The sequence below is a fragment of the Cognataquiflexum nitidum genome, from assembly GCF_022538055.1.
In the GTDB taxonomy this organism is placed as follows: Bacteria; Bacteroidota; Bacteroidia; order Cytophagales; family Cyclobacteriaceae; genus Cognataquiflexum; species Cognataquiflexum nitidum.
The window spans coordinates 1-57,671 of sequence record NZ_JAKZAM010000022.1 but is presented as its reverse complement, the minus strand read 5'-3'; the positions used below and the strand labels follow the sequence as shown (position 1 = coordinate 57,671).

Annotated in this window: 58 protein-coding genes (1 of these 58 running past the window's edge); 25 read left to right on the top strand and 33 right to left on the bottom strand. The window is 40.6% G+C overall.

Features of this window, described 5'->3' with window-relative positions:
- On the top strand, window positions 1-1,843 hold the 3' portion of the coding sequence (locus MMU07_RS14940; protein ID WP_418884516.1) for a VPS10 domain-containing protein. Its footprint begins 1,319 nt before the window's first position; only the last 1,843 of its 3,162 coding nucleotides appear in the window; its start codon lies beyond the left edge, outside the window; it ends in the stop codon at window positions 1,841-1,843.
- A gap of 75 nt (window positions 1,844-1,918) precedes the next feature.
- Here MMU07_RS14940 and rfbB read toward each other — a convergent pair whose 3' ends face one another.
- The 6 genes from rfbB to MMU07_RS14910 all read right to left on the bottom strand — a co-directional run bounded on the left by rfbB (window position 1,919) and on the right by MMU07_RS14910 (window position 7,436).
- Window positions 1,919-2,968, bottom strand: a complete 1,050-nt coding sequence (gene rfbB, locus MMU07_RS14935; RefSeq protein WP_241126679.1) for a dTDP-glucose 4,6-dehydratase — start codon at window positions 2,966-2,968, stop codon at window positions 1,919-1,921.
- Between the two features lie 84 nt (window positions 2,969-3,052).
- The gene (locus tag MMU07_RS14930; protein ID WP_241126678.1) at window positions 3,053-4,105 is read right to left on the bottom strand and encodes an NAD-dependent epimerase; all 1,053 of its coding nucleotides are present in this window, start codon (window positions 4,103-4,105) and stop codon (window positions 3,053-3,055) included.
- Between the two features lie 96 nt (window positions 4,106-4,201).
- Window positions 4,202-5,365: a glycosyltransferase family 4 protein gene (locus tag MMU07_RS14925; RefSeq protein ID WP_241126677.1), complete on the bottom strand. Its 1,164-nt coding sequence runs from the start codon at window positions 5,363-5,365 to the stop codon at window positions 4,202-4,204.
- 172 nt (window positions 5,366-5,537) lie between these two features.
- Window positions 5,538-6,644: a 6-bladed beta-propeller gene (locus MMU07_RS14920; protein ID WP_241126676.1), complete on the bottom strand. Its 1,107-nt coding sequence runs from the start codon at window positions 6,642-6,644 to the stop codon at window positions 5,538-5,540.
- 131 nt (window positions 6,645-6,775) lie between these two features.
- On the bottom strand, window positions 6,776-6,976 hold the full coding sequence (locus MMU07_RS14915) for a helix-turn-helix transcriptional regulator (RefSeq protein WP_113924503.1): 201 nt from the start codon (window positions 6,974-6,976) through the stop codon (window positions 6,776-6,778).
- A gap of 10 nt (window positions 6,977-6,986) precedes the next feature.
- A complete protein-coding gene (locus MMU07_RS14910) occupies window positions 6,987-7,436 on the bottom strand; it encodes a hypothetical protein (protein WP_241126675.1) in 450 nt (149 codons plus the stop codon).
- Between the two features lie 302 nt (window positions 7,437-7,738).
- On the opposite strand from MMU07_RS14910, the gene proC reads away from it, so the two are divergent.
- Window positions 7,739-8,542 carry a pyrroline-5-carboxylate reductase gene (proC, locus tag MMU07_RS14905; protein WP_241126674.1) on the top strand — a complete coding sequence of 268 codons (804 nt, stop codon included), beginning with the start codon at window positions 7,739-7,741 and terminating at the stop codon, window positions 8,540-8,542.
- Between the two features lie 60 nt (window positions 8,543-8,602).
- Here the strand turns inward: proC and hisA are convergent, their stop codons facing one another.
- The 12 genes from hisA to MMU07_RS14845 all read right to left on the bottom strand — a co-directional run bounded on the left by hisA (window position 8,603) and on the right by MMU07_RS14845 (window position 19,639).
- Window positions 8,603-9,322 carry a 1-(5-phosphoribosyl)-5-[(5-phosphoribosylamino)methylideneamino]imidazole-4-carboxamide isomerase gene (gene hisA, locus MMU07_RS14900; protein WP_241126673.1) on the bottom strand — a complete coding sequence of 240 codons (720 nt, stop codon included), beginning with the start codon at window positions 9,320-9,322 and terminating at the stop codon, window positions 8,603-8,605.
- Window positions 9,323-9,571: 249 nt separating this feature from the next.
- Window positions 9,572-10,165, bottom strand: coding sequence for an imidazole glycerol phosphate synthase subunit HisH (hisH, locus tag MMU07_RS14895; protein ID WP_241126672.1), 594 nt, complete (start codon window positions 10,163-10,165; stop codon window positions 9,572-9,574).
- Window positions 10,166-10,229: 64 nt separating this feature from the next.
- Entirely contained in the window at window positions 10,230-11,012 is a 783-nt protein-coding gene (locus MMU07_RS14890; protein ID WP_255737439.1) for a phenylalanine 4-monooxygenase, read from the bottom strand.
- A gap of 182 nt (window positions 11,013-11,194) precedes the next feature.
- The gene (gene aroF / locus MMU07_RS14885; RefSeq protein WP_241126671.1) at window positions 11,195-12,214 is read right to left on the bottom strand and encodes a 3-deoxy-7-phosphoheptulonate synthase; all 1,020 of its coding nucleotides are present in this window, start codon (window positions 12,212-12,214) and stop codon (window positions 11,195-11,197) included.
- Between the two features lie 4 nt (window positions 12,215-12,218).
- Window positions 12,219-12,992, bottom strand: coding sequence for a tryptophan synthase subunit alpha (gene trpA, locus MMU07_RS14880; RefSeq protein ID WP_241126670.1), 774 nt, complete (start codon window positions 12,990-12,992; stop codon window positions 12,219-12,221).
- 163 nt (window positions 12,993-13,155) lie between these two features.
- On the bottom strand, window positions 13,156-14,334 hold the full coding sequence (gene trpB / locus MMU07_RS14875; protein WP_241126669.1) for a tryptophan synthase subunit beta: 1,179 nt from the start codon (window positions 14,332-14,334) through the stop codon (window positions 13,156-13,158).
- Between the two features lie 64 nt (window positions 14,335-14,398).
- Window positions 14,399-15,037 (bottom strand): phosphoribosylanthranilate isomerase, encoded by a 639-nt coding sequence (locus MMU07_RS14870; RefSeq protein WP_241126668.1) that lies wholly within the window; start codon window positions 15,035-15,037, stop codon window positions 14,399-14,401.
- Between the two features lie 3 nt (window positions 15,038-15,040).
- Window positions 15,041-15,856 (bottom strand): indole-3-glycerol phosphate synthase TrpC, encoded by an 816-nt coding sequence (gene trpC / locus MMU07_RS14865; protein WP_241126710.1) that lies wholly within the window; start codon window positions 15,854-15,856, stop codon window positions 15,041-15,043.
- Window positions 15,857-15,861: 5 nt separating this feature from the next.
- On the bottom strand, window positions 15,862-16,875 hold the full coding sequence (gene trpD, locus MMU07_RS14860; RefSeq protein WP_241126667.1) for an anthranilate phosphoribosyltransferase: 1,014 nt from the start codon (window positions 16,873-16,875) through the stop codon (window positions 15,862-15,864).
- A 266-nt stretch (window positions 16,876-17,141) separates the two neighbouring features.
- Complete coding sequence (locus MMU07_RS14855; RefSeq protein WP_241126666.1) at window positions 17,142-17,708, bottom strand: anthranilate synthase component II; 567 nt, start codon at window positions 17,706-17,708, stop codon at window positions 17,142-17,144.
- Window positions 17,709-17,747: 39 nt separating this feature from the next.
- Complete coding sequence (locus tag MMU07_RS14850; RefSeq protein WP_241126665.1) at window positions 17,748-18,152, bottom strand: four helix bundle protein; 405 nt, start codon at window positions 18,150-18,152, stop codon at window positions 17,748-17,750.
- A gap of 80 nt (window positions 18,153-18,232) precedes the next feature.
- Entirely contained in the window at window positions 18,233-19,639 is a 1,407-nt protein-coding gene (locus tag MMU07_RS14845; RefSeq protein ID WP_241126664.1) for an anthranilate synthase component I family protein, read from the bottom strand.
- Window positions 19,640-19,886: 247 nt separating this feature from the next.
- Between MMU07_RS14845 and MMU07_RS14840 the strand changes: the two genes are divergently transcribed.
- The 8 genes from MMU07_RS14840 (at window position 19,887) to MMU07_RS14805 (ending at window position 27,567) form a co-directional block, all read left to right on the top strand.
- A complete protein-coding gene (locus tag MMU07_RS14840; RefSeq protein WP_241126663.1) occupies window positions 19,887-20,111 on the top strand; it encodes a ligand-gated ion channel in 225 nt (74 codons plus the stop codon).
- Window positions 20,112-20,160: 49 nt separating this feature from the next.
- Entirely contained in the window at window positions 20,161-21,120 is a 960-nt protein-coding gene (hutG, locus tag MMU07_RS14835; RefSeq protein WP_241126662.1) for a formimidoylglutamase, read from the top strand.
- Between the two features lie 118 nt (window positions 21,121-21,238).
- The gene (locus MMU07_RS14830) at window positions 21,239-21,685 is read left to right on the top strand and encodes an Hsp20/alpha crystallin family protein (protein WP_241126661.1); all 447 of its coding nucleotides are present in this window, start codon (window positions 21,239-21,241) and stop codon (window positions 21,683-21,685) included.
- A gap of 163 nt (window positions 21,686-21,848) precedes the next feature.
- Window positions 21,849-22,514 carry an N-acetylmuramoyl-L-alanine amidase gene (locus MMU07_RS14825; protein ID WP_241126660.1) on the top strand — a complete coding sequence of 222 codons (666 nt, stop codon included), beginning with the start codon at window positions 21,849-21,851 and terminating at the stop codon, window positions 22,512-22,514.
- A 6-nt stretch (window positions 22,515-22,520) separates the two neighbouring features.
- The gene (locus tag MMU07_RS14820) at window positions 22,521-24,218 is read left to right on the top strand and encodes a glycoside hydrolase family 10-like protein (RefSeq protein WP_241126659.1); all 1,698 of its coding nucleotides are present in this window, start codon (window positions 22,521-22,523) and stop codon (window positions 24,216-24,218) included.
- Complete coding sequence (locus tag MMU07_RS14815; RefSeq protein WP_241126658.1) at window positions 24,215-24,694, top strand: GNAT family N-acetyltransferase; 480 nt, start codon at window positions 24,215-24,217, stop codon at window positions 24,692-24,694. The genes MMU07_RS14820 and MMU07_RS14815 overlap by 4 nt, the downstream gene beginning before the upstream one ends.
- Window positions 24,691-25,977, top strand: a complete 1,287-nt coding sequence (locus tag MMU07_RS14810) for an MFS transporter (RefSeq protein WP_241126657.1) — start codon at window positions 24,691-24,693, stop codon at window positions 25,975-25,977. Before MMU07_RS14815 ends, MMU07_RS14810 begins: the two co-directional genes overlap by 4 nt.
- Window positions 25,978-26,004: 27 nt before the next feature.
- Entirely contained in the window at window positions 26,005-27,567 is a 1,563-nt protein-coding gene (locus MMU07_RS14805; protein WP_241126656.1) for a glycoside hydrolase family 3 protein, read from the top strand.
- Window positions 27,568-27,573: 6 nt separating this feature from the next.
- On the opposite strand, the gene MMU07_RS14800 is transcribed toward MMU07_RS14805, so the two are convergent.
- Window positions 27,574-28,152, bottom strand: a complete 579-nt coding sequence (locus MMU07_RS14800) for a DUF4136 domain-containing protein (protein WP_241126655.1) — start codon at window positions 28,150-28,152, stop codon at window positions 27,574-27,576.
- A gap of 235 nt (window positions 28,153-28,387) precedes the next feature.
- Between MMU07_RS14800 and MMU07_RS14795 the strand changes: the two genes are divergently transcribed.
- Window positions 28,388-29,041 (top strand): metallophosphoesterase family protein, encoded by a 654-nt coding sequence (locus tag MMU07_RS14795; protein WP_241126654.1) that lies wholly within the window; start codon window positions 28,388-28,390, stop codon window positions 29,039-29,041.
- Window positions 29,042-29,044: 3 nt separating this feature from the next.
- Here MMU07_RS14795 and MMU07_RS14790 read toward each other — a convergent pair whose 3' ends face one another.
- The 5 genes from MMU07_RS14790 to MMU07_RS14770 all read right to left on the bottom strand — a co-directional run bounded on the left by MMU07_RS14790 (window position 29,045) and on the right by MMU07_RS14770 (window position 32,838).
- Window positions 29,045-30,538: an ATP-binding cassette domain-containing protein gene (locus MMU07_RS14790; RefSeq protein ID WP_241126653.1), complete on the bottom strand. Its 1,494-nt coding sequence runs from the start codon at window positions 30,536-30,538 to the stop codon at window positions 29,045-29,047.
- A 139-nt stretch (window positions 30,539-30,677) separates the two neighbouring features.
- Window positions 30,678-31,130 (bottom strand): D-aminoacyl-tRNA deacylase, encoded by a 453-nt coding sequence (dtd, locus tag MMU07_RS14785; protein WP_241126652.1) that lies wholly within the window; start codon window positions 31,128-31,130, stop codon window positions 30,678-30,680.
- Between the two features lie 3 nt (window positions 31,131-31,133).
- The gene (locus MMU07_RS14780; RefSeq protein ID WP_241126651.1) at window positions 31,134-31,850 is read right to left on the bottom strand and encodes a Rossmann-fold NAD(P)-binding domain-containing protein; all 717 of its coding nucleotides are present in this window, start codon (window positions 31,848-31,850) and stop codon (window positions 31,134-31,136) included.
- 45 nt (window positions 31,851-31,895) lie between these two features.
- Window positions 31,896-32,312: a YkvA family protein gene (locus tag MMU07_RS14775; RefSeq protein ID WP_241126650.1), complete on the bottom strand. Its 417-nt coding sequence runs from the start codon at window positions 32,310-32,312 to the stop codon at window positions 31,896-31,898.
- A gap of 4 nt (window positions 32,313-32,316) precedes the next feature.
- Window positions 32,317-32,838 carry a DUF7935 family protein gene (locus tag MMU07_RS14770; RefSeq protein WP_241126649.1) on the bottom strand — a complete coding sequence of 174 codons (522 nt, stop codon included), beginning with the start codon at window positions 32,836-32,838 and terminating at the stop codon, window positions 32,317-32,319.
- A 117-nt stretch (window positions 32,839-32,955) separates the two neighbouring features.
- Here MMU07_RS14770 and MMU07_RS14765 point away from each other — a divergent pair, with 117 nt between their 5' ends.
- Window positions 32,956-33,279, top strand: coding sequence for a HesB/IscA family protein (locus MMU07_RS14765; RefSeq protein WP_241126648.1), 324 nt, complete (start codon window positions 32,956-32,958; stop codon window positions 33,277-33,279).
- Between the two features lie 26 nt (window positions 33,280-33,305).
- Here MMU07_RS14765 and MMU07_RS14760 read toward each other — a convergent pair whose 3' ends face one another.
- Window positions 33,306-33,797 carry a hypothetical protein gene (locus MMU07_RS14760; RefSeq protein WP_241126647.1) on the bottom strand — a complete coding sequence of 164 codons (492 nt, stop codon included), beginning with the start codon at window positions 33,795-33,797 and terminating at the stop codon, window positions 33,306-33,308.
- Window positions 33,798-33,801: 4 nt separating this feature from the next.
- Window positions 33,802-34,908, bottom strand: a complete 1,107-nt coding sequence (locus MMU07_RS14755) for a 2Fe-2S iron-sulfur cluster-binding protein (RefSeq protein WP_241126646.1) — start codon at window positions 34,906-34,908, stop codon at window positions 33,802-33,804.
- A gap of 483 nt (window positions 34,909-35,391) precedes the next feature.
- Between MMU07_RS14755 and purB the strand changes: the two genes are divergently transcribed.
- Window positions 35,392-36,738 (top strand): adenylosuccinate lyase, encoded by a 1,347-nt coding sequence (gene purB / locus MMU07_RS14750; protein ID WP_241126645.1) that lies wholly within the window; start codon window positions 35,392-35,394, stop codon window positions 36,736-36,738.
- A gap of 156 nt (window positions 36,739-36,894) precedes the next feature.
- Complete coding sequence (locus tag MMU07_RS14745; RefSeq protein ID WP_241126644.1) at window positions 36,895-38,451, top strand: SulP family inorganic anion transporter; 1,557 nt, start codon at window positions 36,895-36,897, stop codon at window positions 38,449-38,451.
- Here the strand turns inward: MMU07_RS14745 and ctlX are convergent.
- The 7 genes from ctlX to MMU07_RS14710 form a co-directional block, all read right to left on the bottom strand.
- Window positions 38,443-39,378, bottom strand: coding sequence for a citrulline utilization hydrolase CtlX (gene ctlX, locus MMU07_RS14740; RefSeq protein ID WP_241126643.1), 936 nt, complete (start codon window positions 39,376-39,378; stop codon window positions 38,443-38,445). The two genes, MMU07_RS14745 and ctlX, sit on opposite strands and share 9 nt — an antisense overlap.
- A gap of 20 nt (window positions 39,379-39,398) precedes the next feature.
- Window positions 39,399-40,301 (bottom strand): hypothetical protein, encoded by a 903-nt coding sequence (locus MMU07_RS14735; protein WP_241126642.1) that lies wholly within the window; start codon window positions 40,299-40,301, stop codon window positions 39,399-39,401.
- A 162-nt stretch (window positions 40,302-40,463) separates the two neighbouring features.
- On the bottom strand, window positions 40,464-41,405 hold the full coding sequence (locus MMU07_RS14730) for a hypothetical protein (protein ID WP_241126641.1): 942 nt from the start codon (window positions 41,403-41,405) through the stop codon (window positions 40,464-40,466).
- Between the two features lie 152 nt (window positions 41,406-41,557).
- The gene (locus MMU07_RS14725; protein WP_241126640.1) at window positions 41,558-44,083 is read right to left on the bottom strand and encodes an ATP-dependent Clp protease ATP-binding subunit; all 2,526 of its coding nucleotides are present in this window, start codon (window positions 44,081-44,083) and stop codon (window positions 41,558-41,560) included.
- 82 nt (window positions 44,084-44,165) lie between these two features.
- Window positions 44,166-44,798: a WbqC family protein gene (locus MMU07_RS14720; RefSeq protein ID WP_241126639.1), complete on the bottom strand. Its 633-nt coding sequence runs from the start codon at window positions 44,796-44,798 to the stop codon at window positions 44,166-44,168.
- 78 nt (window positions 44,799-44,876) lie between these two features.
- Complete coding sequence (locus MMU07_RS14715; RefSeq protein ID WP_241126638.1) at window positions 44,877-45,506, bottom strand: L-threonylcarbamoyladenylate synthase; 630 nt, start codon at window positions 45,504-45,506, stop codon at window positions 44,877-44,879.
- Window positions 45,507-45,532: 26 nt separating this feature from the next.
- Window positions 45,533-45,940: a (deoxy)nucleoside triphosphate pyrophosphohydrolase gene (locus MMU07_RS14710; protein ID WP_241126637.1), complete on the bottom strand. Its 408-nt coding sequence runs from the start codon at window positions 45,938-45,940 to the stop codon at window positions 45,533-45,535.
- 75 nt (window positions 45,941-46,015) lie between these two features.
- Between MMU07_RS14710 and mltG the strand changes: the two genes are divergently transcribed.
- The 11 genes from mltG to MMU07_RS14655 all read left to right on the top strand — a co-directional run bounded on the left by mltG (window position 46,016) and on the right by MMU07_RS14655 (window position 57,423).
- On the top strand, window positions 46,016-47,059 hold the full coding sequence (gene mltG, locus MMU07_RS14705) for an endolytic transglycosylase MltG (RefSeq protein ID WP_241126636.1): 1,044 nt from the start codon (window positions 46,016-46,018) through the stop codon (window positions 47,057-47,059).
- Window position 47,060: 1 nt separating this feature from the next.
- Window positions 47,061-47,468: an acyl-CoA thioesterase gene (locus MMU07_RS14700; protein WP_241126635.1), complete on the top strand. Its 408-nt coding sequence runs from the start codon at window positions 47,061-47,063 to the stop codon at window positions 47,466-47,468.
- 11 nt (window positions 47,469-47,479) lie between these two features.
- Entirely contained in the window at window positions 47,480-48,433 is a 954-nt protein-coding gene (locus MMU07_RS14695) for a YihY/virulence factor BrkB family protein (RefSeq protein ID WP_241126634.1), read from the top strand.
- 87 nt (window positions 48,434-48,520) lie between these two features.
- Window positions 48,521-50,617 (top strand): phosphate acetyltransferase, encoded by a 2,097-nt coding sequence (gene pta, locus MMU07_RS14690; protein WP_241126633.1) that lies wholly within the window; start codon window positions 48,521-48,523, stop codon window positions 50,615-50,617.
- A 73-nt stretch (window positions 50,618-50,690) separates the two neighbouring features.
- Window positions 50,691-51,065, top strand: coding sequence for a globin domain-containing protein (locus tag MMU07_RS14685; RefSeq protein ID WP_241126632.1), 375 nt, complete (start codon window positions 50,691-50,693; stop codon window positions 51,063-51,065).
- Entirely contained in the window at window positions 51,062-51,826 is a 765-nt protein-coding gene (locus MMU07_RS14680; RefSeq protein WP_241126631.1) for a lysophospholipid acyltransferase family protein, read from the top strand. Before MMU07_RS14685 ends, MMU07_RS14680 begins: the two co-directional genes overlap by 4 nt.
- Window positions 51,823-52,110, top strand: a complete 288-nt coding sequence (gene gatC, locus MMU07_RS14675) for an Asp-tRNA(Asn)/Glu-tRNA(Gln) amidotransferase subunit GatC (RefSeq protein ID WP_241126630.1) — start codon at window positions 51,823-51,825, stop codon at window positions 52,108-52,110. Before MMU07_RS14680 ends, gatC begins: the two co-directional genes overlap by 4 nt.
- Entirely contained in the window at window positions 52,110-54,920 is a 2,811-nt protein-coding gene (locus tag MMU07_RS14670; protein ID WP_241126629.1) for a hypothetical protein, read from the top strand. The genes gatC and MMU07_RS14670 overlap by 1 nt, the downstream gene beginning before the upstream one ends.
- Window positions 54,921-55,000: 80 nt before the next feature.
- Entirely contained in the window at window positions 55,001-55,723 is a 723-nt protein-coding gene (locus MMU07_RS14665) for an ABC transporter ATP-binding protein (protein WP_255737437.1), read from the top strand.
- Window positions 55,724-55,802: 79 nt separating this feature from the next.
- Window positions 55,803-56,351: a cob(I)yrinic acid a,c-diamide adenosyltransferase gene (locus MMU07_RS14660; RefSeq protein WP_241126628.1), complete on the top strand. Its 549-nt coding sequence runs from the start codon at window positions 55,803-55,805 to the stop codon at window positions 56,349-56,351.
- A gap of 4 nt (window positions 56,352-56,355) precedes the next feature.
- Window positions 56,356-57,423: a branched-chain amino acid aminotransferase gene (locus MMU07_RS14655; protein ID WP_241126627.1), complete on the top strand. Its 1,068-nt coding sequence runs from the start codon at window positions 56,356-56,358 to the stop codon at window positions 57,421-57,423.
- Window positions 57,424-57,671: the final 248 nt, after the last annotated feature.

Here is a 57,671-nt window from a genome sequence, read left to right as displayed (position 1 = left end):
TGATGTAGTACCTGACCCGGCTGATTCCCGATATGGCTATGCCATGTCTCAGGGAGGAAACGTCGCCCGATATGACAAAGAAACCGGGCACAAAAGAATCGTCAGACCGACCCATCCTGATAAAGATGTCTTCTTAAGATTCAACTGGAATGCTGCAATTGCTCAGGATCCCCATAGCAACACCACGGTTTATTATGGTAGTCAGTTTTTGCACAAAAGTACGGACAGAGGTGAAACCTGGGAAGTAATTTCCCCTGATTTGACTACCAATGATCCCGAAAAACAGAAACAACAAGAAACAGGGGGTTTGACATTTGATGTCACCGGGGCCGAAAACCACACAACCATTATCGCCATCGCACCTAGTCCTGTAGACCCAAATGTAATATGGGTGGGTACTGATGACGGTAATGTACAGGTAACCAAAGATGGCGGAAAAACCTGGACCAATATTGCAGCCAAGCTGACCGGACTTCCAAAAGCAAGTTGGATCCCTCAGATCCAAGCATCCAAATATGATGCAGGTGAAGCTTGGATCATTGCGAATAACTACCGAAACAATGACTTCTCCGCATATGCCTACAGGACCAAAAACTATGGTGGATCATATGAAAGGATTGCTGATGACAGTAAAGTATGGGGTTATGCACTTTCTATCGTACAGGATCCAGCAGAACCGAATCTGGTTTTCTTGGGTACCGAATACGGTCTTTATGTGAGTTTTGACAATGCCAAAACATGGAACCAATGGAGACATGGCTATCCAAATGCTGTTTCTACTTATGACATGGTCATACAGGAAAGAGAAGCAGACTTGGTAATCGGAACATTTGGCCGATCAATTTATGTACTTGACGACATCAGGCCCTTGAGAATCTTTGCAAAGAATGCAGGTAAAACTCCTGTTGAAAAGTTAACAGCTGTCCCTGCCCCTGATGCTTATCAGGCGAAAATCCATCAGCCCCATGGAGAAAGGTTTCCTGCAAGCGGTAAATACGCAGCCGAAAACAGGGATTTTGGAGGAAGTTTGAGTTTTATACTCAATGATCCGGGTAAAGAAAAACTGGATTCGGTAGTAGTTTCCATTTTCAATGAACAAGGAGAACAGATCAGAACCATCAAGAGGCTTCCAACTCAGGGGGTAAATAAGTTTACCTGGAATCTTGACAGAAAGTCATCCGTAGAAACCCCTTCGTTTGGAGGAGGTGGCGGTGGCCAAAGTGCAAGATCACGCGGATTCTATGAGGCAAGCGGAGGCGATGCACTTCCGGGTAAATATAAGGTGGTATTCAAATATGGAGAAAACACAGCAGAAACCTCTATCATGGTTTATTCTGATCCAAGAATTCAAGCAAACCTTGCTGATCTCAAAGCAAGAGAAGAATTTATAAAGCAAACGGAGGCCTTATCCGGGGAGGTTATGAAAGCTACGAGACAACTTGATGATGCCAAAAAGACCATAGACAAACTTTTGGCCTATGCCAAAGATGTGGACTCGGAACCTGTCAAAGAACTCGTCAAACTAGCCAATGAAACCAAGAAAAAAGTGGATACGACTAGAGAGGCATTCTACGGACCAACAAGAGAAGGTCAGGGAATTGTAAGAAACCTTTATCCAAGCACCATGACTAGACTTTTTGCTCCAAGAAGTTATGCCAATTCTTCAAACTCCGCACCTGGACCAACTGAAATGAGGTTATTGCAACAGGCAAAAGAAAGTGCAGAATCTGCGATGAAAGTCTGGACTGATTTCTTCGAAAATGATTGGAAACAATTTGAGGAAAAAGCAAAAGCCACTCAGATTGATATCTTCAAGGAAATAGAAAAAGCAGAGGTAAAATAATTGCAACTTATCTCTAAAACGAAAAACACCCGGCCATTTGGTCGGGTGTTTTTCGTTTATCGTCAAATGGGAAAATCATTTGCCATAATGGTCCTGATAATATTTTTGGTAATTCCCCGAAGTCACATTATCAAGCCAAATTTCATTCTCCAAATACCAATCAATGGTTTTGGTGATTCCTTCCTCAAACTGAAGACTTGGCTCCCATCCTAGTTCTTTCTGAATTTTGGAAGCATCTATGGCATACCTTAGGTCATGTCCTGCCCGGTCTTTGACATAGGTGATCAGTTTTTGGGATGTTCCTATTTCCCTTCCTAGCTTTTCATCCATCTTTTGGCAGAGGAGCTTCACAATGTCAATATTCATCCATTCATTGAATCCTCCAATATTATATGTCTCCCCGCTTTTTCCTTTGTGAAACACCATGTCAATGGCTCTTGCGTGGTCCACGACATACAACCAATCCCTGATGTTTTCACCTTTTCCATAAACTGGAAGCGGTCGGTTATTTTTTATATTATTGATACAAAGCGGAATCAGCTTTTCAGGAAATTGGTTTGGTCCGTAATTATTGGAACAATTAGAAATTACTGTTTTTAATTTATAAGTATTGCTGTAAGCCCTTACAAAATGATCTGAGGCAGCTTTTGAAGCTGAATAGGGAGATTGCGGATCGTAAGGAGTGGTTTCTGTAAAAAATCCTCCATGATCCAATGAACCATAAACCTCATCTGTAGAGACATGGTAGAAAAGGTGGTTTTCCAGATCTTTCCAATATGACTTGGCGACATTCAGAAGATTGACGGTGCCGATGATATTTGTTTTGACAAAAGCCAAAGGATCGGTAATAGACCTATCCACGTGGGATTCTGCTGCCAAATGGATCACATCTGTAATTTGATGTTTTTCAAAAACAGAAGTCAAAGCCTCTACATCCAAAATATTCACTTTCTCAAAAGTATAATTTTTGGCATTTTCAATCTCGCTGAGATTCTCAAGATTACCGGCATAAGTCAGACAATCCAGATTGATAATATGGTAATGGGGATATTTCTGCACAAAAAGCTGTACGACATGACAGCCAATGAATCCCGCGCCACCTGTGATGAGGATATTCTTTTTCATAATTGCGAATTAGAAAGATTGAGAAATTGGATGAATAAATTAAAATCCACCAAGTTCGTTTTTGGAATGAAATTTTGGTTCCGGTTATTTTCTGTAGGATTCCTTATACCAAGCCACAAATTTAGCAACGCCCTCTTCCACTGAGGTTTGGGGTTGATACCCTGTATCTCTTTTAAGATCAGTAACATCCGCATAAGTGGAAGGCACATCTCCGGGCTGCAAAGGCAACATGTTTTTGATAGCTTCCTTACCCATTGCTTTTTCAAGGGCAGCGATATAATCCATCAATTCCACAGGTTGGGAATTGCCGATATTATACACTTTGAAAGGGGCATAAGAAGATCCCGGATCCGGGTCTTGGCCTGTCCATGCAGGATTTGGCTTGGCAGGTCTATCAGCTACTCTGATGATGCCCTCTACTATATCATCTATGTAAGTGAAGTCCCTTTTCATTTTCCCATGGTTAAAAACCTGGATTGCTTCACCTTTTTCGATTGCCTCGATAAACAAAAACAAAGCCATATCCGGTCTGCCCCAAGGTCCATAGACAGTGAAGAACCTTAGTCCAGTAGTCGGGATATTGAACAAATGGCTGTAGGTATGTGCCATCAATTCATTTGATTTTTTGGTAGCGGCATAGAGACTTACAGGATGGTCGATGTTGTCAGAAGTTGAAAAAGGCATTTTGGTATTGGCTCCATATACCGAACTGGAAGAGGCATAAACCAAATGTTTGACAGGATACGACCTGCAGGCTTCAAGAATATTCAAAAAAGACTGAATGTTGGCTGTGATATAGGCATCAGGATTTGTCAATGAATACCTTACTCCCGCTTGGGCAGCAAGATTGATGACAACATCAATTTTTTCATTTTCAAAAATATCCATTAAAACGGTCTTATCCGATAGATCCATCTTGTAAAATGAATAAGAAGGATATTTAATAGAATTGGTTTTTTTATTTTCTGAAATACTTTCACGTAGGATCCCACATTCAGCAAGCCTTTGGTACTTGAGGTTGACATTATAATAATCATTGATATTATCAACCCCGACCACAGATTCTCCCCTATTGAGAAGATACAATGCGACATGAAAGCCGATAAAACCTGCTGTACCTGTAACAAGATATTTCATTTTCTTTTGCTTAAATTATTTGCTAAAAAACGAATAAAATTTAAAATATTTGACCTAAATCGTCCTTATTTTTAAGGATTTTGTTATGTACGGCAATTAATTTTCCGATATAGAACGGAGAGCTTTGTTATATTCTTCCAAAATCAATTCGTGCATTCTTTTTCGTTGGTACCTTTCCTTCACCTCAACGTACAGATTATCTGCCAATTCCTGCATAAAATCCCTCTTGACATACCCAAATTCCAAGGCATCTTTTAGAAACTCCTTGTTTTTGACAGGAAAAACAAGTCCAGTTTTTTTGTTGGTCACGATGTCTGTATTTCCGATGATGTCCGAACAAATAATCGGAACCTGCATGGCCCCGGCTTCCAAAAGCACATTGGGAAACCCTTCCCGGTGTGAAGGGTGAACCAATACATCAGCCAAAGCAAGATAATGCGCGACGTGATCTGTCCATTCTATCTGCACAATCCTTGGATGATCTTTGATCTTTCGGACTATTTCTCCATCGATTGGGTTGAGTTCCTGTTCGAAGGATCCGAGCAACACCAATTTTGACCTTTCGGAAATTTTCGAATCCAAAAATGCAGAGACCAGTTCCTCTATGCCCTTGTCCTTCACCAGCCTTCCAACAGCAAGGATAATGTAATCATTGTCTCCCGGCATGATTCTCATGGTCGCTGCTACAAGGTGGTTTTCCTTCAATGCACCCCGGTTAAAAGTATTCAAGTCTACACCGTTGGATGAACCAAAACCAATTACTTTCAATTTTTCCTGTCCAACCAATTCTTCCTCGACAATGAATTTTTTTAAGGAAGGCGAATTGGGCCATACTTGGGTAGCCCATGAGTAGGTGAGCTTTTCGATATTGACAAGAAGGCTCTTTTTCTGCTTTTCGGCCACCATATATGGCAAGCCGGCCACGGTATGAATCCTAGTTTTGACCCCGGCCATTTTAGCTGCCAACATTCCCAACAACCCTGCTTTTGGAGTATGGGTATGGACAATATCAGGCTTTTCTCTTTTGATAAGGTTATATAGCTGCCACAAGCAGGCTAGGTCATGAAAGGGGGTTATTTTTCGGGTGAAAGGAATCATAACATGCTCGCATCCTTCCTTTTTGACAACCTCATTTATTTCTTTGCCATCAGCACTGACCATCAATACCTCCCATCCGGCATCCTTCATGAACTTCATTTGTCCTGAAAGTAAAAGCTTTAATGAAATGGGTACTGTGGTGATTCGGATGATTTTTGACATTCAGTTTTTTGCGTTTAAAATGCCAAAGATAACTTTTTATTGCTTTGGGAATGGAAAAAATCCCAAAAAAGTCAAAAGGATTAATTCCATTTCTCCTGGTTATTCTTTGACTTTGAGAGCAACCAATACATGCTTTTCTTCTTTCAGTTTTTCTTTATTGTTCCTGAAAAAATCATGAATATCGCCTTTTTTTTACTGTGACTTTCTTATCATTGAAGGTTTCGACGTAATCGTTATAAAACTGCTTAGAATCCAAGGCATAAACGATCTCATTTTCTGAATAGGCCCAAGACCACATTTTAAGCTTCATTCCATCAAAATCATTTTCAAGTTCATCGACATGATAGATGACATCAAAGTTGTCATCCAAAAACAGGAAGTGGGAATTTCTGATGCCTGAAAAAAAGTGAATAAAAATCTTATTCTTAAATGGGAAAAATGAGTTGATATGCTGGATAATATTATTTTCCATAGCATAAGTATTTACCTTACGAGGATTTTCTGGAAACTCTTTCCTTTTATTGATATCATAGTTGTTTTTGCCAAAGTCGAATTCAAGTTTTTGTTTCAAATTGCCCTTGCCATCAAAAACGGGGATTTCATAATTTAGCAAATTTGTGATAAAAAAAGAATCCCGGTGTGGATCATATTGAAATCCATGGAGACTATTATAACGATTGAAATACTCTAAATCTTTGTTGATTGGGACAAATCCTTGTATCACATTATCCTTAATACTTACAATCGTATTCTTTTCAGGACCATACCCTTCTTGAAATTGATAGAGAATGAATTCTTTTCCTATAAAACTCCTATCAGCCATTTCCTTCAATTTTCCCTCCTCAATCAATATTCCATTAACATTGAAAATCAGGTGTTTTTGCAAATAGTTACAATGGATCCGAACCAAATCGCCCTCCAGAAACATATCATCGATCAACCGGAATTGGCCTGGACCATCACCGTAATCCCGGATTACATTTTGAAGATTTCCTTTCCTGTCAAAAACAAAAACCGCAGCGGTTTCCCTGCTTTCGACCAAAATTCGATCATCGGTCAATATCATTTTATAGGGACCAACAATCGGAAGACTGTCCGGATATTCCAAAAGGATGTATTCAATGGATTCGAAATGATCTGATATTTTTCCCTTTTTAGCGGCATCCACATCCACCTTTATAATCTTAGCATCCCCTTTGGTTTCTGATTCACATGAAATCACGATCGGAATCAGCAGGAAGGTCAATAGGATAAAAATTATGGATTTGTTTTCTTTCATAAAACTAAATTATAAAAATCACCTAAATCCACAATAGAAACATTCCCTTTTATTCGAAACACTAATACATAAGGAGAAAAGTTCCTATGCTATTTTCCGCAAGCTGCAGACTTCTGACTGTGAACTGATCCTCAATCCCCTTCCTCCAATTCAAAAATCAATTCCAAAGGCGTCTGGAATACCCGGCCAATTTTGAGCGCAAGGACAGTAGACGGAACGTACTTTCCCGCTTCTATGGAATTGATCGTCTGCCGGGAGACACCGATCTTATCCGCAAGGTCCTGTTGGGTCATGTCTTTCTTGGCACGTTCTACTTTGACTGTGTTTTTCATATTGCCAAGTTTAAATCAAAGTGAGGGTTTTCTGTTGTCTATACATCACCCACCTAAACCTGATGATAAACACTAATTGGATCGAAAACATATTGAAGCCCATAAATTCAAGATAGCCAAAACTATAAAAAACCAATGTGCCAATTACTGTAAGCAGTCCGTAAATGTAAAAAGCGATCAACAAACTATCCAACCTGAGCTTCTGAATGTATTCGTCCTCTTGCTTTTCTTTGGAGAAAGCGATAAAAAACAAAGACAAAAATGTTCCAACAATCGAAATTTCATTGGTGAAATTTTCATCGGACGGTGTGAAAATATCACCAATCCTGAATCCCTCCCAAGTCAGCCATCCAATTTCATAGGAATAAAAGCTATTAAAGGTCAGAAGAATGGCCAAAGGAAAAAAGAGTATCCATCCTATAAACTGAAATCTGTGAGGCAATAATATTTTTGTTAACATGGTCTAAAGTGGGTTTAAAGTGATTTTGTAGCTATCCATTTTTGATATTCGAATGCGGCAAATACATAAAAACTCAAAAGGAACATTACCTTTATTTTTGTAAAGATATTTTTACCAAATGTAAAGTTTGTTTTACATATAGTCAAGCAAATTTGATAAATATTTTTGAATGAAATTATTTAAACAAAAAAAATCAAGTAGGCTATTTGCCGATCGTCTGTTTTAATTGAAAGGAAAACACCAAAAAAACACGTATTCCTAGTTACCTTTGAGACTCAAACCTAAAACACCGAAAACACCACATGCTGAAAGATATCAGAATCGCAATCATAGGTTGCGGAAATCTCGGGACCTCCATCGCCAACGGCTTGCTGGAACAGGTTGATTTTTTGCCACAAAACCTCCACGTCACCAAAAGAAACCCTGCCAACCTCCTTTATCTCCAAGACAAAGGGGTCAGGGTACATTCGGATAATCTGATTGCTGCCAAAGAATCGGATATTGTTATTCTGGGAGTGAAACCATACAATATCTCGGCTATTTTGAAAGAAATCAATCCGGCACTCGACCCCAAAAAACAGATTATCGTTTCCGTTGCGACAGGGATTACTTTGGATGAAATATTTCAGGAAATGGACCCGAAGACGACTGCATTTAGGGCCATGCCCAATATCGCTGCCGATATCCGTGAATCCGTAACCTGCATCTGCGGAAGGAATATCACCGAATCGACTGAAACACAAGTGAAGGATTTATTCAACAGTGTGGGGTTCAGTATTACGATTGATGAAAGCCTGATGGAAGCGGCCACTGTCCTCGGTGCCTGTGGGATTGCTTATGTACTGAGGTTTATGCGGGCGATGATTCAGGGTGGAATCCAAATCGGATTTGATGCCAAAACAGCAAGCAAAATCGTAAACCAGACGGTAAAAGGCGCCGCGGAATTGATGATCCAAAAAAACATCCATCCCGAAGAAGCCATAGACAAAGTCACTACGCCAAAAGGTTGTACCATTGTCGGACTCAATGAAATGGAGCACCAGGGTTTTTCAGCAGCCATGGTGCGGGGCGTGTTGGCTTCTTATGAAAAAATAGAGAAAAAGTAGCGGAGTAGAATTGGGGTTTTGATTGAATAAAATTTTATTCAATCAAAACCCTGATATTTTTTAGGATTGAAAAGAAGCCAGTACTTCCAAAGAAATCCTCCCTTCATAATATGCTTTCCCTACAATTGCTCCGTAAACGCCGATTTTCTGAAGTTCTTCCAAATCCCTTATTCCTGCCACTCCACCGCTTGCAATCAATTTAATACTTGGGATTTCAACTAAAATATCCTGATACAATTCCACTGAGGGACCCTGTAATAATCCGTCTTTTGCTACATCAGTACAGATTACATATTGGATTCCTTTGGCATGGTAAGATTTGATAAACTCGATCAGGTCCATCGCTGTGGTTTCCTCCCAACCTGAGATTGCTATTTTCCGGTCCTTGGCATCTGCCCCCAAAATGATTTTTTCTCCACCAAAGTTTGCTATCCAGGATTCGAACAAAGTAGGATTTTTGAAAGCTATGCTTCCACCTGTGACCTGATGTGCACCGGATTCAAATGCCAGATTGATATCAAAATCGGATTGGATACCCCCACCGAAATCCACTTTCAGGGAAGTTCCTTCGGCAATACTTTTCAAGACTTCAAGGTTGACGATTTTTTTTGCTTTCGCTCCATCCAGATCTACCAAATGGAGACGTTCGATTCCGACTCCCTCAAATCGCTTTGCCATCTCCAATGGACTGTCATGGTATTCTTTTTTTTGGCTGTAATCTCCTTGGGTTAACCGTACGCATTTGCCGCCGATGATGTCTATGGCTGGGATGATTTTCATGGGGAAGGGGGAAGTTGGGAAGTAAGAAAGTTGGAAAGTGGGAAGTTAGGAAGTTAGGAAGTTGGGAAGTTGGGAAGTTAGGAAGTGGGAAGTAAGTTTTCAGTAGCCAGTTTTCAGTCGCAGCAGTGATGTTGTTTCAGTCGATGAAAGAATAATGGAAATAGTATTTCACAAATTCGGATATATAGGTTTACAGAATTTTCAAATTTTTCAATCTTAAAATTTTTCAATGCTCCAATTTTTCAATTTTCAAATCCTCAGGAAATTCTCCAAAATCCTCTCGCCGACTTTTCCGCTTTTCTCAGGATGGGCCTGCATGGCGTAGAAATTTTCCTTGTGCATCAATCCCGCAAAATCAAATACATAGTGGGTTTTGGCAATGGTAAAATCGCTCAATTCGCAGAAATAGCTGTGGACATAATATACAAAGGATTCGTCACTCAGTCCCTCCAACAATGGGGTTTTCAAATCAAAAAGATTGTTCCAACCCACATGAGGAACTTTAAAGTCCACATAGCTTTCAGGTATAAACTTTTTGACTTTGACAGGAAATACACCCAAACATGTTGTGTCATTCTCTTCTGAATAGTCACAAAGTAGCTGCTGTCCAAGACAAACGCCAAAGAACGGTTGGGTAAGGTTTGGTATCAGTTTATCCAACTGCTTTTCTTTCAGATACCTCATAGCGGTACTCGCTTCCCCCTGTCCGGGAAAAATCACTTTGTCAGCCTTTGCTATTTCCTCGAGGTTGTCTGTTAGAACAGCCTCCGCGCCTAACCGCTCCAAAGCATAAAGGACTGACTGCACATTACCTGCATTGTATTTGATGACTGCTACTTTCATATTTTAGATTTGAGACAGGAGATTTGAAATGTGAGACATACCCCAAATTCAGAATTCTTCATTATTAATTCTTTTTCATTTCCTCAGCCACCATTTCCTCTAAGACTTCTTCAATCTCAGGCAATGATTCGAACAACTGCTCATAGCTTTCAATGATAAAGTATTTGTCCTGGAATTTATCTTTCCAATAAGGCGTATTCAAAATCCTTTTGACATCATACTCATAATGGGCGGGTTCATCTGAAAGGCTGTATTTGGTTTCACCTGCGGAACTCAGAATACCAGCACCATAGATTTTCACCTCGCCATCTTCTCTGATCAAACCAAATTCGATCGTAAACCAATAAATCCTGGAAAGCAGCTCAATCGCCCATTTATTATCAATATGTTTCAGTGCCAATCCGCTGAGATTTTCGAGAAAATCAACATAAGGCTGGTTGGTCAACATCGGCATGTGCGCAAAGGCATCATGAAACATATCAGGCTCTTCGAGGTAATCCAGCTGCTCCATTTTTCTCAACCATGTGGACGAACAAAATCTTCTGTTGTTCATCAGGCCGAAGAAAAGGTCATCGTCAATCAAACCCGGAACCACTTGGATTTGCCAGCCTGTGGTTTTGGCTAATCTCCTGTTGACGTCTTCAAAATCCGCAATTTTGTATGCGGTGAAGTTGATTTCTTTGACTCCCTCCAAGTAGGCTTTCGAAGCCGCTTTGGGAAGATTGACGATCTGTCTTTCGAAAAGAATCCGCCATACCTCAAAATCCTCCTTCTTGTAAGCAGCATAATCCTGCTCCAACTTTTGCAATCTCGGGTCCGAAAAGACCCAGTTTTTGGGTTTATTCATTATTCTATATTTGGGTTGTATATTTTAATTCTTAACCTGATTGGGGTTCAGAGGCATTAAGTCAATAGTCCATAGTCCACAGTCGACAGCCCGTCCTTTGTAGATTCAAAACCTCTGTTTGATTCCTGTTTTTTAAAATTAATAAAACCTGTAACCTTACCCAAAAGCAGAATGTAAGCCAATCAAATTAAGGTAAAGGATTTCCGCATTGCGAATGTCTTCCTGATCCAATCTGCCAACAAGGCACTTTGTGCAAAATCCAAAGTCTGTTGACCATCTGAATAGGCTTTTTCAGGAATCTCGTGGGTTTCATAGATGATCCCGTCTGCTCCCGCCATCACACCTGCAAGCGCCATTTGGGGTACATATTCCCTGATCCCAATCCCGTGCGAAGGATCCACGATTACCGGTAAATGGGACTTTGCTTTCAAAACAGGAACTGCATTCAGGTCCAAGGTATTTCGACTCGCTCTTTCATAGGTACGGATTCCCCTTTCGCAGAGAATCAATTTTTCATTTCCTCCTGAAAAAACATACTCCGCAGATTGGAGCAATTCTTCAATGGTACCGGAAATACCCCTTTTGATCATAACTGCTTTGTCCACTTTCCCCAATTCATCCAAGAGATTGAAGTTTTGGGTATTTCTCGCCCCTACCTGATACACATCCACATAAGGGTACATTTCCTCGATTTGGGAAACTTGCATGACTTCAGTGACGATTTTGATTCCTGCTTCTTTGGCCAAACCATACCACAATTTTAAGCCGTCAATTCCCAGTCCCCGAAAGGCATAAGGACTTGAACGTGGTTTGAAGACACCGCCTCGCATCATGCTGATGCCGGTGGCCTTGAGATGGTTGATGATTTTGACGATTTGGTCCTCCGACTCAATGGAACAAGGTCCGGCCATGATCGCCATATCGCCATCTTTGATGAATATGCCATCGCCAAGGTCAATCGAAGTGGGTTTGACTTTCCACTTTTTGGAAACAAGTTTGTACTCGTCCGAAACGATATGGATGTCTTTGATACCCTCCTGCTGACCGATTTTGCGGATATCAAAATCATTCTTTCCAATCCCGATCAGGTAATCTCCCAATTGGGTTTTGACTTCGGTGATCTTGTAGCCGATCTGACTGATCTCGTTGATCAGTTTGTCTTTTTGCAACTCGGTAATTTCTTCTTTTAACTGGACAATCATAATTTCAATGGATTACGGACCGTATGTAAGATTCGATGTCGGATTTCAAGTCCTGACTATCTTTGATTTTTTTGATAAATGCACTGCCTATGATGGCGCCGTTTCCATATTTGGAAGCGGTGGTGAATGTTTCTGAATCGGAAATCCCAAACCCGATCAATCTCGGATTTATAAGGTTCATGGCCTCCACTCTTTGGAAATAAGCAATCTGTTCTTCTGAAATCCCTGTCCTTGCACCGGTGATACTATGGGCAGAAACCATATAAATGAACCCATTGGAATGGGTATCAATTTCCCGGATTCTCTTTTCACTTGTTTGCGGAGAAATCAGAAATGTGTTGCGAAGATCATACCTGTCAAAGATTTCCTTGAATTCATCCAAGTATTGCTGCATAGGAAGGTCGGGAAGAATCAGCCCATCCACGCCAATTTCCTGACATTTTTTACAAAAAGCTTCCATTCCATATTGGATGATCGGATTGAGGTATCCCATCAGGACCACCGGCAAAGAAACAATTTGGCGCATGTCCTGCAATTGCTCAAAAAGCTTCTTCAGGCTCATGCCATTGTCCAAGGCAATCTGATTGCTGTCCTGAATCGTGGGCCCGTCGGCAATCGGATCGGAATAAGGAACTCCCACTTCGATAATGTCAGCCCCGGCCGACTCAATGGCTTGCATAATAGGAAGCGTATCCTCGAGTTTTGGAAAACCTGCAGTAAAATATATAGAGAGCACCTGCTCTTTTTTGGTTTGAAATAAATTTTCTATTCGATTCATTTTTAAGACGTGAGACGTGAGACTAAAGACATGAGATTGGTTTTCGTTAAAAGTTGGAATTGAGTCAAAAGTTTGAAGGGGGAATATGAGGGTCTAAAAACTTCCGTCTTCTGTCTTCCGACTTCTGTCTTTTTCGTACTTCCGACTTCCTCCTTCATCCTTCCTAATAGCCTCCCCATTTGATATAAGTATCCAAATCCTTGTCTCCTCTTCCTGAAAGATTGATTACAATGATGTCATCTTTGCTGTATTCGATCAGGTTCAAAGCATGGATAGCATGTGCAGTTTCAATAGCGGGAATGATTCCTTCTGTACGGCTGAGTTGGATTCCTGCCTTCATGGCATCCTCATCTTCCACAGCCACAAATTCGGCTCTTCCAATATCAAACAAATGAGCATGCACAGGTCCGATTCCGGGGTAATCCAATCCTGCTGAAATAGAATGTGGCTCTACCACCTGTCCATCTTCGGTCTGCATCAGCAATGTCTTGCTGCCATGCAGGATTCCTGATGTTCCCAAAACGGTCGTAGCTGCTGATTTTCCTGAAGTCACTCCCAAGCCTGCAGCCTCTGCAGCCACCAATCTCACTTGGGGAACATTGTAATAATGGAAAAAAGCTCCTGCAGCATTGCTCCCACCACCTACACAGGCGATGATAATATCGGGATTTTCGGTACCTTCTTTTTCTTTGAGCTGCCATTTGATTTCCTCAGAAATTACTGACTGAAACCTCGCCACCATCTCCGGGTATGGGTGAGGTCCTACCACAGAACCGATAATATAATGGGTATCGACGGGATTATTGATCCATTGGCGCATCGCTTCATTGGTAGCATCCTTGAGAGTTTGGCTACCGGAAGTCGCGGGCACTACCTTGGCTCCAAGGATTTTCATACGCTCGACATTGGGCCGCTGTCTTTGGATATCCACTGCACCCATATAGATCGTGCAATCCATCCCCATCAGCGCACAGACCGTTGCTGTGGCCACACCATGTTGTCCGGCACCGGTTTCTGCAATGATGCGCTTCTTTCCAAGTTTTTTGGCCATGATAATTTGACCCACAGTATTGTTCACTTTATGTGCACCGGTGTGGCAAAGGTCCTCTCTTTTGAGATAGATTTTGGCACCATACTTTTCGGAGAGCCTGGAGGCAAAATACAATGGAGTCGGTCTTCCGACGAAGTCTTTGAGCAAGCCTCTGAATTCCTTTTGAAATTCCGGTGTGGCCATAATTTGCTCATAGTTTTCTCTGAGTTCCTCAATATTGGGATGGAGCATCTCGGGGATATACGCCCCTCCGAATTTTCCATAAAAGCCTTTTTCGTCGATTTTGATCATTTTATTTAAGATATGAGACGTGAGATTTGAGATTTGAGACTTAGGCATTTTGGTTTTTTAAACCTTATTTAAATAGGGTTTTTGTAAGTGACTTTTTGAATTCTGAGACCAAGTCAATGTCCTTGAGTCCGGGTTCAATTTCAAATTTGGAGTTGATATCCAAGCCTGTCAATTGGGGAACTTTGGATTTCAAATCCCCGATGGCATCCAAGTGTCCTAAGGTTAAACCACCGCTGAGCAAAAAGGGTTTGTCAAAAGGATAATCTAATAAAATTTGCCAATTAAAGGTTTTACCGCTACCACCGTAGGCATGGGTGAATGTATCGAAGAGGAAATAATCCACGTGTGGAAGATAACCCTCCAAATGCTTCCAATCGATGTTTTTGTCGATGGAGAATACCTTGAAAACTTCCAAACCGGTTTTTTCCTTGATTTCTCTTACTTCCTCGACACTTTCTTCTCCGTGAAGTTGAAGTGTGGAAAGCCCAAACTTTTGGACTTTCTCTGTTATTTCCGAAAGAGCGGCATCTACGAAAACACCGACTTTCCTGATGTCTGTTTCCCTGATCCAATCAGCTTGGATATCGTCCACAAACCTTGGCGAAGCCGGATAGAAAATCAGCCCCATCCAATCCGGTTGGACATCGTCCAACAGTTTTTTGACGTTGGCGGATTCTCGCATGCCACAGACTTTTAGCTTCATTTTTTAAGCAATAGCTTGATTTACTACCAATAACCTTCTGTATTCATGCATAAAATTATATGCAGCCTGCTCAGGACGCGCGGATTTCATAAAATTTTCCCCGATGAGGAATCCATCAAATCCCGCATTTTTCAGCGATATCAAGGTCTCGGGTTGGGAAATGCCCGATTCTGAGATTTTGATAAAGTCTGCAGGAATCCTATCCACAAGACCAAAGGAAGTTTCCAAAGAAACTTCGAAAGTCTTCAGGCTTCTGTTGTTGACTCCAATCAAATCCAAATGCTCATTGAGTGAAGCATCCAATTCGTCCCCATCATGGACTTCCATCAACACTTCCAATCCCAAAGAATGCGCAAAAACGGCCAACTCTTTCAGACGTTTTGGTTCCAATGCAGCAGCTATCAATAAGATACAATCTGCTCCGATGGATTTGGCTTCGATGATCTGGTATTCATCAATGATAAAATCCTTCCGAAGTATGGGACAGAAATTGAATTTTCTAGCCGTAGTTAAGTCTTCATTTTTTCCACCAAAAAACTCTTTGTCAGTCAAAATGGACAAGGCCGAAGCGCCTGCCTGCATGTAACCAATACTGACTGTCTCCACCGAGGAATTTGAATTGATAGATCCTTTGGAAGGGGATTTTCTTTTGAATTCAGCAATAATTCCTGTCTTGTCTTCGTGTTTGATATACTTTTTCATAGACACGATGCTTCCGTCAAAGTAGACACTTTGTTCTAGCAACTTTACAGGTACCAAGCTGCTTTTTTCAGCTACTTCTAACTTTTTGTGGGCAATTATTTTATCTAAAATATTCATCATGATCAGTTTGAAAATGAAACAGTTGTTTTTGGATTGACCAATGCATTGAAAACTTTCAGCGCATTTCCTCCATAAAGAGAGTCTTTGGCTTTTTCCAAAGCAGATTCAAATCCCAATTCAGGATCTGCCGTTACAAGTGCCGCAGCGGCATTGGCAAGGACAACAGAATTTTGTGGAACTGTACCTTTTCCTTTCAATATATTGTCAAATATTCTGGCGGACTCTTCTACAGTTTCTCCCCCCAAGATGGAATCGGGAGAGATTTTGGGCAAGCCAATGCTTTCCGGACTGAGGAGTTTTTCACCCGAATTGGAAATCATTTTGAAATCCCCTGTGAGAGAAATCTCATCATAGCCGTCCAAGGCATGTAAAATACTGAAGTTGCCATCGTGCTCCTGATAGAGGTAGGCATAGAGCCTCGCCAACTCAAGACTGAAAACCCCTACCAATTGTTTTTTAGGAAAACTTGGATTGACCATCGGGCCCAACATATTGAAAAATGTTTTTACACCCAATTCTTTTCTGATAGGGCCGACATTTTTCATGGCAGGGTGGAAAAGCGGCGCATGAAGAAAACAGATTCCTGCTTCGTCGAGGCTCTTTCTGATCTTTCCGATGTCATTGGTAAACTCATATCCAAAGTGCGCCAAAAGGTTTGAAGAACCGCAAATCGAAGACACTCCGGTGTTTCCGTGTTTGGCTACATTTTGTCCTGCACCTGCTACGATAAAGGAGGCAAGGGTAGAGATATTAAAAGTATCCTTTCCGTCACCGCCTGTGCCGCAAAGGTCCATGGCATCGTATTCAGATATCTCCACAGGAATGCACAACTCCAACATCGCTTCTCTAAATCCGCCCAATTCCTCTACGGTGATGCTTCTCATCAGGTATACGGTCAGGAAAGCCGCAATCTGACTGGAGTTGTATGAACCTGAAGTAATCTTCTTCAAAACTTCCTTTGCCTGGTCTTTCGAAAGGCTCCGGTGTTCGATCAGGTGGTTGAGTATGTCTTTCATGGCAGTTGGTTAATGGTTAATAGGTTGTAGTGGTTGTATTGGTTGTAGTTGTTGTAATAGTTGTAGTTGTTGTCAGGTTGTCAAAGTTGTCAGGTTATTGGATTAATGGTTATTGGTTAGTGGTTATTGGGTTATTTGGTTAATGGTTATCTGGTTATTTGGTTAATTGATTAGGGTTCAATATCAGGAGTTACGTGGTACTTGGTACTTTATACTTGGTACTTCCAACCTACTTCATCCTTCACCCCTCCCACTTCATCCTTTCCTCAGCTTTCCAGCCAATTTTTCATCATCGCTACGCCATGTTCAGTCAACACAGATTCGGGATGGAACTGAAGACCGCGGACTTTGAATTCTTTGTGCCTCACACCCATGATTTGTCCATCGGGTGTTCTGGCAGTGATTTCCAAATCAGGGGAAAGTGTCTGTTCATTGATCACCCAAGAATGATATCTTCCTATTTTGAATCTTTCGGGAAGGCCTTTGAAGATCAGATCGTCAGCGACTTTCACTTCAGAAGCAAGTCCGTGAACTACTTCCGAAAGGTTTATCAAACTACCGCCAAAAGCCTCTCCGATCGCCTGATGGCCAAGGCAGATTCCGAGGATATCCTTGGTAGCGGAATATGTTCTCAGCAATTCCGGCATAATCCCCGCTTCGGCCGGAACTCCCGGGCCGGGTGAAAGGAGTATTTTATCATAATTGGAGACTTCTTCAAGGCTGATTTTATCATTCCGGAAAATATCCATCTGTGGACCATAGCCCAAAGCTCTGATGATGTACACCAAGTTATATGTAAATGAATCGTAATTATCGAGGACGAGGATGCGCATTGGGAAAGTTTTAAAGTTGGAAGGTTAAAAGGTGTGCCCTTAATGACTATAGGGTTCATGTTTTAGGGTTTGGTTTTTTTCAAGCGAAACCAAATAGTTGATGAAGGATTTGATTTGACTTGATAGGACAATTAATTCTGATTTAAGTTTTAAATATTCCTCTTGGTTTACTCTTCCGGCTTTTACTAATACGGCAAGTTGGCTTCTAACCTCCCCTGCTGAACCTTTTGAATAATGTAGAAATTTCACGAATACCTTGTTGTTATTGTATTCAAAACCTTCGGCAATGTTATTTGAAATAGAAATAGCGGCACCGATAAGCTGATCTCTAGATTTGTAATCATTTTTTAAAGGCGCAATGTCAGCTATTCGATAGATTTCGACAGCTATCCTTACTGCTTCTTTCCACACATTCAAATCTTCAAAGGAATCAATCTTTGCCATTACGATATCTTCTTAAATTGAACATAAAACCAACTTTAAAACTTTTGAACCTTGCAACTTTTCAACCTTCAAACCTCTCCCTAAATCCCCTCCGCCGTCTTTAGCGCTACCCTGAGTGCTTCGAGTTTGTTGGCGACTTCCTGGAGTTCGGAAGGAATGGAGGATTTGGCTACGACTCCGGCACCGGCTTGGAACCGCAGTCTGTTGTTTTGGGAAACAAATGACCGGATCAAAATGGCATGGTTGAAGTCGCCGTTGAATCCAAGGAATCCAATAGCGCCTCCATAGAATTTACGGGAAGTATTTTCAAGCTGATCTATGAGTTCCATCGCCCGGTACTTTGGAGCGCCGGACAGCGTACCTGCAGGGAATGTATCGGCCACCAACTGCAGTGGGTTGGTGCCTTCGGGAAGGATACCGGTCACTTTGGATACCAAATGGATGACGTGGGAATAATATTGAATTTCTTTGAAAACCTCCACTTCCACTTTTTCGGAGGAGCGGCTAAGGTCATTTCTAGCAAGGTCCACCAACATGACATGTTCGGAGTTTTCCTTTGGATCGTCATAGAGTTTCCTTGCCAAGTCTGCGTCAGCCATGTCATTTCCTGTCCGCTTGAAAGTCCCGGCAATAGGATAAATTGTGGCTTTGTTGTTTTTGACCACAATCTGGGCCTCCGGTGAACTCCCAAAAACCTTGTAGGAACCATAATCAAAATAGAACAGATAAGGCGAAGGATTGACCGAGCGGAGTGCGCGGTAGACATTGAACTCATCTCCTTTGAATTGGGTGGAAAAGTTCCTCGAAAGCACAATTTGGAAAACATCGCCACGGAAGCAATGCTCCTGACCCTTTTTGAGGATATCCAAAAATTCCGAATCGGTATAGTTGGAAGACTCCTCTCCTACCAATTTGAAAGAATAAGAAGGAAGGTTTTTATTGTTGAGAAGCGTTTCCAAAAGCGGAAGCTGTACTTCTGTTTCGATTCCCTCCACCTGATGTTCAAAAAGATGCATCTCATTTTTGAAATGGTCGACCACAATCACATTTTGGTAAACCGCATAATGCAGCATCGGAACCGAATCCGGAGAAGAATTTTCCAGCTTGATATCTTCAAAATAAGCCAAAGTATCATATTGCATATACCCAAAAAGGCCATTGCTGATGAATTTGTGCTTCCCGTTATCATCCTGAAATCTACCAGAGAACTTTCGCAGCGCATCAACAAGACTCAATTCAGGCCCAACATGATAGGAAATGGACTCGCCAAAAGGTAGTGTTTCCTTCACCTGACCGGCATTGAATGAAAATGACGCGATCGGATTGAAACAGATATAGGAGAAACTGTCCTCTTGCCCATGGTAATCAGAACTCTCCAACAAAATGGGATTGGCAAACCTGTCCCTGATCTGAAGGTAAATGCTGACCGGCGTAATCGTGTCAGCCAAGCGCTTTTTATGATGGGTTATGATTTTGAAGTTTTCCATGTCAATAGGTTTAAGGAATAAAAAAAGGGCTTACTGGAAAAACCAGTAAGCCCTTTCGATATGTCAGTCAAACACAAAATTAGGCAACAACAACCGGTTCTTCCATTTTAGAAGTCGAATGCCACCACCAATATTTGTTTTGAGTCGTTTTCATTTTTTTCAGTGGGACAAAGTTAAAGATGCATTTTACTTAACAAAAAATAATTGAATAAAAATTATCGGTAATTTTGAATATAAAAATTAACATATGAGCAAAATGCCCAAATATTTCAAAAGAGTCTTTGATGATTACCAGGTATTGGTCAAAGTCAATCCATCGGATTTTACAGGAATTGAGCTGATTGTTCATCCTGACGGAAAAGTGGAAAAAACTGAAATGGAGTTTGATGATGAAATCATGGAGGACCTCGCTGTGGATGAATTTGTAGCCGGCAATGCCTTGGAATTCAACCTTTATCTTGCCAAATCATAACCCATTTTTTTGGTAAAACTTTAAAAAAAGCTGGTTTCAATCCTTAAAAATGACTCTTCTTCACAATCCTACTCCACCGCATATCTGGACAGGCCGTCCGTCAGATTCCATTCAATATTGGCATCAGGCTGTGACCTGTGCGAAAAATCTGCACATCGATCAATCTACAAATGGTAAATGGGTTGCAATCCTAGGATATGCAGGAGATGAAGGCGTCCGTAGAAATCAGGGAAGAACAGGTGCAGCCAAAGGTCCGGAAGCTATCAGGAAAATGATGGGCCCGATGGCCTTTCACCTGCCTGAGGAAGTTGGGATTTATGATTTGGGGGATATTATCACAAAAGGTGAAGACATGGAATCCAGCCATTCGCTTATCTCCAAAACCGTGACCGAATTACTCCAAAACCACTATTTCCCTGTTTTATTAGGTGGTGGACACGACCTTGCTTTTGCCCATGGTCGCGGGATATTGGAGTATTTGATGCCCAAAGGAGAAAAATTAGGCATCATCAATCTGGACGCGCATTTTGACCTCAGGGAATTGAACAGCGGCAAAGGACATTCTGGGTCACCATTTTTTCAGTTGGCAAATGAATACCAAAGCCACTTCCATTACCTATGCCTTGGTATCCAACAATCATCCAATCCCAAAGTACTTTTTGAAACTGCTTTAAAACACAGAGTCAGATGGATGGAAATGGAGGAATTCACTTTGGCAAATTGGGAAACCATTGCCCAAACTCTGGATGATTTTTGTCTGAAGGTAAATAAAATATACCTGAGTATAGACCTTGATGGTTTTTCATCAGCCTTTGCACCTGGGGTGAGTGCGCCTTCTCCTTTGGGATTTTCACCTGAGTTGGCTTTCAGAATATTCGATTATTTGGCCAAAACAGGTAAGCTAATCAGCATGGATATTGTCGAACTTAATCCGATTTTTGATAAAGACAACAGCACCGCAAGATTGGCTTCAAAATGTATTGAAAATATTGTAAGAAAGCTTTCTTGAATTGCATTTTTTGATTATAATCAGTTGTTAATGTGACTATTATCATTTGGTTTTAATTGGAACAATGTAAACTTGGTGCTGTTAAACAAATCCAATTAACTCTAAAATTCTTATAGCCATGGGATTACTAACTAAGCAAAACGGAAGCGCTTGGCCAAAATTGGTCCAGGATTTCTTTGGAACAGAAAGTCCATTTGATTGGGATGAAAAATTCTGGCTTCCAGAAAAGGGAGTGGAAATTCCCTCCACTAATGTGATTGAAAATGACAAAGAGTTCAAACTTGAACTTTCTGCACCGGGCTTTGACAAAAAAGATTTTAAAGTCGAAGTAGTAGACGGAATGCTGAACATCAGCGCCGAAAAAGAAGAGAAGAAAGAGGAGAAAAAAGAAAATTACCGTAAGAAAGAATTCTCCTACTCAAGCATCAGGCGTTCATTCAGTCTTCCTGAGAATGTGATGGACGAAAAAATAGATGCCAAATATGACAACGGCATTTTGAATGTAGTCCTCCCTAAGAAGGTTATTGAGAGTACAAAACCCAAAAAGGCAATTTCGGTAGGTTAAGATTTTTTCCTACGTATGCAAGTCCCCAGTCCCTAAAGACTGGGGCTTTTTGTTTATGGAATAGCGCTGTAATGTCCAAAGTTTTGATGATTGGAATATACCTACCAATAAATTCCTTTATTTTGAGTAAAAATTGAGAATATACACCCCTACAGCAACAACCATGAATAAAAAAGGTCTTTTGGTCTATTTATCAGTCATTTTAATTACTGCTTTGGTATCAGGAGTCCAAGCACAGACTTTTCGAATCTTTGACAAGCCCATTATTTTTGACGAAGAAAGAGAAAAGCTTTCTATAGAATACCTGAAAAACAGACACGGGATTGAAAAGGAAACCGCGACAATTGTTCCGACCATGGTCGTAGTGCATTGGACTGCAATCAATTCCTTGGAATCGACTTTTGATGTTTTCAATCCGGTGTATCTTGGTGGCCGACCGGAACTTACTGCTGCTAGTAACCTCAATGTTTCGGCGCATTTTTTGGTTGACCGGGACGGAACCATCTTTCGGTTACTTCCTGACACGACCTTTGCAAGACATACCATTGGACTCAACTATACTGCAATAGGTATCGAAAATATCGGGGGCCCGGATGCGCCACTGACCAATGCGCAGGTCAAGGCCAATGCAGCATTGATCAGGTACCTCAACAGAAAATACAAGCTGACCTATGTCATCGGGCACCACGAATATTATGCCTTTCAGGGAACACCCATTTGGAAAGAAACTGACCCAAACTACCTGACCCAAAAACAGGATCCAGGTCCAAAATTCATGAAAAAGCTAAGAAAAAAACTAGCAGATCTGAATTTCAAAAGCAATCCTTGACCAAACATGAAGCCTCCTTTCAAATTGAATAAATCCCGAATATTTCATTTAGCCTTCCTTCTTGCCATAGTCATGGGAATACAGTCATGCAAGACAGTGACACCCATTCCTACCACTAGAACGAAAACAAGTACCCAAATTCCTTCGTCTGAAAAACCTGCCGGTAAAAGTAATTTTCCATCAAAAACCGTAACTGTCCCAAGTCCTACTTCTTTTTACAAACCTTTGGAAATTGAATTGGGACCGAGTCCAAGGGAATTCAGAGGAGTTTGGATCGCGACAGTCGCCAATATTGACTGGCCAACTTCTTCAACAGATTCCTATTCCAAGCAAAAAGAGGATTTTATTAAGCTTCTGGATTATTACAAATCACTCAATTTCAATGCGGTGATTGTGCAGGTTCGGGCAGCCGGCGATGCATTTTATCCATCCAAATATTCCCCTTGGTCCAAATACCTGACAGGCAAACAAGGTCAAAAGCCAAATACCATGGAAGATCCTCTTTCCTGGATGATATTGGAATCGCACAAACGGGGATTGGAATTCCATGCATGGTTTAATCCTTACCGGGCTACCATGACCATGGAAACCAAAGACCTCAGCCCAAACCATGATTTTGTCAAGCATCCCAATTGGATGATCAAGTATGACACGAAGTACTATTACAATCCCGGCTTGCCCGAAGTAAGGGCTCATCTGGTAGAAATCATCAAAGAAGTAGTCCAAAATTACAATATTGATGCCATCCACTTTGATGACTATTTTTATCCTTACAAAGTGGAAAAGGAAGTCTTTAACGATGCCGCTTCATTCAAAAAGTATGGGAAACCCGGACAAAAACTCGATGATTGGCGAAGAGAAAATGTCAATCTTTTGGTCAAAGAAGTAAATGAAACCATCAAAGCAGAAAAGCCTTGGGTTCAATTCGGAATCAGTCCTTTCGGTGTCTGGAGAAACATCGACAAAGACCCATCAGGATCCAAAACCAGAGCCGGACAGACCAACTTCGACGATCTTTTTGCCGATGTCCTGACATGGATGAAAAACGGATGGATCGATTACCTTATTCCCCAATTGTATTGGAGCATGGATTATAACCTTGCTTCACACAGGGAATTGGTAAACTGGTGGTCAAAAAACCACTACAACACCAAAATTTATATCGGAAACGGCCCCTACAAAATCCGTGACAATGCGGACAAAGCCTGGGAAAACCCAATGGAAATCTCCAATCAGGTGGGACTGTCCAAGATCACTCCAAACATATCCGGCAACGCTTACTTCAGCGCCAAATCGATGTATGTAAAAAATAAGGATGTCGCCGATTTGCTTCACAAAAACCATTACCACTTCACGGCATTGCCTCCTGATGTACTTCCAAATCCCAATGGCAATCCAACAGGCCAAACTCCGATTCTTATCCCACATGGCGACGGATTTGCTTTTCAGTTTGAGCGGGGCATACAACCTGATTTTCGGTTTGCATTGATCTACACCGCGCCGACCCTCCCTGATCTGCAAAAACGCAAAGAGAATGTTTCCTCCCAAAGGATATATCTGGATGAAAGCAACAGGATGTTACTTCCGGTTTTGAATTCAATCAACCAAAAATTCGTGGCCATCAGTTTTCTGGACCGTTTTGGCAAAGAATCAAACCCACAGGTTTTCGAAATTCAGGCTAACCCAAAAACCCAAATCCCATGAAAGACATGCTTGTCCGCTTGATGGAACTCCCGGATATTTCGGAGAATGAAGCCATTTTGGCTAAGGAGAATATTGTGTTTCGAAAGCCGATACCTCCTGAAAAGTCATTTGTGAGAAACTGGGTCTTTGAAAATTTCGGCATTTACTGGGCAAATGAAGTGGAGTCAGCCTTTAGTCATCTTCCTGTAAACTGTTGGATTGCGCAAAAAGGAAATGAGATTTTGGGTTTTGCCTGTTTTGAATCTACTGCAAAGAACTTTTTTGGGCCAACAGGCACTCTGGAAGCTATGAGGGGAAAAGGAATAGGGAAAGTCCTTTTGGTCAAAAGCCTTCAATCCATGAAGGAAATGGGATATGCCTATGCCATCATCGGGGGAGTGGGACCTGCTGATTTTTATAAAAATACTGTTGGGGCAAGTATCATCGAAGGTTCTGAAATCAGCATTTACCAAAACCTCATCAGAAAGAAACCATGAGCAAAACCATCAAAAACAATCCTTGGTATTGGATTCCGCCACTATACCTAACCGAAGGAATTCCCTATGTATTGAGCATTACGGTATCTGTCATCATGTACAAAAAACTCGGAGTGGACAATTCAGAAATCGGACTTTACACCAGTTTCCTTTACCTCCCTTGGGTCATCAAACCACTTTGGAGTCCATTGGTAGACCTTTATGGAACCAAACGAAAATGGTTTTTGGCAATGCAATTGGTATTGTCTTTTGCCTTTCTATGCACAGGCCTCAGCGTACCTACAGACCAGTTTTTTGTTTTGACATTGGCGTTTTTCTGGTTGGCTTCTTTTGCCTCTGCGACCAATGACATTGCTTCGGATGGGTTTTATCTCTTGGCTTTGAAGGAAGAACAACAATCGTTTTTCATCGGTTTGAGAAGCACATTCTATCGCGTGGCGATGGTAACAGGGCAAGGATTGTTTGTCATCGTAGCTGGATATCTTGAAGTCAAATACGGAGACAATGCCAAAGCCTGGTCTCTGACAATGGTCATGGTAGCTGGTCTGATGTTTGTATTGACGCTGATCAACCTCTGGACCACCCCTAATATCGAAAAGAGCAGTACGTATGTTAAAGAGGTTCAATTGACTTTTGGGAAGGTTTTTATTTCCTTTTTTCAGAAAAAAGAAATCTGGGCAGCTTTGGCCTTCATCCTTTTTTACCGTTTGGGAGAATCACAACTTGTAAAAATGGCCTCTCCTTTCCTTTTGGATAGCAGACCTGATGGCGGACTCGGACTCAGTACCACGGATGTTGGTTTGATATATGGGACATTTGGGATTATCGCACTTTCTCTTGGAGGCATCATCGGAGGTGTCGTCATATCCAAAGATGGCTTGGGCAAATGGATGTTGCCGATGATTTTGGCATTGAACGTGCCCAACTTCTTCTATTACCTTTTGGCCTATTTCCAACCTGAATCCGCATTTTGGGCAGGCGCAGTGGTAGTAGTGGAGCAGTTGGGTTATGGGTTTGGATTCGCGGCCTTTATGATGTACCTGATATATGTTTCCGAAGGACCATCCAAAACTTCCCATTATGCCATCGCGACAGGTTTTATGGCAATGGGAATGATGCTACCGGGAATGGCGAGTGGTTTTGTGCAGGAATGGTTGGGCTATGAAGGGTTTTTTCTTTGGGTAGTAGCAGCTGCGATCCCGGGAATCATGATGATCCGATATGTGAAATTTCCGAATGAATATGGGAAGAAGAAGGTGGAAGAAGTTCAGAATGAAAAATGATGAATTAATTAGAAACTATTTTAAAAAATGACTTTAAAAGAAAAAATTGGTCAGCTTTTTTCGCCGGCGGCATTTATCCACGATACGGAAGAAAATTATTTGGAAATCGAGTCATTGATCAAAAACCAACACATCGGTGGCCTTACTTTTTTCCATAGCCGCCACAGTGCTGCAGCCAATTTTGAGAAAAGGCAAGAAAAGCTGACTTATGAAAATACGCTTGAAAAACTTCGGGCATTGATCGTCCGATACCAATCCATTTCCAAACAACCACTTTTAATGAGTATTGATGCGGAGTTTGGTTTGGCGATGAGGATAGAAAATACTCCCCAATATCCTTACGCCATTACCTTGGGAGCACTTTCGCTTGAACATGAGGATTTGGTTTTTGAAACAGGTTACCGGATGGGAAAAGACCTTAAGCAGACCGGAATTCAACTGAATTTTGCCCCTGTTGCTGATATCAACACCAATCCCAAAAATCCAGTGATCGGATACAGGTCATTTGGACCTGACAAAGAGAAGGTAAGCAGATTTGCTTTGGCCATGTATCGAGGTTTGGAGAAAGCCGGAATTGGGGCCTCTTACAAGCATTTTCCGGGACATGGAGATACAGACACTGATTCCCATCTTGGGCTTCCAGTCATTAATAAAACAAAGGAAGAATTGATTTCTGAAGAACTTTATCCTTTTGCCAACGGAATTAAAGCGGGTATCGACATGATCATGGTGGGGCACTTGGCTGCACCGGCGCTTTCCAACGGAAAAACCATTCCAGCTTCAATATCCAAAGAGATCATTACTGATTTATTAAAAGGGGAAATGGGTTTCAAAGGAATCGTGGTCTCAGATGCATTGAATATGAAAAGTGTCTCTGACCTTTTTCCCGAACCGGGACAGTTGGAGTGGGAAGCATTCAAGGCAGGAAATGACTTGCTCTGTTTTTCAGAAAATGTGACAGCAGGAATAGAGATGATTTTGAAAAATGGATCAGAAGAAAAAATTTTGGAGAGTTATCAAAAAGTGACCCGCCTCAAAGAAAAACTCGGCATCTATTCTGATCATCTTCCAAAAGAAATAGAATTCAACTGGTCAGATCATATTGCTTTCAATGACAAGCTTCCACGCTATTATATCTCTGAAATTTTCAACCCAAACCCGCAAACCTCCCTTGATATGTCAGATGCCAAGTTTGCGAAGGTTTCTTTATTTCAGGAAAATGAAAATGTTTTCTTCTCGGAATTGGATAAAGTCACTTCTTCTCAATCAATTAGCTTGACCTCCGTTACCGACCCGAGCTGGGAAAAATTAAAGAATTTTGACAACCTACTGATCGCAGTTTTTGTGCCCTCAGCCAAGCCTGTGAATCATTTTGGGATGGACATCGAAATGATCAAAAAACTTTTGAACCATATAGAAAATAAAAACTGTCAACTCTATCTGTTCGGGTCTCCCCTATCACTGAATGAAATCAGTTATTTTCAAAAATTTGAAAAAGTCATCTGCGCCTTCCAAAATTTTGAATCTACCCAAAAAACAGCTGCCCTCCACTTCTTGGGAAAAATTGAAGCAGAGGGCAGGCTTGACTGAATGTGGTTAATTTCTAGTCAGAATCTTGAATTGATCCATAACCCGATATGTTGCTTTAGTCAATTCTGTAGAAACTTCAGGTGAGAAAAAATCAAAACTTGCAGCAGTATACCCCTGCCAAATGGTATTTCCTCTTTTGTTGTCAATCACAAAAATTACAAGCATACCATTGTTTTCCATAAATTTCACCTGATTGTAATTCTCATCTTTTTCACGGTTCTCTTTTTCCTCTTCTTCAGTTACTTCAAAATCGGCACTTCTCCTCTGAACCCAAAAATCAAAATTAGGCTGTTCATACCCCCTATATTTAACATCTTCTGTAAAAACCTTATAATTTATCAGAATGTCTGGCTTTTCGGGCTGTAATTTAAATCCCTGAGAACCGAGCCTATTGGTGATTGTCCTTTCAATAGTCAGATAATGGGTAGTCGTGTCGGGAAATGGGTTATTAACAAAACCAAAAGTTTTATATTTCTTAAAATTACCCGCATAATTAAAATCATAGTCTGCAATATAATCTTTTTGACTTACACAGGCAGAAAAGAAAAGGGAAAAGGAGAAGAGAATTAGAATTGATTTTTTCATAACATACAACCTTTGAGGAAATTTAAATCGTTTAAGAACCTATGGATTTTGATCAATAAATCAATCCATTTATGACCAAATAAAAACAACATTTGCCTTAGAATGTTTTGAAGATATAAAATTGATTATGAAGTGATTATAATTAAATTTATTAACTGGAGCAAGTAATAAGAATCATTTGTTGTTTTTTTTTCATAACTACAGAAAGTTGTTTGTTTTTAACCTTTATAAACTTATGGGAATGTTCATTATTGGAGATGTTCACGGGTGTCTCAATACCTTTTTAAATTTATTGGACTACTGGGATCCAAAATCTGAGACCCTCATACAGTTGGGTGATTTGATAGACAGAGGGGCTTTGTCTCCGTCAGTTATTCATCTCGCATTTGAACTTCAGATGAATTTTAAAAAAGAAGCCCATTTTTTGAGAGGGAACCACGAACAGCTGATGATAAATTACATGAAAGGTGAGGATAAGCTAGGTGTTTGGCTTTCGAATGGAGGAAACAAAACCCTCCGGCAGTTTGAAGAAGCACACATTGATCCGGACAACTACTCGACTTGGTTGACAGACCTTCCTTTGATATGGGAAAATGACTCTGTGCAGGTAACACATGCGGGGTTTTCAGGACTTGGAAATCCCTATGACCAAAAGAACACCAATGGGCTTTTATGGAACAGAAAGCCTTTGATCAATACCGGGAAACTTCAGGTAATCGGGCATACACCAAATTGGGACGGAGTCCCCAAATACAGCAAGGAATCAAATTCCTGGAATATTGACACAGGGGCTTATGGCGGTGTCTGCCTGACAGGAATCAGATTGGAAGATGATGGGACTTTTATAGAGACTGTTTCAATTCCCACAGAAGCAAGCGACCTTCTTTGAGGATCAAAAAACCGCTTTTCCTCCTTTTAATCTAAAAATTTTATCTACACATTTTGGAATATCCTCCTCATAATGACTCACATAAATCATCGAAACCGGCAGAATTTTGCAAACCAGATCGACAGTTTCTCTGAACCTGACCCTTTGTAAGTCATCCATTCCTTGGGCAGCCTCATCCAAAACCAATAATTCGGGATTTTTGATCAAAGCCCTTGCAAGCAAGATAAACCTTTGGTTTTCGAGTGAAACCTGACTTAACAATCGATTGGCTATATTTTCCAAATGAAACAATCCCAACCAATCCATTGCCAATTTTTCCTGATCCTGAGAGACTTTCTTGAACAAACCCATGGTATCAAATAATCCCGATAGCACCACCTTGATACAAGTTTGATTGGGTGGAAAAAACCTCGAAAGCTCCGGCGCTACAAATCCAATTTGTTTTTTGATATCCCATATACTTTCTCCTGATCCTCTTTTCCTGTCAAAAAGCCATATTTCATTGGCATAGGCTTGAGGATTTTCACCCAATACCAAACTGAGAAGAGTGGATTTTCCTGCACCGTTTTCTCCTTTCAAAGCCCACTTTTCATTGGGAAGAATCGTCCAATTGATGCCCTCTAGGATCTGTTTGTCTCCATACCTTACAGCAATATTTTTAAAGTCCAGTATTTTTTGGAAAGTAAATGCTGAATTTTTACCTAAAAGCCTTTTTACAAATTCCGGATCAACGTCATTCTCAAACTGCAAGCTTTGGTGCGCTCCTTTTATTTTTTCCGCTTTATCGGCATTTGTGATTTTATTTTCACCCAATATGGCTACGTGGGTGATTCCGGATGGAATCTCGTTATGGTGGCTACTCATCAGGACATGGATCCCTGAGGCAATAATATCCGAAAGCATACCTCCAAAATCACCCCTTGTTTCTTTGTCCAAACCCGTAAGCGGCTGGTCCATCAAAAGAATTTTTGGATTCTTGATCAAAGCCGTGGCAAAAGAAAGTCTCCGTGTCTCTCCATTCGACAGCTTGATAAGGGATTTGTCTTTGAGATGCTCTAAATTCATGAACCTGATTACTTTTGACAAACTCCATGGACCAGGCGCTTTTACTTCTATGCTTTTAAGATAATCTTCCACAGTCAGGGCCTCATCAGACTCCATCGAGTTGAAGCGCTGCTGGAAATAGAAATTCCCAAGATTGGACTTGTTCTTGAAAGTATATTGCTGAGAAACGGTGGCAATCAAATCCCTGAATGAGTTTACTTCACCTGCTTCTGACTTTTGATCTTGGTATTCTTTGGCAAAGGTCCTTTGGATCCTACCTGAAGTTACCATGGTTTTACCCAATAGGGTATCCAAAAAAGCCGTAAGTTCCACACCGGATTGCCCCAAAATTGCCCAATGTTGACCTGTATTCCATTCAAAATCCAAGTTCTCAAAAACTACTTTATCAAATTGTCTGACAGTGGCTGTTTGGATGGAAATTAGCGTGGGCATGAAGGGGGGTTGTGTTGGTTGTAGTGGTTGCTATTGTTGTAGTGGTTGTAGTGGTTCTAATTATTTTCAAGCTATCGCGTTGTCGAGTTTTTGGGTTTTACCAAACTGCCTACTGCGACTGTAAACTTTTACTTCTTCCTCAAACTTTATTTTTGCTGTCCATAATGATCGTGACCGGACCATCATTGACCAGGGCCACTTTCATATCGGCCCCAAATTCTCCTGTTTGGATGGGTTTTCCCAATTCCTTTTCAAGATAACTGATAAATTTCTCGTAAATCGGAACGGCAATATCAGGCTTTGCAGCTTTGATATAAGAGGGTCTGTTGCCCTTTTTGGTACTTGCATGGAGAGTAAATTGGCTGATGAGCAAAATGTCTCCTGATACTTCGAGGATGCTCCTGTTCATCACCCCATTTTCATCGGGGAAAATTCTGAGGTTGACGATTTTTTTACTTAGCCATTCTATATCCTCATTGCCATCTGCCTCTTCTATTCCCAATAAGACCATCAATCCTGTCCCGATTTGGCCTTTGGTCTGTCCGTCTATTTTGACTGTGGACTCAGATACCCTTTGAATCACTGCTATCATACCTCAAAAATCCTGCATCTTCTTAGAGGAAATAATCTCAACTTTTACCGGTTTGGTTTGGTTGGCATAATGAATCATTGCCTTCGCAACCTGATTGTCATTGATAGGACGGAAGGATTTTCCCAATTTCAACCATACCAAAGGCTTTGTCAATATTTTGGCCACTTCTTCCCCAAACCGGAATTCTTTCCTGTTACCGACCAATAATGAAGGCTGAAACAAACCAAGATAATCAAATGGTATCACCTTGAGGTCCTCTTCAGTCTCTCCTTTGACTTTGTTGTAAAAAACCGAAGACTGTGGATTGGCACCCATGGCACTGACATATAAAAATTTATTTACACCCAAAGTATGTGTCCAAGATGCAAATCCGATCACATAATCATGGTCAATTTCGTAAAATTTCTCCTTCGATCCTGCCACTTTGATGGTGGTGCCCAAGGAACAGAAAGCATGCATTTCACAGGATTTTTTATTGATGGCATCTACAATGGGAAAAAATACCCCACCCAAGTCCTCTTCCCTGAGTTTGGATTCAATGTCCCAATTTAGGATTTTGCTAAAATCACCTTCTACCTGTACCAACTTGTGGTGCTTCAAGGCGAGTTTGCGACGTCCTACTGAAATGAGGTAATCATAAGAACTGTCCTGAAGCAACTGGTGCAGCAGCTGCATGCCAATCAAACCTGAGGTACCGGCGAGAAATGCTATTTTTTTCATATCAAGTAAAGTACGCCCAAAAAGATGAAATGCAAAAGTTCAAAGTCATTGAGCCTGGGTCTTTTCCCAATTTAAAAACTCCTCGACCTCATGCTTTACAGAATTGAATACTGCCAGAATAACGGAAAGATCATCCGTAAAACCTAAAATGGGAATGAAGTCAGGAATAATATCTATTGGGGTAATGAAATAAAACAAACCCAAAACGATGAGGCCCAGAGTTTTGGATGAAACTTTAAACTTTCCACTTCTGTGGGCATGAATCATCCTTTTAAAAATCATGATAGGTTCCAAAGCTGCCTGCACCTTTGGATGATGGGATACCTGACCCAACCTTTCACTGACATTTTTCAGAAGCTTTTGAAGCTTACTGTCCTCCCCTGCTATTTGGTTGGCTTTTTCGAGGTAAAGGGTTTTGGCCTTTCCAAAAAAATCAACTGTCTTTTCCCTTAATGATGCCATGGCTCTAGAAGAATATTCTTATTTCAGACTTAACGGATTTCAAGGCCATTTGGATGGCATCATTTTTTTGATCGAGAGTAAGCTGAAAGACCCGCTTGGCAAGATCTATACTTCTGGCATCTTCAGGCATATCCTGCATGGCGGTGTTGATAATGGTCACGACACTTTCTACTGACCGGCGGACACTTTCCCAAGTTTCATCAGTAAAATAAACCTGCTGAGAAAGGTTATGATTAAACTCCTCCCTTACCTCATGGAGCAATTGAGTATAAAATTCCCTGGCAGAGTATTCGGGATTGTTTACCCTTCTGACAAGGTTGTTTGGGGTGATTCTTTCCAACAATAGGCATAACCTTTCGCCGGCTTGCAATCTGACAGGTAAAATCGTTTGTGTGTTTTGAGTTTTTAGATCTAGCAACAACTTTTCCCTATCCTTTTGAAGGAAAGACATGACAGTCAGGTACATCCCATATATAACCAATCCTGCCGGCAAAACAATTTTCAATAAATCAGCGAGATACTCCATAGAATTATTACATTTTGATCCGAATATCAGAAAATAATAGACGCAATAAAACTTTGACAATTGATATTTTTAAAACCTAAATTTGAACTTCCCTAGCATTAAGCGAATTAAATAAGTATGTTGATTCCAATAAAAATCACTGAAAAGGCACAAGCCGAAATCAGAGATATCATTGAAAATAAAAATATCCCTTCAGATTATTCCCTTAGAGTGGGAGTCAAAGGAGGCGGCTGTGGCGGAATGTCTTACCTCTTGGGATTTGACAAACCCAAGGAAGGTGATCAGAAGTTTGATATAGGAGGCATTCATGTATTGATTGAAAAAAAACACTACATGTTTTTGATGGGGATGCAGGTAGATTTTTTTGAAGGAGATGAAGCAAGAGGCTTTACCTTTGTCAACCCTGAAATTCCCAAAAGACATGACACGGAAGCAAAATAGCCATTTGCGATTCTTGGCTGTTTCTTCTATTCCCTTTTTTTCAACCCATCCACAAGGTCTTTTTCTTCACCTTTCAATTTCAATGACCTGATTATCCTGTCGGGTGAGGGCTTGGCTGCTGAAAAAAACACCAAGGTAATGGCAAAGGCTATCGTGAATCCGGCATTACCAAATAACAACAAACCTCCTGCCGCCATCAAAGCAGCAAAAAACAAGATTTTAAATCTCTTAACCGATACTTTGGAATAAGAAAACAGCTTTCTATTTAGGTCGAAATCTGAGGCGGCGATATATTTTGTCTCCTTCTGAAAAATCAAATATTGCGCTACAAGAATTGTAAAAACCATTCCTAACCCAAAATATTCCCAAAATTCGGCAATTTGAGGAATTTCCAAAAAAACAATTGGGTTTTCAGAATTCAAATACACAAAGCCAAAAAAAGGAATCGGAATGGCGATCATTACCAACACATTCCGTTCCAGATTATCGTATATTTTTCGTATTTGGAGGTTTTCCAAGGTCCTATTCGATTACAATTTTGATATCAGAACTGGCTGGCTTAGAGGAACAGCAAAGAACATATCCGGCTTCAATTTCACTTGCGCTCAATCCTGCATCCTCAATCATATCCACTTTACCAGATACCAGCCTTCCCCTACAGGCAGTGCAAAGACCACTTTGGCAGCTATACGGCATATTTATTTCCCTATCCAAGCCAGCTTCCAAAATCGTTTTGCCGGCAGGAACCTCAAAAGAATAAGTTTGGCCTTCTACTACTACCTCGATTTCCCTTGTCAACTCAGGAGACAATTTACCTTGAGATTTGAGTTCTTCCTCTTTGGCATCCAAATCAAGGTAGAAACTTTCTTTATGAATGGATTTTTGATCGATGCCCATTTCTGCCAGGCCTGCTAGTGCAGTATCCATTACTCCATCAGGACCGCAAACGAAACATTTGGATTCTTCAATTTCAGGAAAATCACTTTCAGAAAGGATGGTTTTTACCATATCTTTCTTCAATCTGCCCTTCAATCCTGTCCAATCTCCTGAGGGCTGACTGAGAACATGCACTACCTGTAATTTACCTTCGTACTTGGATTCTAAAGATTCAATCTGTTTCTTAAAGATAATTTGCTCTTCCGAACGACTACAGTAAATCAAAGTCACTTTAGATAACGGTTCGTTGACTAACACTGATTTTGTCAAACCCATAATCGGAGTAATGCCACTTCCACCGGCTACCATTACAAAATGATTTTTGTTTTTGGAATGAAAATCAGTGGTGAAATTCCCTAGAGGTTTCATTATTTCGAGGGTTTTCCCGGGACGTACCTGTTCGTTAAGGTAATTGGAAACCAAACCTCCTTTGACCTTTTTTACCGTGATCCCAGGATGTGGGTCGGTAAAGGGCGAAGTACAAAGGCTATAAGACCTTCTCTCTTCCTTACCACCCAATTCCAAAATTACAGTAAGGTATTGACCTGGTTTATAATCCAGATATGGTTCAGGTTGCTCAAAATAAATGGTGACAGTATCAGGAGTTTCTTTTACAACTTCCCTAACCTTAAGAGATAAATATTGATCACCTCTTTTATTTTCTTCCTTCTTTTTCTTGAATAAATTAAACATTCCCAATTTCGTTTTTCCAGTTAATCCCGGGGAGAGCCCAAAATTAATGTACCATTTTGTATTTATTTACCTTGATGACAGATTATATCTCTCTACTTAACAAATTAAAGAGAAACAGGTTCGACAAATGTCAAAGGAATTTAGAAAGAATATGTTTATACACAATGATGACAGTAAATAGGATATCCAATTTTAATTCTTGTCTGAGTACTTAATTTCCCGGTACATCTCTTGCCCTACGACAGGCAGGGGTGTTTCGGCTTGGCCCCGATAGCTCTGAATCCGTCCCGAATGAAGAAGAATATAGGATCCATAGCAAGGAAGAGTATATCCATCAAAAAGATTATATAAATTCCTAAGAGTAAGTGATTCTTTGAAAATACAATTCAGGATGTGGGAGATCTAAAAATCAATAAATGAAATTTTCACCTAGTATTTCAGACTGAAAGCCTAAATTGCAGCTTAAAATCAAAATCAACCTTTATGGAATTGACAAATCTGACGGCCGTGAGCTCAATTGACGGCCGGTATGGAAACAAAACTGCCTCCCTGCGTTCCTATTTTTCTGAGTTTGCATTGATCAAATATAGGGTACACGTCGAGATCGAATATTTTATTGCACTTTGCGAACTGCCTCTTCCCCAATTGGAAAATTTTGACAAGTCTCTTTTCCCTGCCTTAAGAAAAATAGTATCAGGATTTCAGATTTCAGATGCCGAAATCATCAAAGAAACAGAAAAGACCACCAACCATGATGTCAAAGCAGTCGAATATTTCATCAAGGAAAAATTTGACAGCCTTCAATTGCAAGAATTCAAAGAATTTATCCATTTCGGTTTGACTTCGCAGGACATCAATAATACCGCAACTCCATTGATGTTGAAAAACGGATTGAACGATATCATCTTACCTTCCTTAGAACGAGTGATTTCCAAACTCCAATCCCAAGTTAAAGACTGGAAAGAAATCCCGATGCTTGCCAAGACTCATGGACAGCCTGCTTCTCCTACCCGCTTGGGAAAAGAGATCAGGGTATTTGTAGTACGTCTTGAAAAACAATTGAAACAACTTAATCTAGTGCCTTACTCAGCAAAGTTTGGCGGAGCGACTGGAAATCTTAATGCCCATTTTGTGGCTTATCCTTCAACTGATTGGCATGGGTTTGCGGATGATTTTGTTTCCAATTATTTGGGTTTGGAAAGAAGTTATCCTACAACCCAAATAGAACATTATGATAACCTTGCTGCTCTTTTTGATGGGTTAAAGAGAATCAATACCATCCTTTTGGACCTATCCAAAGATGTTTGGCAATATGTAGCTATGAACTATTTCAAACAAAAAATCAAGGCCGGCGAAATAGGATCTTCTGCAATGCCACATAAAGTCAACCCTATTGATTTTGAAAATGCTGAAGGAAACTTAGGGATTGCCAATGCACTATTGGAGCATTTGGCTGCCAAACTCCCTATCAGCAGGTTGCAGAGGGATCTGACGGACAGCACCGTCTTAAGGGTGATCGGGGTGCCTTTGGGACACATGTTGATAGCGTTCGAATCCTTGGAAAAAGGACTTGGAAAACTTGAACTCAACCGCGCTGCCATTCATGCAGACCTTGAGGACAATTGGGCCGTCGTAGCAGAAGCCATTCAAACTATCCTAAGAAGAGAAGGTTATCCAAAACCTTATGAAGCTTTGAAGGAATTGACCAGGACAAATGAAAAAATTACAGAAACTTCAATAAAACAATTTATCTCTACATTGAATGTGTCTGATGCCATCAAAGAGGAACTTTACCAAATCAGTCCATTCAATTTTACAGGCATTTATTAAAAAAATCAAAATTTATTTTCAATGTTTTGATTGATCCTACGTACTAAGTTAGGCATGGGAAGTAAAAATATAATTCCTTTTATCCTAAAAATTCTTTACCCTGTGGTTAAAAATGATATTTTTAGCCTCAGTTAACCCCAATTTATTTAAAATTCAATGCAAAAAAGTATTTATTCATACCTCGGCAATGACCTACCTGCAGGGTTGGTTGTATTTTTGGTGGCACTTCCGCTTTGCCTTGGGATTGCATTGGCCTCTGGAGCACCTCTGTTTTCAGGAATTATAGCAGGAATTATTGGAGGGATTGTAATCGGCTCATTATCAGGATCACATACTTCTGTTTCGGGTCCTGCTGCCGGATTGACGGTTATTGTACTCAATGCCATCACGGAACTTGGAAGTTTTGAAGTATTTCTGTCGGCTGTTGTATTGGCCGGAATTATTCAGATTGCCTTTGGGGTTTTAAAAGCCGGGGTTATTGGCTATTATTTTCCAACTTCAGTAATCAAAGGAATGCTTGCCGGAATTGGTATAATATTGATTATCAAGCAGATCCCATATGCATTTGGGGTAAATGAAACCAAGGAGCTTGAAAATTATATACCTTTTATAAATGACTGGGATGCTGTCTTAAGTCTTGGGAATTTATCCAAAACGTTTGATTTTGGTGCTATCATCATTTCATTTGTGTCAATAGGTATCCTGATTTTATGGGACAGACCTTTCATCAAAAAGCTTTCATTTACCAAATTGATCCCGGGTCCATTGGTAGTGGTTTTGCTGGGTATCGGACTCAATAAATACTTTAAATTTTTTGTTCCCAATTTGTATTTGAGTAATGAAGACAAAGTGGTACTTCCTGTAGTACAGTCTTTTGATGGATTTATTAGCTTGTTCACTTTCCCTGATTTTTCCCAGCTTGGCAGCACCGATGTTTGGCTTGCAGCTGTGACCATTGGGATCATCGCTAGTTTAGAAACTCTTTTGAGTCTAGAGGCTGCTGATAAAATAGATTCTCAGAAGCGAGTTTCGCCTCCCAATAGAGAACTTTTAGCACAGGGAGTCGGTAATGTAATTAACGGATTTGTAGGAGGTCTGCCGGTGACCTCAGTGATTGTAAGGAGTTCAGCCAATGTGACTGCAGGAAGTAGGACAAAACTATCCGCAGTATTTCATGGATTTTTGCTATTTGCAAGTGTCATTTTTATTCCAGGACTTCTAAATTTGATTCCATTGGCATCCCTTGCTGCTATTTTGCTTATGGTTGGTTACAAACTCACCAAAGTTTCACTCTTCAAGAGTCAGGCCAAGCTAGGATGGGATCAATTTCTCCCTTTTATCATTACGATATTGGGCATAGTTCTTTTCGATCTTTTGATAGGTATTGGGTTAGGAATGGGAATAGCAATGGTATTTATACTATTGAGAAATTACCAAAACTCTTATCTTCTTGATGATAGGACAGAGGAACTTGACGGGTCTATTAGAATTGTTCTTTCAGAAGAAGTAAGCTTTTTAAACAAAGGAGCGCTGATAAAGGCCCTTGAAGAAATACCTGAAGGAAAGCACGTCATTATAGATGGTTCCAAATCAAAGGTTATAGACTATGATGTCCTTGAAGTAATTGAAAATTTCAAGACCAATGCAGGGACAAGAAATATAGAAGTAGACACTATCAAGATAAAACCCGTCAAAATAAGCGGCTTACACTGAAGGTAAAAAGATTTCTGCAATCATACACCGGACACTTCCTCCACCAATTTTTTCAATAGTTGGAATTTTCGGGACAACGATTTCCGTGTATCTTTTGATAGTGTTGATTTGGACCTCACCGAGTGATTGAAATGCAGAATCAGACATCACCGTGAATTTTTCTCCTTTTTTGTTTTGAATTTCCAACATATTTCCTGCAAACTGAAATTTTTGTCTAGCAGTAATAGGAATCATTTTCTTACCTGTTCTTTCGAGGTAGTCCTGGACTTTAAGTTTTTCGGAGGCAAGAGGAATACTATCCAAACAGACAACTGCTATCTCGGTACCAACATGCATCATCACATTGGTATGGTAAATTGGCGATACCACAGCATTAATAATTTGTGACGCATCAAAGTCAACAATCTTATATCCCATTAACTTTCCAAAATATCCCAATGGAATTTGATGTGTTCTTTGAGATCTGCAGGCATACGCTACCTTATTTATTCTGTCCAAAATCAAGCTTCCCGTTCCTTCAAGAAACTGGTTGTCCTGTTCAAAAAAAGTCAAATCAACAATTTCACTTATTCTAAATCCCCTTTGGATGAGGGTTTCGACGATGTCTTTTCTTCTTTCCAACCTCCTATTTGGAGAAAACAGAGGGTAAAGAATCAATTTACCATCCTGATGACTGCTAAACCAATTATTTGGAAAAACTGCATCAGTTTTTTTTGGCAGAGCTGTATCCTCGACAACCAAGACATCGACTCCTTTTTCTTGAAGCAGGGAAACAAATCCATCAAACTCACTTTGGGCAATCCTATTGATTTCAATAGAATCACGGTCATCTTTTTTCTGGTAAAAATTGTTTTCCGCGGTTTCGGGATTAAAACCAAAATTGGCCGGTCTGACCATTAAGATGTGGGAAGTAGTTTGATTTGTCATGAAGGTTTAATGGATAAAAACTACTTTCTATTATAGCGGTATAAAACCGGTTCAATGTTGAATCTTTTCTCACTTAGCGTAAAATAGCTTTTACCATTGGGATGAAAAGCAATGGCTTCACCCTGAGGTTCAGGCCTATAAGGTAATATCACAGGATCACGCCTCAATGCATCAACCACTGATTCATTTTCATTTCTCTTCCAAAAATAAACAGTGAAATAGTTTTTGATCAAAATCTCCTTGCCATCTAGCGAAATATCCCCTGCCACCGACATGGTAAAGGGCAATTCCATTACTTTTTCCAAAACAGCTTCTTTGCTCTCAAAAGCCTCTTGCGTTGTTTTGTATAGGATATTCAAACTGTCTCTTTTAGATAGGATAAAAATATCTTTGGAAATAGGATCAATCATCAGGGTCTCAGCATCTTTTGCTCCATCAGGATAACTCAACTTCAAAACCTCGGGTTCTAATTCCATACCCTCAATAAATTCTTCCGGTTCTGGGATTCGGTAAATGAAAATATTGGTATACCGCGCTTGATTGTCGCCAATTTCTCCGACATATATATAACTCAGGTTCTTGTCAGGCCCTGGACCTACGGCAATATCCTCCCAATCACGATTCCAAACTCCTTTAAGTTTGAACACACCAAACCCTTTTCCTAGAGAGTCAATCACGAAAATTTTTCTTCCTCCTCCACTATCATTGTGGGTATATATCAAGCCATCATGCTTCCTTGAAAATGCCATGCCACTCGCCTCATCAATCTCTTTATTTTCCAACAAACCTACATTGATCTGATTTGAAAAAATACCCTGCACTGCTTTCTTTTCAAGCCTGACCAATTTTGGCTGGGGGATATTCAGCATCAGCATCGATGGGAAAAAATATAAAAACAAAAGCAATTTCATGTAATAACTCATTTCAGTCTCTCTTTACTTTAATCGACAAAGTTCGGTTTTTTTGGGGTTTGGCAAAGTTAATTATTGTTATGATTCCAAACCAAAAGTGGGTTCATAGCTCAGAAATACTCTGACACACCTTATAAACAACAAAATCTGACAAATTAAATTCAGCCTATCAGGTTATTTTCTTCTGTAATAGTTCAATTCAGGAACTATGCCATCACTCCATTCGCTCAGGGTGAAATATCCCCCTTTCTCATCAAAACAAATCGCCTCTCCCTGTACTTCTCTCTCATATGGCGCCAACAAGGGAACTGTCGCCAATAATTCAGGAAAAGATTGCCCTTCCGACCTTTTCCAATAAAAAATCTTATCGTAAGTTTTGATCAGTACTTCGCCACCATCTTCTGATACGGTACCTGCAGTAGCGACTCTAAATGAAAAGGTACCTCTAAGAACCGCCTTGTTTTTTTTATCGGTATGCTGTGGATAAGGCAGGGTATAAAGCAAGGAGAAAAGGTCACGCTTGGTAACCAAGAAGATATCCTTGGTAAGAGGATCTACCATTAAAGTCTCCACATCATGGCTTTTCCTAGGATATTCAAAAACAATTTGATCTATCGGAATTTCCAGAGTATTGGATTGGTATCGATGGGCTTCCTCAAATTTGGGTTCTTCGAATCTATATACCACATACTCTTCATATTCAAGATTATTGTCTCCGGTGTCTCCTATATACAAGTAGCTTTTTCCTGGTAAGGGACCAACGCTGATTTCTATATCTTCCCAATCTCTATTTTTGGTGTTTTTTATTTGATACTCTGCAATATTCTCCCCTGTCGCTGCATCTATAAGGTAAATAATATTGCTGTTACCCTTATCCTGTATTGTCCAGATAAATCCGGGATTTTGCCTGCTATAAGCCAGCCCTGAACCTTCCTTCAATGCTACTTTCCCTTTTGCATGGGCAGTATTTTCAAAAAACCCAGCCGTTTCCAAGTTACTTATTTTATAATCAGTCTTGAAAGGTACGGCGAGATCTGTGTCATTTTCGGGAGATTCTTTTTCTCCACAAGAAAAAAGAAAAATTGCTGAAAGGGTAAAGTAAAAACGGTAATTCATTTGATCAAAAGAAATAAATCTGAATGGAAAGGTAAGAAAATAATTACTTTCTACTGAAAGCTTTCTGAAGTCGTTTTTTCATTTTGAAAAATTTCAATAAAAAAAGGCGAACAACTTCTTGTCCGCCTTTTTTAAATCTTCAGGATAAAATTTTACCCTGCTTTTTCCTTTTTTTCAACTGTTATTGTCAATTGGTCACCCTCTCCCGAGTAATCTGCCATAATCACATCACCCTCAGAAAGTTCTCCTTTGAGTATTTCTTCAGCCAATGCATCTTCGAGATACCTCTGAATTGCCCTGTTTAATGGTCTTGCGCCATATTGTTGGTCATAACCTTTTTCAGCCAAGAAATCTTTGGCTTTATCGGTTAATTGGATCGCATAACCTAAGTCGGTGATTCTTTTGAACAACTTGCTCAAACTGATATCAATGATCTTATGGATATGCTCTTTATCCAGAGAATTAAACACAACCACATCATCCAATCTGTTTAAGAATTCGGGACTGAAAGCTTTTTTTAATGCACTTTGGATAGTGGATTTCATTACATCATCCATGCTAGTGGTTTTTGCTTTAGAGGCAAAACCTATACCTGCACCAAAATCTTTCAAATCCCTGACACCTATATTGGATGTCATGATGATGATGGTATTTCTGAAATCCACCCTTCTACCCAATCCATCTGTTAGAATACCGTCATCCAATACTTGAAGCAAAATATTAAAAACATCGGGGTGCGCCTTTTCGATTTCATCAAGTAGTACCACAGAATAGGGCTTTCTTCTGACTTTCTCTGTCAACTGTCCACCTTCTTCATAACCCACATATCCCGGAGGCGCTCCCACTAGTCGGGAGACGCTGAATTTTTCCATATATTCAGACATGTCGATTCTAATCAGCGCATCATCTTTATCGAAAAGATAATTGGCCAACATCTTTGCAAGCTCTGTCTTTCCGACACCTGTAGGACCAAGGAAGATGAATGAACCAATTGGCTTCTTGGGGTCTTTCAATCCCACTCTTGTTCTTTGAATTGCTTTTGAAAGCTTTTTGATAGCTTCTTCCTGACCGATAACTTTTGCCTGAAGTTCTTCATTCATGTTCAGAAGTTTCAAACCTTCATTTTGGGCAATTCTCTTCGCGGGAATACCGGTCATCATGGCAATCACTTCTGCTACATTATCTTCTTCCACAATGTATCTTTTGGTTTTGCTATCTTCTTCCCATTTAGCTTTGGCATTCTCAAGTTGCTCAAGAAGTTTCTTCTCCTTGTCTCTCAGTTGGGCTGCTTCTTCATATTTCTGGCTTTTGACAACCCTGTTTTTCTCTACTTTGATTTTCTCAACCTCTTCCTCAAGTCGCAAGATATCTTCCGGAACATGAATATTGTTGATGTGAACCCTCGCTCCTGCTTCATCAAGGATGTCTATGGCTTTGTCAGGAAGGAACCTGTCAGAGATATACCTGTCAGATAGCTTTACACAGGCTTCAATAGCCTCAGGAGTATAGATTACATTATGGTGATCTTCGTATTTATCCTTGATGTTGTTGAGGATTTGGATGGTCTCTTCAGGTGTGGTGGCATCTACCATCACCATTTGGAATCTTCTTGCCAAAGCTCCGTCTTTTTCGATATACTGTCTGTATTCGTCCAAAGTGGTGGCTCCAATACATTGGATTTCACCCCTTGCCAAAGCAGGTTTGAACATATTGGAAGCATCCAAAGATCCACTTGCACCACCGGCACCTACAATGGTATGTAGCTCATCAATAAACAAGATCACATTGGGGGATTTTTCAAGTTCGTTCATTACGGCCTTCATTCTCTCTTCAAATTGGCCTCTATATTTTGTCCCTGCCACTAGCGATGCCAAGTCCAAAGTAACAACGCGCTTATTGAACAACACACGGGAAACTTTCTTCTGTACGATTCTCAAGGCAAGCCCTTCCGCGATAGCAGTTTTCCCAACACCCGGTTCACCGATAAGGATAGGATTGTTCTTCTTTCTTCTTGAAAGAATCTGAGCTACCCTTTCGATTTCTTTTTCTCTACCAATGATCGGGTCAAGCTTGTCATCCTCGGCCATTTTGGTGAGGTCACGACCAAAATTATCCAATACAGGAGTTCTTGATTTTTCCCCTGTTGTCTTGGATGCTCCCGAAGAGCTTCCTGATGAGCCAAACAACTTTGATCCGTCCTCATCGGGGTCATCAGCTTCTGCTTTTGCTCTTGGGGCGGAGTCTGTCTGGAATTCCAACATCTCTTTTACAGAGTCATAGTTGGTATCAAACTTGTGGAGGATCTGGGTTGCTATATTGTCTTCATCTCTTAGGATGGATAACAGTAAATGCTCAGTACCAATAAGCTGACTTTTAAATATTTTGGCCTCCAAATAGGTTATTTTCAAAACCTTTTCGGACTGCCTAGTCAACGGTATGTTGGCAAGATTTTTCACATTATGCGTCGCGGTTCCTTTGACAGCCCTTTCGATAGAATTACGAAGATCGTCAAGAGGGACGCCCAACTTCTTCAATATGGAAACAGCCACTCCTTCTCCTTCTCGAATCATACCCAGCAAGAGGTGCTCTGTACCGATGTAATCATGCCCTAATCGCAATGCTTCTTCACGACTGAGAGAGATCACCTCTTTGACCCTGTTTGAAAATTTTGCTTCCATGTATTTCCTTTCTTAATTTTATTTTAAATCTGTAATAATGTTACCGAATTTGTTTTAAAAACACAATCTATTTGCAGATTGTTCAATGATTTTTTTTTGATTGCCTAATAACTTCTTTGGATTCAGGCCCCATGCAAAACAACAAATCGATGATGCTCAGGTTGGGAACAAAGTCTAAGCCAAACATTTGCGGGTAAATGTCGGGTGTCATGATGTCTCGCTGGCTATATCTTTCTTTGGCTTGGATAATTCCTCTTATATCGGCTGATTTGGGTGAAAAGTCGATTCTTGACTCCAAACGCAACTTAGATTTCACCTTTAGAAGTTTCAGACAAACTGTCAGTAGTTCCATATTGACATCAAACAAAAACGTCAGATTTTTCCCAAACACCTGGTCAAAGTATGGGAAGAAATATTCAAAAAACGGAGCTTTGCCATACGCGCTCTGAATACCCCTCAAATGGACATTTTTCCACTTTTGGCTGTAATCGATTTTTACATCCTTGTAAAGTTGCTTTTTGCTACTTCCAATCACCGGAACCGTCAATACATCTTCTTTATTTGCCAAAAGGATGTGAGTCCTATTTCTAAATGTCTGCTTTTGAAAATTCTCCGTTGGGTCAATCTGAATCTCTTCAAAGTCCTGGATAGCGACGAAATATTCTATAGGAGGCAAGTAAAAAAGGTCGGTGATGATAGTCGTTTCTTTATTCAAAGGATACTTGGTCTAATTTGAGATTTATTCGATTATTAATCTTTTCGGTTCAAAATCAATTATTAAGCTCGCAAGCAATCAGAACAGATCCTCCACGGATCCCAATCCCTGACGGACTACTTCAATGTCCTCCCCTGTACAGTCCAAAATAGTAGATGCTACATTATTTCCATATCCACCATCTATGACCACGTCAACCAAATCTCTGAATTTTTCATAGATCAACTCGGGATCTGTGCTATATTCAATGACCTCATCTTCATCATGGATGGAAGTGGTCAATATAGGAGAGCCTAATTCCTTGACCAAAAGCCTTGGAATGGCATGGTCAGGAACCCTGATTCCTACGGTTTTTTTATTACTGTTCAAAATTTTAGGAACAGCATTGTTTGCTTCTAATATGAATGTATATGGTCCAGGCAATGCCTTTTTCATTATTTTGAAAACTGGGGTACTCAATGCACGCGTATATTCAGAAATATTGCTCAGGTCATAACAGATAAATGAAAAATTATGTTTTTTCACTTTTATGCCTTTGATCTGGGCAATCCGTTCCACAGCCCGGAGGTTGTGGATATTGCAGCCCATCCCATAAACAGTATCTGTAGGATAAATGATTACTCCCCCATCCAGAAGAATATCGACGATTTTCTGTATTTTCCTTGGGTCAGGATTTTCAGGGTATAGTTTAATAAATTCAGCAGCCATGTCAGCTTTGAAATTCGTTGGTTAGGTCAATGGTTTACTTTAAACCATTCGATAAAGTCATTCACTATTGGAACATCAGCGTCGGCCCAATCAAGAATTAGAAGATTTTCAGGTTCAATCCATTGGATTTGCTGATGCTCTTTGACAATCAAATGTCCACTTATATAGCCAGAAAGAAAAGGAATAAGTTCAATTTCCTTTCCTTCTTCATAAGAATGAAAGTTACTTTTGAATGCCATTTTTATCTCTATTTCAATGTTGAGTTCTTCTTTGATTTCTCTGATCAAACAAGCTTCAGCTGATTCGTTTGCTTCAATTTTTCCGCCTGGAAATTCCCATTTTAATGGTAAGTTCATTTTTTTACCTCTTTGGGCTACAAGAATCTTTCCTTCGTGGAGTATGATAGCACAGGTCACTTGAATGGTTTTTGCCATAGGTATAAAGGAATTGCCAGCCCTTGAACAAAAATCTCTATTTTTGCGGTTATTCTGTTATTGCCATCAAATTTTATGTTCAAAGACAACAAAACAAAATATTACCTTATCGCAGTAGTGACTTTCTCAGTCCTCATCACCTCTTTGTCTTTCTATTTTTACCAGGCATTTTTCAGCCCAAATGCGCTTACTGACAAAGAAGAGCCTTATATCTTAAAAATCCCGAGCAATGCTACCTTCCAGATGGTTTCTGACAGTTTATACCAAAATGAAGTTATCCATGACTTGATCACTTTCAGTTTTGTCGCCAAGGTACTTGGATATCAGGAAGCTGTAAAATCCGGCCTATATACTATCCCTGCCAAAACCAATAACCTCAACCTGATCAGACTCCTGCGGTCAGGCAGTCAGACACCCGTAAAACTTACATTTAATAATGTCAGAACGAAAGAGGACCTTGCAGAAAAAATCACCAAAAATCTTGAAATCAGTCAGGAAGAATTTCTTGATTTGATCACAGATTCTGTGTACATGGACAAGTTTGGCTTTGAAGAAGAAACCATCATGGGAATGTTTATCCCAAATACCTATGAGATATGGTGGAATACTAGCGCGGACAAGCTTTTCGATAGGATGTATAAGGAGTATGGAAATTTTTGGACAGAAGTCAGGTTGACCAAAGCCGAAAACCTGGGCTTAACCCAAAACGAAGTCTCCACTTTGGCCTCGATTGTACAAGCCGAAACTCAAAAATCAGATGAAAGACCAAAGGTAGCCGGCGTGTATCTGAATAGACTCAGAATTAACATGGCACTTCAGGCGGATCCAACCCTTGTTTTTGCTGTTGGAGATTTCAATCTAAAAAGAGTTTTGAATGTCCATAAGGAAATCGACAGTCCCTACAACACTTATAAATATCCGGGGTTACCCCCGGGACCGATTAACCTCCCAGAGATCTCGGCACTTGAAGCTGTCTTGAATTATGAAGACCACGACTATTTATATTTCTGCGCCAAGGAGGACTTTTCAGGTTACCATGCCTTTGCAAAAGATTACAATGAACACATGAATAATGCCCGCAGGTACCAAGCTGCATTAAACAAATCAAAAATATTCTAACATGTTCCAAGCTGAAACCAAAATAAGAGTCCGGTACGCAGAAACAGACCAAATGGGATATGTGTATTATGGAAACTACGCCATGTATTTTGAAGTGGCAAGGGTCGAAGCGCTTCGATCTGCAGGTTTTTCATACAAGCAGATGGAGGATGACGGGATCATCATGCCGGTATTGGACCTACATACCCAATTTATCAAACCGGGTAAATATGACGAGCTGCTGACCATCAAAACAATCATCCCCGAAATGCCGGGAATCAGGATTAAGTTTGAGTATGAAGTCAGCAATGAATCCGGTGAACTGATTACCAAAGGCTGGACTGCTTTGACTTTTTTGAAAAAAGAAAGCCACAAACCCTGCAGACCTTCCCAATATTTGTTAGATTTATTACGTCCATATTTCCAGTAATCCATTTTTAAGTGAAAAAGAGGATCCGCTTATTATCGATCAGATTTACCAGAAAAGCTAAGTTTCTTAGAAAATTTCATTTTGGAAATCCTGACCAAAACCTTTACGATGTAGGTAGGATATTCATGTTTCAGATGCGTAAAGATGAAATTACCGAAAGGGCAGGCGCTATGGCTTTCAGTTTTACAGTGGCGATGTTTCCTCTTCTACTTTTTCTTTTGAATATGATACCTTACATAGGTTTGTTTTTTCCCAATGTCACTACCCAAAACATTCTGTTATTCATTGCAGAGTTTATCCCTTCCAGCGTCTACCAGGAAGCTGAGGCTACGATCATGGATATTGTCAGCAAACCCAGACAGAGCTTATTGTCTCTGGGGTTTTTTCTGGCCTTATTCTTATCTACCAATGGGGTGGTTTCTATGATGAATGCCTTCAACGCGGTATATAGGACAAAAGAAAACAGGTCTTTTTGGATGACCAGGTTGATTGCCGTTAGCATTGTTATGATTTTGGTTTTGGCCATATGCGGGGCTGTATTGATCATGATTTTAGGAGGCAGCATTCTTTACAGGATTTCAGAATGGGACATGGTATCTAGCAACTTGTATGTTTATATGTTGACCTTCTTTAGATTCTTGGTTTTGTTGTCGGTTTTCTTGATTGCTACTGCATTTATTTTCAGGTTTGCTCCTGCCGTCCATGACAAATGGAAGTTTTTTTCTACAGGATCTCTCACTGGAGGCATTTTGATTACTTTCGGTTTTTATCTGTTTTCTTTTTACCTGAATAATTTCGCTACTTACAATAAGCTTTACGGCTCCATAGGTGCAATGATTGCTGTCATGCTTTGGCTATTTATCACTTCCCTGATTATCTTGGTGAGTTTTGAGATCAATGTAAGTCTGGACAAAGCCGCCGGTAGACATCTTGTCACAAAAGGGGTGATTGAAGAAAAAATATGATTTTAATCATGATTATATAGTATTTTCATCAAGTTTGGAGTCCTCCTGGCATTCTAATTTTGTACCTGATTCAAAAAACCGTTTTCTATGGAAACCAACAAAAGCATTTTTATTGCCACAACACAGCCCTTTAGTGGAAAATCAATTGTTGCCCTCGGATTGGTAGATATGCTGCTTTCCAAAGCACACAAAATCGGGTATTTCAAACCCATCATCAACCACAATCCCGGAGTCAAAAAGGATCCTCATTTCGAAACACTCATACAACATTTCAACCTTCCGATCCAATACGAAAAATCATACGGGTACACCAGAGAAGAGGCAAACCATCTTATCGAAGCGGGACAGCAGGGAGAAATAATTGATACCATCATCAGCAAATACAAAGTACTGGAAGAAGAATATGATTTCACGATCATTGAAGGAAGTGATTTTTTGGGAGAAGGGACAGCTTTTGAATTTGATGCCAACCTTGCTATTGCAAAAAACCTAGGTTCACCTGTCATTATTGTCCTTTCGGGAGATGGTAAATCGGCGGCACAGGTAATCACCTCGGCCATAGTGACTATAAATAATTTCCTGCAAAGGAAGGTAAAAGTGTTGGCAGTAGTGATCAATAAGGTGGATGATGAATTCAGAAAAGAGATCAAAAAGAGCTTGCAAAACCAATTGAATAAGGATATCATCTTGGCTGTGATTCCAAAAATACAGGAGCTAAAAAGCCCTTCCATGAAGGAAATCAAAGAACACCTTGGGGCAGAAGTCATGTTTGGAGAACAATTTCTTTCTAATCCCGTGGACCACTTCATTTTTGGTGCGATGCAGATTTCAAACTTTCTCAAACACATCAAAAAGAATGTTCTGATCGTCACACCTGCAGACAGGGCCGATATCATCTTGGCTTCCCTTCAAGCCAATCATTCCCAAAACTTTCCGAAAATGGCAGGAATGGTACTGACCGGGGGTTTTGAAATCGCTGATTCTGTCATCAAACTAATCGAAGGCTCAGATGTAAACCTTCCGATGTTGAGAGTGGACGATCCCTCTTTTTATGCAGCGACTAAAGTAGCTGCCATCCATTCCAAGATCAGTCCGGATTGCCCCGATAAAATCATGGGAGCGATCAATACTTTTAGAAAATATATTGATACTGAAGCGCTGGAAAAAGAAATGATCAATTTCGTGGGTGTGGGCATGACCCCAAGGATGTTTCAGTTTCAACTTGTCAAATGGGCAAAAAACAAAAAGAAACACATCGTATTGCCGGAAGGAAAAGACGATAGGATATTGAAGGCCGCAGACCGACTCGTGAAGCAAAAAGTGGTGAAAATCACACTTCTTGGCAATGTTCAGGAAATCTTTGCGAGCATCAGCAGGCTTGGTTTGAACCTTACCAGGGACAATTGTCAGATTATCAATCCACAAGATTCTACCAATTTTGAAGATTATGCCAATACCCTCTACGAGCTCCGAAAAGGGAAAAACATGCCTTTGGAGGTAGCTCGGGACCTGATGACCGATGGCGCTTATTATGGAACGATGATGGTCCATAAAGGCCACGCGGACGGAATGGTTTCAGGAGCAATCCATACCACCGCACATACTATCCGTCCTGCGCTTCAATTTATCAAAACCAAGCCTGGAATCTCATTGGTATCTTCTGTTTTCTTCATGTGCCTTCAGGACAGGGTGACGGTATTTGGTGATTGCGCCATCAATATCAACCCAACTTCAGAAGAACTAGCCGAAATTGCTATTTCTTCAGCAGATACTAGCAAGCGATTCGGAATAGAACCAAGGGTAGCCATGCTGTCCTACTCTTCTGGGGAATCAGGTACAGGGGAAGACGTGGACAAGGTCAGAAAGGCAACTGAAATCGTCAAATCAAGAAGGCCCGACATCAAGGTTGAAGGCCCTATTCAATATGATGCTGCGGTGGACCCTGCGACAGGTCGCCAAAAAATGCCAAATTCAGAAGTTGCAGGAAATGCTTCAGTTTTGATTTTTCCTGATCTAAATACCGGAAACAATACTTATAAAGCTGTCCAAAGAGAAACAGGGGCAGTCGCCATCGGCCCGATGCTTCAGGGACTCAACAAACCCGTCAATGACCTTAGCCGCGGCTGTACCGTCGATGATGTGTTCAACACCGTCGTGATCACAGCCATTCAGGCACAAGAATAGTTTTCTCTTAAAATATATTTGGTTTGAGAACTTATTTTTATCGGTTCTCAAACCTTTTTTATTAAGTTTCCCTATGAATTCCCCAATATCCATCTACGAATCCCTCGGCGAAAAAAAGATTAAGCTACTTGTTCAATATTTCTACCAAAATGTGGCAAAAATTGAAGAATTGAGAAAGCTCTACCCCGAGGATTTGGCACCTGCAGAAGAAAGGCTATTTTTGTTCCTCATCCATGTATTTGGTGGGCCACATACCTACTTGGAGCAACGGGGACATCCCATGCTTCGCAAAAGACATTTCCAATGGCCGATCGACGGGGATATGAGAAGCGCCTGGCTCAACTGCATGCTACCTGCAATCGAAAAAGTGGAAATGGAGATTGAAATTAAAGAAGCGTTACAGGGATATTTTGTAAAGGTAGCTAACCATATGATCAATAAACCATGATTATACTCAAAAGGATTTATTCCATTTATGCTTTTTTGATCTTTGGATTGACATTTCTTTTGCTCTTCCCTCTTTTTCTGGCTTGTATCTGGATTCCAAATTGGGAGAAATACGGACGGAAAGTCAATCAGTTTTGGGCTAACCTATTTTTCTTTCTGATATTTATGTCTATCAAAGTAGAAGGGAAGGAAAATATTAAAAAAGGCCAATCATACATCTTTGCAGCAAACCATTTTTCTTACCTTGATATCGCCATGATGGGATTTATTCCGGGCGATGTGGTGTATATCGGTAAAAGCTCCATCCGAAAAGTCCCTCTTTTTGGTTATTATTTCAAAAAACTGCACATAGCCGTCAACAGGTCAAGCATCAAAAGCCGTAGTGAAGTGTTGGTAAGGGCAAAAAATGCAATTTCCAAAGGAAGCAGCATTGTGATTTTTCCTGAAGGGGGTATCACCACAGGGATGCCTCCACACATGAACAAGTTCAAGGATGGGGCATTTACTCTTGCGATAGACAAACAAATACCGTTGATTCCTGTCACATTATCGTTTAATCATTTAATTTTGCCCGACGACGGGAGGCTTTTATTGAATTTTAAGAAAGGAAAAATTGTAATCCATCCCCCGATACAGACGCTTGGCCTGACTTCCAAAGACCTTTCAAGCATCAAAAATAAATGTTATAATTCCATTCAGGACCAACTTTGGGAAGACAACAACCTCTTGGATACTGAAAAAACCATAATTCAGACTTTATGAAAATTGATTTGAATACCGTTAAGAAAATTTCACACCTCGCCAGACTTGAGTTTGACGAGGAGGGAGCAGAAAAAATCCAAAAAGACATGACACAGATCCTTGATTGGGTGGAGCAACTCAATGAGGTCGATACAACGGGGATTGAGCCTATCACGACCATGTCTTCCGAAGTCAATGTGATGAGAGAAGATGTCGTAGGAGAACATCTTCCGCATGAAGCCGGTTTGCTCAATGCGCCTCAGCGGGATTCGGATTACTTCAGGGTTCCAAAGGTGCTCGAATAATGCCTACAAAAAACAACCAAAAATTAGACAACATCATTATGAAAGGCCTTCCAATATCACTCTCAGTGGTAGGAGGCCTTTTCCTATTGTTCAGCAGCTTCATTTGGGAACGTGGAATTATGCCCGTCCTTCCCGGAATATTTTCTGAAGCTGTCTCCGTTCCTGTGAAATTGATGCAGGTCGGCGGGGAATTGGTCAGACTTGAAATGGACAATTTTCTTTTGTTCCAAAATTTCGAATCCCTTCCCGCCTTGGTTTACCCCTCCCTCACCCTACTGTTTGGCAGCTTGTTTTGGATACTTTTCAGTTTGGGACTTGCCCTGATCAGCACACTCAAAAAGCTTTACTTCACTGCGGCGACAGCATTGCTGATCTTTCTACTGGCATTCAGCGGAATCAATGGTCTTAATATTGGAGGCATATCAAGCAATTATGCCTTGATTGGATTGATGACTGGAATCCTGACCCCATTGATAGCATTGTCGTTTTTTGCCCCCTCTTGGGGAATATTGAGAAGGTTTTTGGCAATCCTGATTTCAGGATCTGCGACACTCTATCTCTTGGCGCAGGTATCTGATATTCCATCTCCATGGCTTTGGTTGGGGGAAAACAGCGCTTTTCCCGCAGCTATAGTATCAGTGGTTTTTCTCATGCATATCGGTCATGCCTTCATTTCAGGGAGTTCGATTCTATTGATCAAACTTAATAAAGGCACAGGGATCAAAATTACCTGGCATATCCTATTCGTCTTCCTAATCTATTTCTTTCTGGTCTTCTTTTCGTTTTTGGACCTCACTGGAGAAGTGGATCTGCCATTTCCAATCCTTCCTCCTGTGATTTTGATGCTAATCAGCGGGTTGATTGGATATTTTGTATTGCAATACAAAATCGAACAGACAGATCAGGTCTATAACCATCCTGATATTGGAAAATCTTTCTTTTGGATTGGCTATGCATTGAGCACTATCACCTGGGCTTGGGTTATCTTTAAGGACAACCAACCGATGGTAGAATTTTTCAACCATATTTTCATCTATGGTCAGGTGGCATTCAGCTTATTGTTCTATTTGTACCTGATGGCCAATTTTTCCCAAATTCTTAACTCGGGAAAAGACATTGAAAAAATCATTTTCAAGCCTCAGTTTTTCGCCTATTTCCATATGAGAATCGGAGCAATCATGGCAGTGGTGGTATTGCTGATCTATGCGGATGGGATAGTTGGGGTGCAGTTGGCCTCGGGCAGTTCCAATATCAATGCGGAATATTATTACCAAACCGACCGTCCGCTCGAAGCGGCCATTCTATATGAGAGTTCTTGGATCCAATACCGGAAAAACGACAAGGCAAAGAATACAGCTTCCCATTTGAGATTTTCGCTTAACCAAACCAATTTGGGAATGGAGAATCTCTATCAGGCATTTGACAATTCCCCCTCGGTCATCAACACACTCTTGCTCAGTTCCAAACTTCATGGGCAGGAGAAAATCTTCGATGCTGTTTTTTACCTAGAAAGGGGTTTGAGTTACTTTCCCGGAAATCCATATTTGGCAAATAACCTTTCCCTCCTTTATTCCAAACTCAATAAACCGACTGAAGCAATTTCAATGATGGAAGAAATCGTTGACCAAGACCCTGTCATTCAGTCCAATCTTCTTGCCTTAAAAGTCAAGCATCAGATCGAACAGGAAGACGCAGTATCCATTCCAGATGATCAGATTTTCAAAATCAACTACCTGGTTTTTGAAAACAAAAAAGGAAACTTTGCTCCATTTGAGTTGGGTACAAATGACCTTTCAGACAATTATTCTTCGAAAACTGCCCTTCTCCGAAACCAATGGACTAATAAGGTTACAGCACCACTAGCCTCGGACCTGCCTATCATTGATTCCCTTGTGGCCAAAGCACAGGTGAGTGTTGAAGAAATGAATCTTCGGGACACGAGGGTATTGAGGACGCTCCAAGAATCGTATATCAACGAAACGCTAAAATACCTCAACGGTACCGCCATGGTTCTTCCCAATGCCGCGGGATATTATCATTCCATTTCTGCCAAAATTTTGTATGGAGAATTGGATTTTGAGAAATCCTCGGTGGACATTTTGGTGGCTCAGGAAAGAGGTTTTCAAAACTTTCAGCCTATTCATCTTGCCATTCTTTATTTTGGTGGAAAAGCTACCGAAGCGCAGTTGATTTCTCAAAAATTTGCTGTTCCATTTCCTGATTGGATGGTCTGGGATGAAAACGGGAATTTGGCAGAAAATCCGAAGACAGTCTATTTTGATAAATCAGCAAAATTGCATCGTGCAATGCCTTCTGATTTTATGAATCATCTGGAAGAAATCCAAGACCCAAAATTCAAGTCGGAATATGCTTTCAAAGTATTGCTACACAAAATGCATTGGCTGAATGACTCTGATTTTGAAAAAGTCAAGAATATTCTGCTCCAAAACATGGGTGATATATGGTCTTCTGAAGATTTGGATTCTTGGTATTCATTTGTGACCAAAGAAGAAACAACCAAACTGACGGAAAAAACCCAAGCATTGATCAAGCCAGAACTGTATTTAGGCCGAAATGCATATTGGGTTCCTTTGGTATTGAAAAAAGTAAAGGCCGAATCCGATGACCTGAAGAAATACGAGATCCTGCAGGACGCGATCCAATTTTCAAAGGATCCTATGCTTTGGATCCAATATGTGAAGCAAAGCCGGAAACTTGGACTCGACAGCTATGCAAGCAGTGCGCTGATGGAGATGCAAGGCTGGCTGTCAATTTCCCAAATTGAAAAACTGCAATTGGAAAACTTATAACACCTTTTATCGTAATCTTGAAGTAAAGTTTTTTGCTACAGATCTTTTCCATTAATTTAAGACTTTAAAATTATTCGCCGATGACCAAAATAATAGAAACCACCGCAATTAGTAAGACCTATAAAATGGGCGCAGAGATAGTAGAAGCTCTTAAATCCGTCACCATTACAGTCAATAAAGGCGAATATGTGGCATTTATGGGTCCCTCAGGTTCGGGAAAATCTACTTTGATGAACATCATAGGTTGTTTGGATTCTCCCACCACGGGTTCTTATGTCCTCAATGGAAAAGATGTCAGTGACATGACCGAAAATGAGCTTGCCGAAATCAGAAACAAAGAAATCGGATTTGTATTCCAGACTTTTAACCTTCTTCCAAGAGCCACTTGCCTTGACAATGTGGCGCTTCCATTGATCTACGCAGGATATAACAAATCCGACAGGCAGGAAATGGCGAATCAGGCATTGAAAAACGTAGAACTTGGCGACCGGGTCCACCACAAGCCAAATGAACTTTCAGGTGGTCAGAGACAAAGGGTTGCCATCGCCCGTGCCTTGGTCAATAACCCAAGTATCATCTTGGCCGACGAACCTACCGGTAACCTGGATTCCAAAACTTCTTATGGTATCATGGAGCTTTTCCACGAACTCCACCAAAAAGGAAATACCATCATCATGGTGACACACGAAGACGACATCGCCCATTATGCCCATAGGATTATTCGATTGAGAGATGGGCTTGTAGAATCAGACACTGTCAATCCAAATCCTACGAGAGGAATTTCCATGATGGTATCTGAGTAAATTCGTGAAGCTTTTATAAATCTTTATGTTATTTTTGTGGCTTGATTGAGAAAGGCCTAATAAAAATAATTTTGCTTCCATGAAAATATATACCAAAACCGGAGACACGGGAAAGACTTCATTGTTGGGAGGCCGGAGGGTTTCAAAAGCAGAATTAAGAATTGACGCTTATGGTACAGTAGATGAGCTCAACAGTTTCATAGGATTGCTCCGGGATCAGGAAATCAACAAAAAAAGAGAGGCCCTTCTCAAAGAAATCCAGGACAGGCTTTTTACTATCGGTGCTACCTTGGCCTCCGAACCGGGAAAAGAAAATATTAAAAAGCCCGATCTTCATGACGAGGATCTAGAACTTTTGGAAAAGGAAATTGATGAAATGGAATCTCAATTGCCACAGTTGCGGCATTTTATATTACCGGGAGGACACCAAAGTGTATCTTTTTGCCACGTGGCCAGGACAGTATGTAGGAGAACAGAGCGCTGTGTCATAGACCTGATGGAGATAGAGCATGTAGATGAAATAATCGTAAAATATTTAAATAGGCTTTCTGATTATCTTTTTGTATTGGGAAGGTTAATTGCCCAAGAGTTAGGAGTTGAGGAGGTTACTTGGAAGCCCAGAATCTAATACCATGAAAACAACATTACAAATAGACATTACCAAAACGGGTGCATCCAGACTCCATGAGACTGACTTTGACAACTTGATATTTGGAAAAACCATCAGCGACCACATGTTTGTGGCTGATTATGTAGGTGGGGAATGGACAGACCTGCGCATTGAACCTTACGCACCACTTTCCCTAAATCCTTCCAATGCCACCCTTCATTATGGGCAATCTATTTTTGAAGGAATGAAAGCCTACAAAAATGAGGAAGGAGAAATCCTTCTTTTCAGGGCCGATGCCAATCAAAAGAGATTGAATGAATCGGCAAGAAGAATGTGTATTCCTGAAGTTCCTGAGGAGATTTTTATGGAAGGATTGACGACACTTTTGGATCTGGACAGGGCTTGGATTCCTAACAAACCCGGGTATTCACTTTACATCAGGCCTTTTGTATTTGCTACTGATGACTATATCGGTGTCAGGCCATCTGAAAATTATAAGTTTATGATCTTTACCTGCCCTGTTGGAAACTACTATTCCAAGCCTGTGGCAGTAAAAGTGGAACAAAAATATACAAGGGCCATTGAAGGCGGTACAGGACAGGCGAAAGCTTCCGGCAACTATGCAGGCTCGCTGTATCCGGCACTCTTGGCCCAAAAAGAAGGCTACGACCAATTGCTTTGGACAGATGGTAAAACCCATCAATTCATCGAGGAAAGCGGAACGATGAATGTGATGTTTATGATCAATGACACCATCATCACCGCGCCGACCCATACCGGGACTATCCTGAAAGGAATCACCCGAGATTCTGTCTTGTCCATCGCGAGAGAAATGGGTTATCCTGTAGAGGAGCGTTTTTTGAGTGTGACTGAACTGGAGAAAGCACTTACAGAGGGAAAACTTCAAGACGCATTTGGAACAGGCACTGCGGCTACCATTGCCCATATCTTCAAAATCAATATCCATGGACAGGATTATATCCTTCCCGAAAAGCCATCCTATGCTTTTTCCCATCAGGTCCAAAAAACCCTCGATGACATCAAGTATGGCAATAAAGAAGACAAACGGGGATGGATTATCAAATTGTAAAAGAAAACTGAAATGGATACACGCTTTTTTGCCAGAAACCCTATAATATACTTCAACCGGGACGGAAGACCGAAGTCGGAAGACCGATGTACCGGGCATTTAAGTCCGAAGCCCAGAATTTGAATAGATTTCATATCCACTGGCATCAAGGCGTATATACATAAAATTTAATATGACTCCCCCGAATTTGACACGTTGCCAAATTTTATTTGACAGCTAGTGTCAATTGATTTTCTGTATCAGAGGAA

Bases quoted from the DNA above. Each gene is read 5' to 3' on its own strand.
- rfbB (WP_241126679.1), bottom strand. From the start codon at position 2,968: ATGAAAAAGAATATCCTCATCACAGGTGGCGCGGGATTCATTGGCTGT.
- MMU07_RS14930 (WP_241126678.1), bottom strand. From the start codon at position 4,105: ATGAAATATCTTGTTACAGGTACAGCAGGTTTTATCGGCTTTCATGTC.
- MMU07_RS14925 (WP_241126677.1), bottom strand. From the start codon at position 5,365: ATGTCAAAAATCATCCGAATCACCACAGTACCCATTTCATTAAAGCTT.
- MMU07_RS14920 (WP_241126676.1), bottom strand. From the start codon at position 6,644: ATGAAAGAAAACAAATCCATAATTTTTATCCTATTGACCTTCCTGCTG.
- MMU07_RS14915 (WP_113924503.1), bottom strand. From the start codon at position 6,976: ATGAAAAACACAGTCAAAGTAGAACGTGCCAAGAAAGACATGACCCAA.
- MMU07_RS14910 (WP_241126675.1), bottom strand. From the start codon at position 7,436: ATGTTAACAAAAATATTATTGCCTCACAGATTTCAGTTTATAGGATGG.
- proC (WP_241126674.1), top strand. From the start codon at position 7,739: ATGCTGAAAGATATCAGAATCGCAATCATAGGTTGCGGAAATCTCGGG.
- hisA (WP_241126673.1), bottom strand. From the start codon at position 9,322: ATGAAAATCATCCCAGCCATAGACATCATCGGCGGCAAATGCGTACGG.
- hisH (WP_241126672.1), bottom strand. From the start codon at position 10,165: ATGAAAGTAGCAGTCATCAAATACAATGCAGGTAATGTGCAGTCAGTC.
- MMU07_RS14890 (WP_255737439.1), bottom strand. From the start codon at position 11,012: ATGAATAAACCCAAAAACTGGGTCTTTTCGGACCCGAGATTGCAAAAG.
- aroF (WP_241126671.1), bottom strand. From the start codon at position 12,214: ATGATTGTCCAGTTAAAAGAAGAAATTACCGAGTTGCAAAAAGACAAA.
- trpA (WP_241126670.1), bottom strand. From the start codon at position 12,992: ATGAATCGAATAGAAAATTTATTTCAAACCAAAAAAGAGCAGGTGCTC.
- trpB (WP_241126669.1), bottom strand. From the start codon at position 14,334: ATGATCAAAATCGACGAAAAAGGCTTTTATGGAAAATTCGGAGGGGCG.
- MMU07_RS14870 (WP_241126668.1), bottom strand. From the start codon at position 15,037: ATGAAGCTAAAAGTCTGTGGCATGCGAGAATCCGCCAACGTCAAAAAA.
- trpC (WP_241126710.1), bottom strand. From the start codon at position 15,856: ATGAATATTTTAGATAAAATAATTGCCCACAAAAAGTTAGAAGTAGCT.
- trpD (WP_241126667.1), bottom strand. From the start codon at position 16,875: ATGAAAGACATACTCAACCACCTGATCGAACACCGGAGCCTTTCGAAA.
- MMU07_RS14855 (WP_241126666.1), bottom strand. From the start codon at position 17,708: ATGCGCATCCTCGTCCTCGATAATTACGATTCATTTACATATAACTTG.
- MMU07_RS14850 (WP_241126665.1), bottom strand. From the start codon at position 18,152: ATGGCAAAGATTGATTCCTTTGAAGATTTGAATGTGTGGAAAGAAGCA.
- MMU07_RS14845 (WP_241126664.1), bottom strand. From the start codon at position 19,639: ATGGAAAACTTCAAAATCATAACCCATCATAAAAAGCGCTTGGCTGAC.
- MMU07_RS14840 (WP_241126663.1), top strand. From the start codon at position 19,887: ATGAGCAAAATGCCCAAATATTTCAAAAGAGTCTTTGATGATTACCAG.
- hutG (WP_241126662.1), top strand. From the start codon at position 20,161: ATGACTCTTCTTCACAATCCTACTCCACCGCATATCTGGACAGGCCGT.
- MMU07_RS14830 (WP_241126661.1), top strand. From the start codon at position 21,239: ATGGGATTACTAACTAAGCAAAACGGAAGCGCTTGGCCAAAATTGGTC.
- MMU07_RS14825 (WP_241126660.1), top strand. From the start codon at position 21,849: ATGAATAAAAAAGGTCTTTTGGTCTATTTATCAGTCATTTTAATTACT.
- MMU07_RS14820 (WP_241126659.1), top strand. From the start codon at position 22,521: ATGAAGCCTCCTTTCAAATTGAATAAATCCCGAATATTTCATTTAGCC.
- MMU07_RS14815 (WP_241126658.1), top strand. From the start codon at position 24,215: ATGAAAGACATGCTTGTCCGCTTGATGGAACTCCCGGATATTTCGGAG.
- MMU07_RS14810 (WP_241126657.1), top strand. From the start codon at position 24,691: ATGAGCAAAACCATCAAAAACAATCCTTGGTATTGGATTCCGCCACTA.
- MMU07_RS14805 (WP_241126656.1), top strand. From the start codon at position 26,005: ATGACTTTAAAAGAAAAAATTGGTCAGCTTTTTTCGCCGGCGGCATTT.
- MMU07_RS14800 (WP_241126655.1), bottom strand. From the start codon at position 28,152: ATGAAAAAATCAATTCTAATTCTCTTCTCCTTTTCCCTTTTCTTTTCT.
- MMU07_RS14795 (WP_241126654.1), top strand. From the start codon at position 28,388: ATGGGAATGTTCATTATTGGAGATGTTCACGGGTGTCTCAATACCTTT.
- MMU07_RS14790 (WP_241126653.1), bottom strand. From the start codon at position 30,538: ATGCCCACGCTAATTTCCATCCAAACAGCCACTGTCAGACAATTTGAT.
- dtd (WP_241126652.1), bottom strand. From the start codon at position 31,130: ATGATAGCAGTGATTCAAAGGGTATCTGAGTCCACAGTCAAAATAGAC.
- MMU07_RS14780 (WP_241126651.1), bottom strand. From the start codon at position 31,850: ATGAAAAAAATAGCATTTCTCGCCGGTACCTCAGGTTTGATTGGCATG.
- MMU07_RS14775 (WP_241126650.1), bottom strand. From the start codon at position 32,312: ATGGCATCATTAAGGGAAAAGACAGTTGATTTTTTTGGAAAGGCCAAA.
- MMU07_RS14770 (WP_241126649.1), bottom strand. From the start codon at position 32,838: ATGGAGTATCTCGCTGATTTATTGAAAATTGTTTTGCCGGCAGGATTG.
- MMU07_RS14765 (WP_241126648.1), top strand. From the start codon at position 32,956: ATGTTGATTCCAATAAAAATCACTGAAAAGGCACAAGCCGAAATCAGA.
- MMU07_RS14755 (WP_241126646.1), bottom strand. From the start codon at position 34,908: ATGTTTAATTTATTCAAGAAAAAGAAGGAAGAAAATAAAAGAGGTGAT.
- purB (WP_241126645.1), top strand. From the start codon at position 35,392: ATGGAATTGACAAATCTGACGGCCGTGAGCTCAATTGACGGCCGGTAT.
- MMU07_RS14745 (WP_241126644.1), top strand. From the start codon at position 36,895: ATGCAAAAAAGTATTTATTCATACCTCGGCAATGACCTACCTGCAGGG.
- ctlX (WP_241126643.1), bottom strand. From the start codon at position 39,378: ATGACAAATCAAACTACTTCCCACATCTTAATGGTCAGACCGGCCAAT.
- MMU07_RS14735 (WP_241126642.1), bottom strand. From the start codon at position 40,301: ATGAGTTATTACATGAAATTGCTTTTGTTTTTATATTTTTTCCCATCG.
- MMU07_RS14730 (WP_241126641.1), bottom strand. From the start codon at position 41,405: ATGAATTACCGTTTTTACTTTACCCTTTCAGCAATTTTTCTTTTTTCT.
- MMU07_RS14725 (WP_241126640.1), bottom strand. From the start codon at position 44,083: ATGGAAGCAAAATTTTCAAACAGGGTCAAAGAGGTGATCTCTCTCAGT.
- MMU07_RS14715 (WP_241126638.1), bottom strand. From the start codon at position 45,506: ATGGCTGCTGAATTTATTAAACTATACCCTGAAAATCCTGACCCAAGG.
- MMU07_RS14710 (WP_241126637.1), bottom strand. From the start codon at position 45,940: ATGGCAAAAACCATTCAAGTGACCTGTGCTATCATACTCCACGAAGGA.
- mltG (WP_241126636.1), top strand. From the start codon at position 46,016: ATGTTCAAAGACAACAAAACAAAATATTACCTTATCGCAGTAGTGACT.
- MMU07_RS14700 (WP_241126635.1), top strand. From the start codon at position 47,061: ATGTTCCAAGCTGAAACCAAAATAAGAGTCCGGTACGCAGAAACAGAC.
- pta (WP_241126633.1), top strand. From the start codon at position 48,521: ATGGAAACCAACAAAAGCATTTTTATTGCCACAACACAGCCCTTTAGT.
- MMU07_RS14685 (WP_241126632.1), top strand. From the start codon at position 50,691: ATGAATTCCCCAATATCCATCTACGAATCCCTCGGCGAAAAAAAGATT.
- MMU07_RS14680 (WP_241126631.1), top strand. From the start codon at position 51,062: ATGATTATACTCAAAAGGATTTATTCCATTTATGCTTTTTTGATCTTT.
- gatC (WP_241126630.1), top strand. From the start codon at position 51,823: ATGAAAATTGATTTGAATACCGTTAAGAAAATTTCACACCTCGCCAGA.
- MMU07_RS14670 (WP_241126629.1), top strand. From the start codon at position 52,110: ATGCCTACAAAAAACAACCAAAAATTAGACAACATCATTATGAAAGGC.
- MMU07_RS14665 (WP_255737437.1), top strand. From the start codon at position 55,001: ATGACCAAAATAATAGAAACCACCGCAATTAGTAAGACCTATAAAATG.
- MMU07_RS14660 (WP_241126628.1), top strand. From the start codon at position 55,803: ATGAAAATATATACCAAAACCGGAGACACGGGAAAGACTTCATTGTTG.
- MMU07_RS14655 (WP_241126627.1), top strand. From the start codon at position 56,356: ATGAAAACAACATTACAAATAGACATTACCAAAACGGGTGCATCCAGA.